Consider the following 57,671-nt stretch of genomic DNA (forward strand, 5'->3'; position numbering starts at 1 on the left):
ATGAGAATTTAACAGGCTTCTCAATTCACATATCATTTTCAGTCTTTTTTGTCAACTCCTAATACTGAACCGACGCCATAGTAGGCTTTTATTTCGATAAAGATTAATTTTATTTGAGCTGGCTCAAGAGTGCGATCGCTGCGTTACCTGCGTAGCGATCGCTTTTATTTGGAGCTTGCCCAGTTTACTTGTTTTCTGGGTCTGTTTCCTTGCGTTTCTTCTTAGATGCCGATTTCCGAGTTTTTGGAGTGGCGATTATTTCTGGCTCTTGCAAAATGACATCTTCTGTTAATTTGCACAAGTCATTTAAGGAAAGTTTCTGTTGCGATTCAAGTTCGTTTAGCAAGTTTGATGCACTTTCTAATATTTGCTTTCCCTGTCGGACTTGAATAGTAGTTTTATTTTCGATCGCATCTAACAACACAAAAATCGAGACTGTTTGCCAAATATCTAAATCGTCGCCGATGACATCACAATTAGACACAATTTTGCCGTTGTAGGGGACGTGAATTCCTAAGCCGGAAGCTTGAATTAACGGCTGGATTTCTGCTATACTTAAATCTGCAAGGTCGGTAATTTTATGTTCGAGCGAAACTAAATCGGCTAAATCTGGCAAGTTGACCGATTCTGCGGCTAAAGCATCGAATTTAAAGGTAAGAGTTTGATTCAGCGGATCGGAAATGGCATAAATTGATTGAATTTGCGATCGACTAACCGCACCTTTCTCGAAAAAATCTCTGCCTTGCGGGGCGATCGCAATTTTCCCATTTTCAGCCACCTCCAAGCTTTCCAAACTAACCAGAGTCGCCGCCGCAGTCTTCACAAAAATCTCGTCTAACCCCAGCAAATCCGCCAATTCCTTCAAATTTGGCGCAGGTTCAAACTCAACCCCCGCCCGCAAAATAAACTCTTCCAACACGTTAAACTGGCGCGGTTCGCTAATCGCCACCTCCAGCGGAGTTTGACGGATTGCAAAGCGGAATTGACGCGCCGCCAACACTGACAAACCCGGATTTTGTTGCTCAATTTGTTCCGCTAGCGAACTTAAATTCGAGTCAATTGTTTTAGTTGAGGACGCTAGAAACATCTACAAAACCTCCGCAGTGACGCACCGTTTTTGAAACTTCCTGATACATTTTTCCGACTGTACCTGTTTGTTGGGTAAATAAATCGTGGCAGCCGACAACTACCAGCAATTCTTGAGCGCGGGAAAATGCCACATTCACCCGTTCCGGTTCCTTAGCAAATCCAATATCGCCCCTAACATTATTGCACACCGTGCTGACAATAATTACAGGTCTTTCCATGCCTTGAAATATGTCAACCGTACCAGTGCGGATGCTCAAAGCAGGAAATCTTTCGCCTTCGATTCTGTCTTTAATTGCATTTAATTGAGCAGCATAAAAAGTGATAATTCCGATTTCTTTTGGTGGTTCACCATCGGCAACTTTTGGCCGCCAAGCTGTCTCCATTTGTTCGCACAAACGCTCGATCGCATCAATCTCTTTGACATTCAACCGCGAAGTACCCTGTTTTTCCTCTTCAAACCCTTGTCCTATCGGCGTTTTTACCCACAGAATGTGATTGTTTTCTTGAATAATTTTACCTGCGAGGTTGTGGGCGCGTTTGGTGTCAGCTTCCTGAATGCCACAGTTGAGTTTTTGCTTGTAAAACTGATTGATGGCGCCCATGATTTGTGGGTGCATTCGATACTGAGTTGTCAGCATTTTTTTGATGCTGTCGCTGGCAGTTTCAAACAATACTTTGAACAAAGATTCTTTTATGAAGCTAAGTTCGTCTCCGGTACAGCCGATGTCTTCGGCAATATCGTCGATCGTACTTTGATTAAACATCGGCGGCAATTGCCGGTGATCGCCCACTAATACTAACTTTCTGCCTTTCAAAGCGGGAATTAATAACTCTGGGGGAGTGCATTTGCTAACTTCGTCAATGATGACTGCATCAAAGCTGGGAAAGTTTTTATTAAAATCGAAACTGGCAGCTTGCACGCAAGTAATGCCGATTACGTTGGCATTGTCAATATAAATTTGCTTTAAATCGTTGCGGTCTTTTTCTGATGGATTGCGGAGTTTTTGAATCCAATCATTCACAAACGTTTGAGAACGATTTAATGCTATCTCTTCTTGTTCTAATTTCCGCTGCCAAGTTTTGAACAGACGCTTAATTTTGTTTAAAAAAGCTACGCTGAATAATCCTGTATTCGGAACTTCGGGCTGGTATCGAGTCGGGATAGTTTGCCATGCTGACTCCCACCAATTTCTCTCAACAAGTAATGCGGATGTCGGTTGCTGCTGTTGTAGTTTAGCGGTAATTTCGCTCAATTCTTTTTGAAGTTCGGCGAGTTGCTGCTGCGAAGTTGCAGCCGCAATTTGCAGCGGGGATAAATGCTCGTCAAGACTGTTTTTAAGAGTCTCCAAAACCCCAAAAGGATCTAAGTCAGCAATGGATTTTTCAAGCTGAACCGTGCTTGCTTTCCAAGCCTCAACTTGCTTGACAAACTGCTGCGGTTGCTCCCAAATATTGGATTTTTGGGCGAGATATTGTTCGGCTAAAATCCGCAACTTTGCTGGGGCATTGGGCTGTTGGACAATTGCTTGCAACAAATTAGTAACTTCGCTAATTTTTAAGTTTGCCTCTTGCTGCGCTGTTTCTACCTGAAGTTTAGCGGCGGATATTTGCTGCTGGTTTAAGGTTTGACCGATTTTATCTAATAACTGTTGCTGTTTTATAAGCTGCTGTTCGGTTTCGGTTTTCAGGGGAACCACGCACTGACGCGCATTTGCGAGGATACTGTGCAGCAATTCTTTGACTAGGCGATCGAAGGTAGCCTGTATCTGATTTGGCTGCAAGGATTTACTGTAAAATTGTTGAATGCTGCCTAAGAAAGTGCGAGATTTTTCGATAATAAATTTGCGCTGACTTGGGCTGACTTGGGAATAGCTGGCGAAGTCTTTGGCTAGTTGCTGCCACTGTGTACGATCGCCCGCAGAGAGTACGATCGGCGTTTGGCTCAAATTTAGGTGCAGAAACTCGCTAAACCGGAACTGTTGCCCTTGTATGTCCTTAAAACCTGCGCTTTCTTCGTGGGATATCGCCTTTTGCAACCGATCCAAATCGGGCAAATTGATTTTGCATTTGGGCGGCACGATCGGCAATTTGAGCGATCGGGCAATTTTCAGCAATCCTGCGGGCAATTCTACCATATCATCCGTCAGCATTGCGCCCGTTTCCCAGCAAGATTTCACAACTTCATAGAGCCCCGTATCTGCCGTCTCGATCCATTGTGCAACGGCAACGACAACGGCTGCAATTTCCGCTTTTCGCAGTTCCAAATTCTTGATTTTCTGTTCGAGATTGTGGCGGTGTGTCTGATTTTGCCGATCGCCCAATTCGAGTTGATTCACAGCATCCGACATCTGCCGCGACACCCGCAACGACTCCGCAACCGTTGACATAGCGTGACAAACATCATCAGCCCGATCGAATGCTGTCTTAAATTCCGATATTTGCGCTGCTACAGTTTCCTGCAGCCAAACGCCAATCCCAAACGCGCCGCAAGCAGGGCGATCGTAACCTATTTGAGTAGCATTGCTAGCGGCAATCCGAACATTTGCCATAAAGTTTTCTACTAAAACGTTGCCTTCTGAATATGGTTTTAGTCGGGGCATAAACTCGGCAACTTCTGGAGATTCCCAGTTGACATTAGGCGCATCCAACAGATTTTCTAAACCACTAACTAGAGATTCAATCTCGCTTTTTTCGGTTAAAATTAGTTCATAATCTGCTGTTTTCTGGCTGTACTTTTCCTCAATACTTGCTTTACTGTCGTGCAAGTCTTTGAGTTCATTAAAAAAATCTTTCTCGGCGGCAAAGTAGGCTGTGAATCTGTCGGATTCTCCCACCAACTGGCGCAAAGATTTGACATTAGTTTGGCGCTGCGAGAGCTTTTGTTCGCAGTCAGTCGCCGTATTTTGCAGCCAAGTGCCGATCGCATTTTCCTCTAAAAACGGCTGCCCTTCTTCCTGCACCTTATGAGCTTTTCCCTTCCGCAAAGCCCGAATTGCCGGATTGTGAACTAACCGACTCAAAGCATTGTCTACAGCCAAATTTGCTTGCGAAGCAATGAGCGTTTTGCCGCCCTGACGGGCAATTTGATAGCAAATCTCCGCAATCACAGTCGTTTTGCCAGTTCCCGGCGGGCCTTGAATCAAAATTAAATCCCGCGCCGAAAGCACGGTTTCTACGGCGGCAAGTTGGTCGTCATTAGCATTGCGATTTAATAAGTTTTCCCGATCCAATTTAATCAGTTTTTCGGGCATTCTCGCTTGAGAAGAGTCGAATAAAAATTCGCTCAAATAGGGATTTTGAGCGCGCCCGTCTGTCAGCATTTTTAAAGCTTTTTTCTTGCGTTCGATCTGACTGATATCGCCCGCCGCCTCAAAATACAAGAATCCTTGTTTCGGCAGTTGATATCTGCCGCCCGCCATGCGATCGCCTAAATCAACATCTAACTTAATCCGTAATTTACCATGTTCAAAGTCAATTTCGGCGATGCTACCCAATGTCTCTCCATCGCGGCTGCTTCTGCTTCCGGGCGGCGAATCAAACAGGATAATTTCTTCATTTCGTGCCTTTTTTAGCCTTTCGCGAAAGTCGCCCAATTCTAAGGAATTTTCCTCATAGCCATCAAGAGTTGCGGAATTACGATCGATTTCAAAACTGACGATTTTGAAGCCGGAACCGTAATTGTGTCCTCGGAAAGGCACGCAAAATTGACGCGCTTCCGCGATGCGTTTTTCCACATTTAAAAAAGTATGCCAAACTTTTAGCTGTTCGGTAGTTGGTATGTGTCTGTCGTCCCAAAATGGCATTTGTTGGACGCGGGCGATCGACTTTACAGGAATTGGCGATCTACTGTTAGCCAAAAGTCGCAACTGAACCGGCAAAGCATACCCATCTTTCCTCCCTCTGGGAACCGCCACCAAACCAGCATCCAGCAGTTTTAAACCGCCGATTCCGTCTTCACAGCGTACAGTTGCTAACAACCGCAAAGTGCGATCGGCTTTTTGCAACAATTGGGGTAATTCAAAATCATCTCCATCCGTAGCAAGCAGCAATTCCCAGATTTCTTCTTCCGAAAATCTCTCATTTACCTTTTGGCGGCGCACGTAGAACAGATTGTGCGATTTGCCAGCTATCTCCGACATCAGAATTTCCGCACGTTCTCTGCATTCCCAATCGCAATATTTCCCTAAAGCTGCTTCTCCTTCAATATCCCGAATAAACTTATTAATTGTGCGATCGCCACTAAATTTATATCCCCAATCTTCTGTTACTAAAGATGGCATATTTTGATTTTAGATTTTAGATTTTAGATTTTAGACTTTAGATTGGATTTAAGATTAGCACATCGGAACTTGTACCGACAGAACCGCTAAATCCCCAAAAAGATTAAGGTGTGCACTGCACACCCTACGACGATCGCAAATTACCGTACAGCCGACGGGCGCTCGAATTAAACAGTTCAGAATTAAAAGGGCGAATGATGGGAATTGAACCCACGAATGGTGGTACCACAAACCACTGCCTTAACCACTTGGCTACACTCGCCATATGTTTTTAACTATAGCATCAGATCTCAGCACAAGTCTAGGGGTAAGGCAAAAATATTTTGAAATATTTCTGAGCGTCCCTGAACCGGACAGATCGATTGTGCCTCAAATTTCAAGCACAGTAAGAGTTTAGCACAATTTTCGCTCTGCGCGATCGGCAACTATCCCGCGCCCCAGCCGTCGCGCGACCCGGACTCAGCAGCTCTGGCAGCGTCCCGATTCGACCCAGCGCATTAAAATAGCCTCATATCTCGGACTACATCAGTTGTCAACCCTCTCTCTTCTCTCTCTTCTCTCTTCCCTATTCCTTCGCGCCGCTTCGCGTCTTCGCGGTTCGTTTAAAAAAAAGTCTTGTCCGCCATCTAAAATCTAAAATCTAAAATCTAAAATCGATATGAGCTACTGTGTCAACCCAGAATGTCAAAATCCTCAAAACTCCCACACCGCCAACTTTTGCTTAAACTGCGGCTTTAACCTGTTGCTGAGACAGCGATATCGCCCGATTGAACTTTTAGGTAGAGGCGGATTTGGTAAAACTTTCCTAGCAATTGATGAAGACATCCCATCTGTACCCCGCTGTGCAGTCAAGCAATTTTATTTTTACGACCGCGACCCCGAAATTTTCAACAAAGCCGTTGAATTATTTCGGCAAGAAGGCGTCCGTTTAGACGAACTCGGAAAACACCCGCAAATCCCCACATTATTAGCCTGCTTTGAACAAGAAGGTCATATTTATTTAGTTCAAGAGTTTATAGAGGGATCGACTCTTAAACAAGAATTAGACCTGAGTGTATACGATGAAGATGAAATTTGGCAACTGCTGCAAGACTTATTGCCAGTGCTGCAATTTATCCACGACAAGCGCGTCATTCACCGCGACATCAAACCCGAAAATATTATCCGCCGCCAATCGGACAACAAACTCGTATTGATCGATTTCGGCATTGCTAAACTAATGACTGATACAGCCATACTCCGTCCAGCAACGCTCATCGGCAGTCAAGATTATGTAGCTCCCGAACAAATGCGCGGCAAAGTATTTCCTGCTAGCGACCTTTACAGTTTAGGTGTTACTTGCATTCGCCTGATGACGCAAGTTCCTCCCTTAGATATGTACGACTGCAACAACGATCGCTGGTGGTGGCGCGAGTTTCTCCCCAAAGCCACGAGTATTAGCGAGGAGTTAGGCGAAATTTTAGATAAATTGCTGCAAACTAATCTCAATCAGCGGTACAGTTTTGCTGCGGAAGTTTTGCAAGATACCCAAGCAGCTTTAGATATTCGCCATCAAAATTTGCTTTCGCCGAAAAAGCCGATCGCTCCTACTCTCAGTAATAGCGACAGCTCAACCGATATCAGCGCGCTAGAAACTCCTGATTCTCCAATTTTATCCACAAATGCCGTCGCCAATTCCGCAGAAACTTTTTCCTTATCTGTTACTTCAAATATCGAGCCGACCATGATTTCTGCACGGGGAGTTGATTATACCAAATTGCGGGATTTTTTGTCAAACAAAAAGTGGCAAGAAGCCGATCTCGAAACTTGGGGCTTGATGTGTCAATCTCTTTCCCAGCCACCGGGAACTCAGCTAGAAATCAGCAAAATTTACCAGCTACCCTGCGAAGATTTGCAAACAGTCGATCGCCTGTGGTTGCACTACAGTCAAGGTCGGTTTGGCTTCAGCGTCCAAAAGCAGATTTACGAAAGCGTTAAGGGAGATTATATCAGATTTTGCGATCTGGTCAACTGGCAAACCTACAATTCTGCTAATACTTTAGGGCAGATTAAATTTAGTCAGCAAGCACCAATCGGACACCTCCCCTCTCGCAGTTGGGTTGGCGGCATTCAGTGGCTGCGGCATCTCGATGCCCTGTCAGCAAAATTAACCGAGTGCGACAATAATCCTGCTCCAAAATTGTAATTTGCTCTACCGACTCACTAAGTAAAATTTCATATTTAAACTCTACCTGAAAGCAGAGAAATTTGTCGAGCTAGATGTATCCATCGACCGAGGCTCGGTGCGATCGCTTGTCGCACAATGGATTAAGGCGAACACAGATAAAGTCTGCAATCCTTCAGACTTTAACAAGAGAACTAGAAAGAGGTACCGATCCATGTTTTTTCACAAAAAAGAATTAATGTCTGCGGTGAGAGTAGACGAACCTAACCCGCGTTTTGCGCAATTGCTGCTAGAACAGTTTGGCGGAGCAACCGGAGAACTGACAGCAGCTTTGCAATACTGGGTGCAGTCATTTCACTGTGAAAATGCAGGGATTAAGGATATGCTCCAAGATATTGCTATCGAAGAATTCAGCCACTTAGAAATGGTGGGGCAACTCATAGAAATGCACACCAAAAACGTTGACCAAACAGAAGCTTATAAAAGCACTTTGTTTGCGGTGCGCGGCGTAGGCCCACACTTGTTAGACAGCCAAGGTCAAGCTTGGACAGCAGCTTATATCAACGAAGGCGGGGATGTGGTGCGCGATTTGCGCGCTGATGTCGCTGCCGAAGCAGGAGCTCGCCAAACCTACGAAGAATTGATTAAACTAGCACCGGATGCAGCAACGAAAAAGACGCTGCATTTTCTGCTGACTCGCGAAATTTCTCACACTCAAATGTTCATGAAAGCTCTAGAATCGTTGGGTAAACTCACCGATCCTTTGTTCGGCAATATTCCGCCAGATTCCACTGTGGATCTCTACTTTAACTTGTCAACAAATGGCAAGGATGAACGCGGCCCTTGGAACTCTGAACCTACTTTCCAATACATTGCTGAACCAGGCCCCAGAGCTTAATCGGAATATTCCGCAATTAGCCTCGCAGCACAGTAGCCGAGTAGGTTGGGTAACGCGAAGCTGTACCCAACCTACTCTTTGCTATCAAGAACGATCGGCTAAAAAATGTTATAGTTATTGAAACTCTCCCGGACTCAAGCAGAAACCGGGTTTTTTTTACGAAAATACTTCGCAGCAGCCTCTTGCCACCGTGGAAAAACCCGGTTTCTTGAGTTAGTGCGCGCAAGTCCAGATCCAGATCGAACATTAACATTAAATCCATATTGAAATTGCGATCGACCTATTTATTAGTCTCTCACGGCAGCCGCGACCCCAGACCCCAACTAGCTTTGGAAAAGCTAGGTCAACTGCTGTCTCAAAATTTTGGTGACTCGTTCCCCGCAGTAGCAACTGCCACCTTAGAACTTGGGCCCGCACCGCTGCACGAACAAATTTGCAGTTTTGGCGAACGTACCCTGTCGCTGGGACTGACAGAATTGCAAATCCTGCCTGTATTTTTATTGCCGGGAGTTCACGTCGCCGAAGACATACCGGCAGAGGTGGAGATTGCCCAAAAAACTTTTGGTGACAAGCTAAAAATTGAATTGCGCCCGCATTTAGGTTCCCAGAAAGCAGGCTTAACAAAATTGGTAAAAAGTCAGATGCAAGAGGTGACTTTTCTCCCCAATCTGCTATGGCCAAAATGGATTTTATTATCTCACGGCAGCCGTCGCCCCGGAGGTAACTCGACAGTTGAGGAAATCGCCAGCCAACTCGGTGCACAGACAGCGTATTGGTCGGTCAAGCCGAGTTTGGAAGAGCAAATTGACAGTTTGGTTCGTGGTGGACAGCAGCAAATTGGAATTGTGCCATACTTCTTATTTAATGGAGGAATTACAGATGCGATCGCCAAAAATGTCGCACAGCTAAAGCAGCAATTTCCTGCGGCGGAACTTCATCTCGCAAATCCTCTAGGCGCAAGTGTAGAATTAGCAGACTTAATTGGGGATTTAATTCAAAAATGAACTGCAGTGGCACAGAAGAGGTAAAGGAAGCAAGAAAAATGTCTTTAGGCAAAGTGTATTTAGTAGGTGCGGGACCCGGAGATCCGGGTTTGATGACCTTGAAGGGAAAAGCTCTGTTAGAGTGCGCGGATGTGGTGATTTACGACGCTTTAGTCAGCCCTCAAATTTTGGCAGCAATCAACCCCCAAGCAGAACGAATTGATGCCGGAAAACGCAAAGGCCGTCACTCGTTAATGCAAGATGAAACAACTCAGTTAATGATAGAAAAAGCTGGAGATAATGCGATCGTAGTTCGTCTCAAAGGCGGCGATCCGTTTATCTTCGGCCGCGGCGGCGAAGAAATGGAAGAGTTGGTAAAAGCTGGAGTGTCGGTAGAAGTTGTACCCGGTGTCACTTCTGGAATTGCGGCCCCTGCTTATGCGGGAATTCCTTTAACACACCGATCGTACAGTTCCTCTGTCACCTTTGTCACCGGTCACGAATCAGCGGGAAAATATCGACCGGAAGTAAATTGGCAGGCGATCGCCCGCGGGTCCGAAACCATTGTAGTATACATGGGAATCCACAATTTGCCTTACATTATCGGGCAGTTGACAGCAGCCGAAATGAGTGCAGAAACGCCCGTAGCATTAGTGCGCTGGGGAACGCGGCCGGAACAAGAAGAATTGATCGGGACTTTGGGTACAATTGTAGAGCAAGTTGAGGCGACCGGATTTGCAGCACCTGCGATCGCAGTAATCGGAAATGTCGTCAATTTGCACTCGATATTGTCTGGCTGTCGGCCAGTTTCTCAGACTGTACAATAAGCGGGAGGATAGGGTCAGAAGCGCTCTAATTTCGATCGCTTTGATTTCGCTCCCTCTGATTTGGCTCGCCAGCGGGGACGTTCCCACCCTTGATGTCATTGCGATGTCATTCTTGGACGCATCAATGACATATTTATGTCATTGCTCGCTCTTGAGCGTTAGCTTTCGCCCTCTATTATGAAAGCTATCGCAGCATCTGTTATTCATGGGTTTTGCGTCCTGCACTGGATGCCACCGAAAGCGCGCGGAAAATCTCGCCGTTTGTTGGAAGTCATCGCGTGTTGTTAGGCGATAATTTGATAATATTTTTTTGGGTCGTTTTTTGAGGCTTTTTTTCCAAAGTTCCGTTGCATAACTGTTTGTTTTGATTGCTGTACTGCAATATAAACTATTTTCTCCTTTGCCTTGGTCGCCAAAAACCTACAATTTTTTTTAATCAATGGTTGATCTGAGATTTATACAACTTGCATATATTGAATGACCGCGCCCAAAAATGGAGACAAGCCCCCGAATTAAATCGCGGAAATATAAAAATTTTAGACCCTAGTTTATGCTCCCCGATTCATCTGTCGAGTAAATCTAAAATCTACAATCTAAAATCTAAAGTATAAAATCGACTGACAGAACCAAAACACCATTCAATATTTAGGAGGGATTAGATGAGTTCCAAATTAGTTCCGCAAGAAACAAAGCCCCAGCCTAGAGCCAATTCAGCCTTCAAGCAATTATGGTCAATGCACGCGGTGATGGCAACCTGTTATCTGCTGCTGTTGCTTGGGGGATTTTGGATGGTTAAAATGCCAGACAATACACCATTACGAGGCAACGCTTATACTTTGCATAAATCGATTGGGGTGTTGACAATTGGATTGCTAACTTGGCGTATTTTCATTTTGCAGCGAGTTTGGTGGCGTAAGTATACGCGCCGCCTCCCCAAGTTTACAGGTGAGTGGATTCGCAGGTTTCTACTGCACACGGCAATTTATCTGTTTATGCTAGCGGTTCCTCTGAGCGGATTTTTCCTCTCTAATTCCTATAAAAGCGGGAATGTCCCTTTCTTCTGGCTGGCAACCTTGCCAGATATCTTTCCTCAAAATGCAGCGGTTGTAGATTTTGCAGGAGATTTACATTTCTGGATTGCTTATACTTTCCTGGCCTTTATTGTACTCCACGCGATCGACCAACGAAAATATGTGCGATCGCTTTTGAGACGAACAACCCAAGCCCTGAAAAAATCATCGCTCAGTTAACCTTAATCAGTCGTGGAATCAATAACGTATTGATGTCATTGCTCACTCTTGAGCGTTAGCTTTCGCTCAGTTTCTCAGACTGTAGAATAAATTTAAATATTGCATCTGCAGTCATTAGTCATTGGTAAAATGACTAAGCTAATCCGCATTTAAATTGCACGGTCAAATAAACTTTTACTCTTGTGGGTGGGTAGGAAATCCCGCCCTCAACATACAATTTAAATGCACAACCGCTTACTAACTACTAACTAATGACTAATGACTAATGACGAATGATTTCAACGCGCCACTTCCCGCATATACTCCCCCCACAACTGAGCGGCATTTGCACTACCTCCCCCAGTCGGAGAATTATCATCATTTCCCAACCAAACTCCTGTCACGAGTTGCTGACTGGGAATATAACCGACAAACCACAAATCTCTATTATCATTAGTCGTGCCTGTTTTTCCAGCTTCTCCCAACCCCAAAGCAGCACTGCTACCCGTACCTCCCCGCACAACACCTTGCAGCATATCAGTCATGGTATCCGCTACGCCTTCAGAAACTAACTGCCGATTGGCAATGCCATCTTTTTGATAGTCATAAATCACCCGGCAACTGTTAAAATTATTTCGATCTTTGCAATCGCTGCTGTCAATAATTCGCTTGATTACGTGGGGGCGATTGCCCAAACCCCGGTTCGCCAGAACCCCGAATGCACCAGTTAATTGCAATACGTTAACTTCACTTTCACCTAATACTAAACCTGGGTTAGAACGCAATTCAGATGTAATCCCCAAACGCCTCGCCATTTGCACTACTTTGTCTAAACCGACATCTTGTGCTACTCTCAAAGCAATTGCATTTTCCGACTGTGCTAAACCCCGATACATATCCGCACTGCCGCTGGTTCTTTCGCAGCCGCTGTAACTTTGTCCGCCCCAGGAAAGCGGCTCGCAAGAATAAGTTTTATCGGGTGAGATTCCCTGTTCTAGGGCGGCTGCATAGGTGAAAATCTTAAATGTAGAACCGGGCTGTCTCAAAGCTTGGGTAGCCCGATTAAACTGACTTTTCAAATAATCTACGCCCCCAACTAAAGCTAAGACTTCTCCTGTTGCAGTATTGAGAGTTACCACTGCTCCTTGAGAAAAACCTGCATTGGCTCCCGCATTTTCTACAGCATTTCTGAGGGAAGCTTCAGCCACTTTTTGCAGGCCGGGATTCAAACCTGTTTCTACAATAAAATTGCCTTCTCTGGCTAACTGCTCCCCCAGCAAAAACTCCAATTCGTCAAATACATAACTGTAGAAATAAGGAGCGATCGTACTTTGCAGAAATTCGCGAGCTTTCGGATTGATCTCAATTCGCGATCGCCTCGCGCGATCTGCTTCTTCCTGAGAAACCGTCCCCAGTGCCCGCATCCGTTCGATTACTCGATCGCGGTACTGCACCGCTAACTGATAATTTTGAATCGGATTAAAACTGTTTGGCGCAGGCAAAATTCCCGCCAAAGTCGCCGCCTCTGACAAAGTTAAATCCTTCGCCGACTTGCCAAAATAAAACCGAGACGCATCCTCAAAACCGTAAAGGTCAATTCCCAAAAACACGCGATTTAAATAAGTCAGCAATAGCTCGTCTTTGCTGTAATAATTCTCCAGTTTAAAAGCCACTACAGCTTCCCGTAACTTGCGTCCCGCCGAATCTTGAGTTCCCACATAATCTCGAAACAAACTCCTCGCCAACTGCTGCGTCAGAGTGCTACCACCTTCACGAATTCCGCCCCCGCGAACATTAGTTAAAAGTGCTCGCAAAACGCCCAGCGGATCTACCCCCAAATGCCAATTGTAGCGGCTGTCTTCCGATGCAAGTACCGCCTTGGATAAATAAGGCGAAAAATCCTGCAATTTCTTTAATTCTAAGTGAGCGTTATTCTGAGGAGGACGCAGCGGAGTTTGCCCGTCGCGGGCATAAACAATCACGGGGCCATTGATACTTCTCGGCAGAGGCCGCACGTGAAACTTGGTCGATTCCATACCTACCAACACCGCAATCAAGGCGGTAATTCCGCTAACGCCGTAAAAGCTGTAACGCACAAGTTCCAAATACCAAGGCGGCGGATATACGTACTGAACTCTGACAGCGGCGGCTAGTTCCGGCGGGCCTAAAGTGAACACGTCTCCGTGACGCAGCGACATACTTTTAATTCGCCTTTTGCCGCTGTAAATGCCGTTGGTGGAGTCTTCATCTTTGATGACAAAAGGAGTCCGCCGCCGAGTATCCCGCGACAGGGATAAGTGGACGTGACTGACAACGGGATTGCGAACTACAATATCTGAAGATTTGGACGATCGACCTAACAAATATCGATCGCCCAACAGCGGATAAACCTCAGCTTTAGCTGCTCCCGCATCCTGTACCCACAGTTCGGGTACTTTGGCATTCGGTTTCAGCGCTAGCTGGTTAAAATTAACCTTGGCAATAGTCTGGACTGCTTGGGTAATAGCACCCAAGACGGTTTGAGGTTTGCGGGGCGGCTGCGGTGGGGTCATATTTCGCTGTGCACTACGATCGAGCGATCGGCTCTTGCACCATTCTACTCGCAACTTTTGGCTAATTTCAGGATCTGTCCACACTCTTGAGGCGATAGTCGGCTAATGGCGATCGATTTTGGGGTTATTGGTGAACCTGCCCGGAATCCGTTTATTGAGCGAATCTTCACCCAACCACAAAAAATCCCCCTCTTACCAGAGAATTCAATTATCATAAACTTGCCGAAAAATTAACACTTTCGATAACATTTATCCCAGATTTACCAATAAACTTCGCATAATTAAAACCCCCCTTTTTCAAGGGGGGTTAAAAGCCTAAAATCAGCTTAGTTCTCCTTACAGCGAAGAACCCAAACCGGCATAAGCACCGTAGAAGAAAAGACCCAAAATGCTCAGAACACCGAGGCCTGCGACAGTAGCTACCAGCCACAAAGGAATTCTGCCACTTTCACTAAACATAGCCATCACCTCACTAATTCACAGCTAAACAAATTCGATCGAACTATCGAAAGCCAACTCAAACACCAGTTAATTAAAGAAATAACTGGAAAACAAAATACCCAGAGTAAAAATCAACAACAAACCCAAATAAAGAGAAGTCCGGTTTAACTCAACAGGCTGCTCGTTGGGATTAGGAACGCGCTCAGGCATTGTAAACTCCTATCGTTGAATAAATTGCATTGCTGCGATCGCGCCCAAAAAGAAAATTGTTGGGACACCTAAAGTATGAACTGCCAACCACCGCACCGTAAAAATCGGATACGAAATTGGCTCATTGTTTGGGGTTCTGCTCGTCATTTTTCCAAATCCTTGTTAAATTACTTGGCAATGAACTGATCTACTTGTTTCTTAGCTTCAAAGCGATCCGAAATAATCGGCACTTCTTCGCGCTGCGGTGTGAAATACTGGTTAGGGCGAGGAGTTCCGAAAGCATCGTAAGCCAAACCCGTTTGCACAAACAGCCATCCAGCAATAAACAAAGCCGGAATGGTGATGCTGTGAATTACCCAATAACGGATACTTGTAATAATGTCCCCAAACGGACGTTCTCCAGTTGTACCAGCCATTTAGAATCCTCCTTTCAACAACAAATCGACAGACAATCTCTATTAATATTCTACTATCAAGCAGCTTGCGCTGAACCTTGATATTTAAGTAGAGTACCGCTCGCGCCGATCACAAATCCGCGATCGGGGCCCATAAAGACAATCCTGTAAAAATTAGCGGGAACATCTTCAACTTCGCGGTCTTTTTGCCAAGTTTTCCCGCCGTCCAAACTGCACAGCAAATTGCCGCCGCCGCCGGCTACCCAAACTTCATTATCAGTACGGTAAGCCATGTCCAGCAAACCCCAACTCGCCTTGCGATCGGGAAAAAACGGTTTTCCCCAACCTTCAGGATTGGACGGGTCGCTAAACTGAATCTGACCGCCGCGGGCGAGCATCCACAAACGCCCGTCCTTGGTAAAACCCATATTTTGCAGGCGGCGAGAACTGTTGCGGTTGTGAGGTTCCCAAGCTTCTTGTCCGGGTTTCCACACCGAGTAGAAATTGCCCTTCGAGGAAACCGCAACATACTGTCCGTCTTCAGAACGGTTGATATTGCGAACTACCCCAAAAGAATCCTGCACGACAGCTTTCCAATTTTTGCCGCCGTCAGAAGTCCGGTAAATCGCCCCCACATCGGTGGTCATCTCGGCGGAATTCGGGCCCAAAGCCGCGATCGTACTCGGAGAACCGGGCAACTGACTGCTCAAAGCAATCCGCGTCCAAGACTTCCCCTCATCGTTCGTGTGGAGCAAAACAGAAGGCTGGCCGACAATCCAGCCTTCTGAACCCGAAAAACTCACCGACGCAAAACGCGACCTCGGATCGTCGATATCCAGTGCTATAGACTTCCAGCTAGTGCCACCGTCGGAGGTTTCGAGCAGAGTTGCCTCCGAACCCACAACCCAGCCGTGCTGAGGATTGCCCGTAAAGGCAATATCCTGCAAATTAGCTTTCGTCGGCAAAGAAATCACTTGCCAGGGGTTGTAACTCACGGAGCCGATCGTGCTGCAACTCGTACAGATGAGCGCAGCGGCCAATAACATTACAATTCGTTGCCAAAATCTCACAATCGTCTTACTGCAAACCATACATACTAAGTAACAACAAGAAACCAACGACCAAGCCGCCAAAAATCAGCAAACTTTTCTGACCTTCGGTCATGCCGTTGACACCGACACCGTAGCGCTGATTTGCCTTAAATCCCGATATCCCTTCCATCTGACCGAGATTTTGAAACGCCGACTTGCGCGCTGCGCAAACGGGACAGACCCAAGTTTGGGGCAAATCTTCAAAAGCCGTGCCCGGGGCAATGCCAATTTTAGGATCGCCCTTTTTCGGATCGTAGACGTAGCCGCAGGCGCGGCACTCGTGCCGATCGAGGGTCTTAGTCTCAGTGGCTCGATCGCTCATAGCTCCAAAAGAGTAGGTAAGCTAATCTTAAAATATACATTAAAAATTATTGCAGAAGATGGACGATTAATCTCAACCAACTCGTAATTTTAGCTGCCCAAAATCTATATAATGTAACAGACAAGTTACAGAACCCTTTCACCTAGGCAGTAATTATTCACCGTGTTTGCACTCAGCGGCTACGAGTATTTCTTAGGCTTCCTGTTAATTTCCAGCCTAGTCCCTATCCTCGCCCTCACGGCGTCTAAGGTACTGCGCCCCAAAAGTCGTCCCTACGACCGACGCACTACCTACGAATCCGGCGTCGAGCCGATCGGCGGAGCCTGGATTCAATTCAACATCCGATATTATATGTTCGCCCTGGTCTTCGTCATCTTCGACGTAGAGACCGTCTTCCTGTATCCTTGGGCGGTTGCTTTCAACCAGCTAGGACTGTTGGCTTTTATCGAAGCCTTGTTTTTTATCACGATCCTCGTTATTGCTCTTGTCTATGCATGGCGCAAAGGAGCCTTGGAATGGTCTTAAGTTCTGACAAATCACAAAAAGCGCTTATCAACCCTGTAGAGCGCCCGGAAGTCACATCCCAACTCTCAGAGAACGTCATCCTGACAACAGTGGATGACCTCTACAATTGGGCGAGACTTTCGAGCCTGTGGCCGCTGCTTTTCGGCACAGCCTGCTGCTTCATCGAATTTGCAGCTTTGATCGGATCGCGCTTTGACTTCGACAGATTCGGTCTAGTACCGCGATCGAGCCCCCGGCAAGCCGACTTGATCATCACCGCCGGCACAATTACCATGAAGTACGCCCCCATCTTGGTGCGGCTGTACGAACAAATGCCGGAACCCAAATACGTGATCGCGATGGGCGCGTGCACCATCACCGGCGGAATGTTCAGCATGGACTCCACCACAGCAGTCAGAGGCGTTGACAAACTGATTCCTGTAGACGTGTACATCCCCGGCTGTCCCCCCCGCCCTGAAGCGATTATTGACGCAATTATCAAACTGCGGAAAAAAATCGCCAACAATTCCATGCAAGAACGGGCCAATTTGCTCCCAACCCACCGCTACTACACCAGACCCCACAAAATGAAAGTAGTAGACGACATTTTGGACGGCAAATACTTGTCAGTTCCGGGCCGGATGGCGCCGCCGAAAGAATTGACCGAAGCAATGGGAATGCCAGTACCGCCGGCCCTGCTTGCAGGACAAAAACAGGAGGTAAACCGTGGCTGAGACAGAATCTGCAATTGTTGAAGCCGGGAAGGTTTCCCAGTGGTTGACTCAAAATGGCTTTGAACACGAAGCTTTAGCGGCCGATAATTTGGGCGTGGAGATATTAAAGGTCGATCGAGAATTCCTAATTCCGATGTCAACAGCACTGTACGCCTACGGGTTTAATTATATGCAGTGCCAGTGCGCCTACGACCAAGGGCCGGGACAAGATTTAGTCAGCGTCTACCACTTGGTTAAGCTGACAGATAATGCTTCCAAGCCTGAAGAAGTCCGCGTCAAAGTATTCGTACCCCGCGAAGATCCCAGAGTGCCATCAGTCTACTGGATTTGGAAAGCAGCCGACTTTCAAGAGCGCGAATCCTACGATATGTACGGCATTGTCTATGAAGGACATCCAAATCTGAAACGGATTTTGATGAACGAAGATTGGGTAGGCTGGCCGCTGCGGAAAGATTACATTTCCCCGGATTTCTACGAACTGCAAGACGCTTATTAAGGGAGTTTTGCGAAGGCGGGTTTAGAGCATAAAATTTGACTTTTGGGGTTAAGTTTTATGCTAAACTCGCCCTCTGTTTTTTGTAGGACTGACGCACTCCGACTCTCAGAAACCGGGTTTTTTAGCGAATCTGCGGGCTGCAACGCGCCTTTTCGTAAAAAACCCCGGTTTCTAGGCCCCCATGCGTCAGTCCTATTCTTATTTCTTAGTATCGCGTTGCGCGGACTTTGTTTGACAAGAAGCGATTTTAAATATCCGAATCATCTTCGTTTGACAAGAAGCGATTTCAATATCCGAATCATCAATGCGGTAACTTATTGCCGACTTTGAATCTCTACAAACTTCTGGAATAGCGGTACTTGAAAACGATAACATTCTTCAGTCACCTCCAGCACTTCTTTCTCCACAAGTCTCGGCCATGAACGACTTTCTGCTACCGCTAAAACTGGTTCATCGATCAATTTATCCAAAAACTCTCGTTCTGATTCCGTTAATTCTTGATAGCGTTCTCGAAATGCAGCCCCCCCTTGTTCCAAACTTTTGAGAATCGCAGCCTGCACGTCATCTGCTGTTAATTGCCTTTGTTTTTCCTGATTTAACCTGGTCTTTTCTCTGTTTATTGCATTCAGGCGATCGACAAGTACGCGACACATCAGTTGTACATAATAAGGCTGACACCGCGTTAAGTAAATAATTTCATCAATCGCGGCTTCTGTATAAATGTCGGGAAAATTAGCAACAGGATTCCGAATTAAATCCCGCGCCTCTGATTCCTGCAAATACGTCATCCGTAAAGATTGTGTATTAATCAAATAATCGTTCCAATAAGGATTGAGCTCGTCCAAAGTATGGGAACCGCTGAATAGCAAAATCCAATTAGCGCGGTGCTGGAAAATGTAGCGCAAAAAGTTCAGGGGCGCTCGACTTCCAGTCTTTTGGACTACTTCTTGCAACCGCTCAAACTCGTCCAAACACAACAAAAATCGCTTTTCGGGCGCAATTTTTTCAATTTTCACAAACCATTTTTGGAGTGCCATAAACGGATCAATCTTGAGCGAGTCTCTGTCAATGGCGGGTAATTGCAAATTGCGGTTGCGCCGCGCCTCTTCCACAATTTCATCAGCGATAAACTCGGCTAAACCGCTCAAGGTTGTTGCCGCGGCTGCACCCTGAATGTCGATCGACAACGGCACTAATTCTGAGCCAACTTTCTTAGGTAAAAACTTGAGGGCGGAGGTTTTTCCGGTGCGACGGCCTCCATACAGCAACAATACAGGTGGTTGAGAGGAACTAGCCAAAGACTCGATTTCTCGAAATACGTCCAAACGCCCTTTGAAGCGACTGCTAGAATTTTCAGGGTTGAGGGCTGACCCAGCGACATAAACTTGCGGGATTTCTGCTGAATCTAAAGCTGCTTCCTCTAAAGTTTGTCGGGATGTTTCTAAGATACTCAGCCACCGCTGCACAATGCTGCCAAAGCTAGTTGCTAAAGCTGCATTTTTGCGTAAAACCAGACTTTTTCGCAAACGATTGAGTTTAGTCAAAGGTGTTGCCAGCATTTCGGATTGAAGGTAGGCAGAACTAGCATTTTCGGCAGCGCAAACATCTTGGCTGATTGCCAACAATTCAGGTAGTACGGAACCGATTTCGGCTGGCGGTGGTGAGGGTATCCAGGCAAGTTGTTCGGTAATGGCAACGATATCTTCAGAGTTCTGACAGCGGTTGAGGGAATCAATGGCAATTCCCACCATTGCCTTTAATGCTACTTTGTGTTGGTTAGTTGAGTTAATGAGATAATTGATGGTTTGTTGGGCTGCGACTGGGTTTTGCTGATAAGCTTTGACGATAAACGAATCTATCAAAGGCATCGGTAAGTGAATGAGTTGGTCGAAGTACGGTGGGAGACACCGCAGCCATTTTGCCTCGTCTCCCTCTGGCACCAAACGCAACAAGAAAAACATCCACAGTAATTCTGGAATCCAGAAATAAACTCGCAAAACGCTGAGAATCCAAATTACACCGAAGACTACACCGACAGTCATAACAGCCGTAACAGATGCCAAATTCAAGAAACTCAACGTCACGCTGAATTGCCCAAAGGATGCCCCAACGAGCGCTCGCAACCCTGCATCCAATGGCACACGCCACCCCACACCCAAGGTCGTACCCCAGGTCACACCCCAGATAGCAGCCACACCGAACGCTACACCAGAAGATGTCACACCCGCTACGCCAGATGTCACACCAGACGCCACACCTAACGCCACACCGAACGCCACATCGAAGACCGTACCGAACGCTACACTAGGTCCCATACCAAAACACATACCGTACATCAAACCCAACAGCACAGAAACAAATGAAGGTTGTAAAATCAATCTCTGTATTTCAGGTATGAATAGCTGCTCGGTAATTATCGCAAGGGTAAAACTAAACAACATCGACATAACCATTAGTATCAATCCGATTTGCAAACTACTATTAGTACCCCGTACTATCCGGTTTGCCAATAACCATCCCATCAAAATAAGACTGCTTCTCAACCAATTAAATGGCTCGACTGCCAGCGAATAAATAATTCCAACTAGCACTACAGCTATTAAAGGGACGACTACCATCAAAAACCAGACTTGTCCCGCATACCGCCGCAATTTAGGATTAACCCTGAACTTCTCCCGCATCGTAAAAGGATTAGTATCAGATACCAAATCCGGATGAATTTCCCGCAGCCACTCCGCCAAAGTAAAAGGTTTAAAGTAAATCCAGTAGAGAAGTCGAACGCATTCAGCTAGATAATTCCGATTCATATTTATCCTAACCATCACACCACTTGCCTAACACCGGACTCAAACTGCCACACAAGAACTTTTTGAACAAATCAAAAAAATACTTTTCAGTAACGATACCTGCGACACACATTATCGCAACAATTATCACACTCAGACCCATTACCCAAGCAAAGATGTCATCCACTTTCAGCCCGAAACGTTTAGTTAAATTGCCCACCCAAATTGGCACATCCAAGACTAGCCAGCGCAGCCACTGCCCCAATTTCTGAGGGCGCTTGGGTGGAGTTGGCAATTGTAAAACTACCCTGGCTTGGTTTTGAAAATTCTGCTTTGCCCAATTCACATTTTTACGACGTTGTTGCGCTTCCCAGAGATATCTTCCGGCTAATTGCAAACGCACAGGATGCCGTTCTCCCCACTCCAAAGCTAGGCGCTGATTTGTTTCAGTTAAAGCTGGTATAGCCCCTGCTATTGTTCCTTTAGGCAACTCGACCAATTTTTTAGCTTCGGCTTCTGAAAACTTTTCCAATGGCGACACTGAACCGACGTTGAAAAAAGAAGAGGTCAGTTTATATTTTGTGCGATAGGAATCAAGAGTTTCTAGAGAAGCTAATACCAACATCAGGGCGCTATTGTTGATTAAGGAGTGAAGATTGTCATAAAATCCTTCATCAAATTCTTCGCGATAACTATCCTGAAACAGCGCTTCAAATTTATCTATACATAAGACTGGTAATATTTTCTCGGACTCACAAAGTCTCATGGCTTTAGCAAAGGTACTGCGCTCCCAATTGGCAGCGGAAAAAGCTGTAACTAAACTCCGCTTAGCTTGAATAACTGGCGCTTGGCTCAACTCTTCAGCAACTCTTTGATAGAAAGTATTTTCAGTTTGGCATTCACCATCTTGAAATGATAAATAAATGACAGCATAACGGCTGGAAGCGTATTGACGATGATTGCGACAAATTTGATAAAAACGCCAAAGTAGGGATGACTTGCCAATTTTATGTGGCCCCACAATATTAACGCTGGTTGGCTGTGGGCCTGTCATCTGAGATTGAATAAATTTTAGTTCGTCTTTGCGCCCCACAAAGCAATCGCGCTTTTTCAGCATAGAGGGTGCAGAAAACGGACAGGGAGATGGCGAAGGGGGAGCCATAGAGTTATTTGACTAGAGCAGAAGCGGATTGGTAGATTGATGATACACTACCTTACGCCTTTCAATCATTCCGCAAGGCTGCGATCGGATCTAAGCGAGCGGCATTCCGAGCAGGCAATACTCCAGCTAACAACCCGACGGTAAAAGATAGCCCAAAACCTGCTGTAATCGACCATACAGAAACCACAAACGGAAATTTGAACGCTGTCGAGGCCCCAAAGGCGATCGCAATTCCCAACCCAATTCCCGCCGTTCCCCCCACCGTGGAAACTAAAATAGATTCTGCCATAAATTGAATGAGAATTGCTGCATTAGTAGCGCCTACCGCTTTGCGAATTCCGATTTCCTTAGTGCGTTCTACAACAGACACCAACATAATATTAGCAATACCGATGCCGCCAACCACCAAAGAAATTCCGGCGATCGCTCCGATCATAACCGTAAATAAACCTATCACATTGCTGAAAGTATTAACTATCTCAGCTTGATTGACAACTCGAAAATCATCCGGTTGTGGCGGATAAATATTGTGGCGCAAGCGCATAATATTTTCCACTTGAAATTGAGCATCTGCTAAATCCGCTTCGCCGGCAGTTTCCAACCAAAAACCCGAGATCGCAATCCCCGCTAAAGAATTTCTCCCCACAATCCGCGAAGACATATTTTTGAGGGGAATATACACTCGATCGTCCTGATCGGTTCCCCCTACAGACCCCTTGCTTTCCATCACTCCAATGACCTTGTAGCGGTTTCCCTGAATGCGAATATCGGAGGATAACGCATTAGCTCCGGCTCCAAAAAGTTCGTCCCGCACTTTAGAACCGAGGACAACTACTGGCTCAGCAGCATTCAATTCATCCTCGTTAAAAAACCGTCCTTGTTGAGGTTGAATGTTCTTGACATCGGGATAGTTTAAATCCGTTCCCAAAATAGCAGTAAATGAATTTTGTCCGCCGTAAACGACTTGCACTTGGCGCTGCAAATAAGCCGAAATTGCCTTGACAGCAGGAGCTTGTTTGCCGATCGCCTTAGCGTCATCCCAAGTAAGGGTAGTAGCCGAACCGCTTCCCTGACTGACACCGCCCGATCGCGCAGCGCCGGATAACACCAACAGCACATTTGTACCCAAAGCCTTTAACTGTTCTTCAGTTGATTTTTGTACTCCCTGTCCGACCGAAGTAATGGCAATTACCGAAGATATCCCAATAATTACGCCCAGCATAGTTAAACTGGTACGCAATTTGTTATTCCACAGCGCCTCTGTCGCCATGAACGCGATTTGAACGTTAGAGATTTTGTTGGTGCGGGGGCGAGTCTGTAATTTCATTGGTAATGGGTAATAGCTAATAGGTAATTGCTAAGGAATAATTGGGAGTTTTAAGGAAGAAAGAACAAGCAACACGGAACAAAGAAGAAGGAAGAGTAAAAAAAAAGTTATCCGTGTATCCGTAACTTCCGTCTTGTGCTGTTGGAAATCGGTAATTGGTAATTGATAAGTGATAATTAGTAATTGGCAAGTGGTAATCCGTAATTGTCAACCACTAACTAATGACTAATGACTAATGACTAATGACTACTGACTGCGGACTACTAACGCAAGCGCGTTCCGCCACCCGGTTGCAAACCCGGAATCCCGCCACCCGATGGATTTTGGGATCTAGGCCGCGATCCGGGGGGGAAAGTAAGCAGCACTTTTTCATTTCCTTTCAAACCCGATCGCACTTCCGTCTTGTCATCCACCGTCATACCAGTCTTAATCGGCATAAAAGCAGGTTTGCCATCTTCTCCACCGGGAACAAAAACCCCCGTTTCCCTTTGTTGGCGGACAATTGCCGCAGTCGGGACTACCAAAACATTTTTGAGTTCACCTGCTTTAAATTCCACATTCACATTCATGCCCGATCGCAGCACTTGTCGATCGTCATTAATAATTGCCGCTTTTACCTCAAAACTTGTCACATTTTGCAGGACGATCGACTGAGGCGAAATTTGACTGATTTTACCTGCAAAAGTCTTTCCCGCAAAAGCATCGGCTTGAATAGACGCAGCCTGGCCGATCTTAATCTGAGAAATATTAGTTTCTGCTACGTTTGCTACTAATTGATTTTTTGAAGCTAAGGACAAAATCGAAGAAGAAGTCGCCGAAGAAACCGCACTACCTGCCGTCGTGGGAGTCACAAAAGCGCCCGGATCGGCGTACTTGCGGGTGACAGTGCCGGTGAAAGGAGCCCGCAGCACAGTGTCGCCGATCAGCGCTTGAACGCTTTGCAGGCTGCCTCTAGCGGAGAGAACTTGGGCGCGGGCTTGGGCGATGTCTTCGGGGCGGGAACCTGCTTCTAGCAGCGCCAAAGCTTGCTGTTTTTGCTCGACGGCGGCCTGCGCCGCAGCGATTTCTTCCGGGCGTGCGCCCGATCGCGCCAGGGCCAAAGCTTGCCGTTTTTGCTCCACAGCAGCCCGCCCGGCAGCGATTTCTTCGGGACGTGCGCCCGATCGCGCCAGGGTCAAAGCTTGCCGTTTTTGCTCCACAGCAGCCCGCGCCGAAGCGATTTCTTCGGGGCGAGTACCCGCTTGCAGCAAAGCTACAGCTTGTTCGGCTTGCCTGACTTGCGTTTGAGCTCGATCGCGCGCGGTGCGGGAGTTGTTGACAACTTGCAAAGCAATGGCGCCGACATTATAGAGTTCCTGATTTCTCTGAAAGTCTTCCTCAGCTTGGTTTTTGGCGTATTCGGCATCCCTGAGTTTGGCGATCGCTTGGGCGATGTCTTCAGGCCGATTGCCCTTGAGCAATTTTTGTAAATTTGCCTGTTGTTCAGCTAATTGTGCCTCAGCTACGGCAATATCCTGGCTTCGATTGCCGTTGAGCAATTTTTGTAAATTTGCCTGTTGTTCAGCTAGTTGTGCCTCAGCTACGGCAATATCCTGGCTTCGATTGCCGTTGAGCAATTTTTCCAAACTTGCCTGTTGTTCTGCTAACACTGCCCTAGCCACAGCAATGTCCTGGGTTCGAGTGCCGTTGACCAATTTTTCCAGGTTTGCTTCGGCGGCTGCGAGTTGTCCGCGAGTTTGGGTAAGTTGCCCTTGGAGGTTGGAGTCGTCCATGTAGGCGAGAATCTGCCCTTTTTCAACTTGATCTCCTTCCTTGACAAGCAAACTTTTGAGCATTCCTGAAGTTTTGGGGCTGACGTTAACGGAACGTTCGGGCACGATTGTGCCGTTTGCCGAAATTGTAATCGGCAGGTTCACCCTTTCGACAGCAACGGTTTTTTCCTTGCGCCTGGTTTCGCGGCTGGATTTGACTGTGAGTTGGCTGTAAGCTGTGTAGCCGACTCCTGCAAGCAGGGAAGCGGCGAGGAGTCCGCTAACCCACGGAGTCAGCTCTTTTTTTATCTGAAAGTGCTTTACTAAGTACATATAAATTAGACATATCGGGCGTCTGTTCAATTTAGACGGAGCGGGAACAGAAAAGGTTCAATTGAAGTCTGACTAGGTTTTTTCCCGTGTTTAATGCTTGCGGGCGATCGAGTTTAGATCCCAACATCGATCTCCAGTGCAGCATAAAACCTGTTGGGCCAAATGCGTAATAATGAAGGAAGATAGTTTAATCTGGCATACCCTAATCCTTCATGCAATTTGAGTGGGACGAAGCGAAAAACCTTGAAAACATCCGTAAACATCAGATTGATTTTGCCGATGTTCCCGCGATGTTTGATGGTGAAATGCTGATTGAGCTAGACGATCGTTTTGATTATGGCGAAGATCGCTGGTTTGGAATCGGTTTTCTCGGTTCTGGAATAGCGGTAGTAGTCTGGACAGAACGTCAAAACAATGTAATCCGAATCATTTCAGCGCGAAGAGCAAACCGTCATGAGCAGAAACGATTTGAACAGTACCTCTGGTACTAACTGGGCAGCCTTAGAGTCAAGGTCAGAAGAGAATATCGACTACTCAGATATTCCACCGCTGACCGATGAATTTTTTGAACGATCGACTTTACGTATTCCAGCAGAGCAAGCCCACAATTTAGTTCAGCTCGATCCAGATGTGAAGCAGTGGTTTGAGGCTCAAGGAGAACAGTATAAAACTCTAATTAATAACGTTTTACGCCAATATATAGAGAAACACAAAACTCAGCACTCAGCATAACTGTGCGTTTTAAGTGGTCGTGCATAGTATAGTGGGTGAGTTATCGCTCTTTCTATCCTACTTGAGCAATAATTTGCCCTATATCTTGAGGCGTTGCACCTGTTGCCAGGATTGCGCGTATTAACAGTTCAATTGAAACCGAATCGTCGCCATTTTCTGCGGCAATACGAGGTTGGCTGGAGTTGATTTTCTCAGCTAACTCTGCCTGTGTCATCAATCTTTGCCGACGTTCTTTGAGATTAAGAATGAGGGCTAACTTAATGTCAATTAGGCTCGATTCCTCTGGTGAAAGTTCTAAGAATTCCGAGGCAGATCCAATCTTCCAGCATTTATCTTCTAGACGCTTCTTTTTTGAAAGTTCCATAACATTAGTCCTATATAAATGAGGCATTACGAGACTTTCACCTTGCTGCAAGTGTCTGAGAATCACACCAGCCTCTATGCGTGCTTCTTGACTAAACCGATCGAACTTTTGAAAAGTTCGATCGCCCATTTCCTACTCAACAAACAGCCGCTACACCTAACTCTGTAATCGCCGCCTCCGGGCCCACCAAAGAAATATACGGTTCTACAAAATATTTCTTAGCAGCATCCCGCGCTTGTGAAGCTGTCACCTGTGCAATTTCTTCTTGAAATTGTTGGTCAAATGTAATTCCCAATCCCAAAATTTCGTACCAACCTAAAACTTGGGCAATTTGCGAATTAGTTTGTTTTCCTAAAGCATATTGACCGAGCATTTTATTCTTGCAAGCTTGCAATTCTTCCTCGCTTAGTTCGGTGTTGGCGAGTCGATCGACTTCTGCGCGCAATCCTTCAAAAGCAGTCGCCGTATTTTCCGGCGCAGTACCCATGTACGCGACAAACTGAGCCGTATCCAAGCGCGTCGCGTAGAGCGCGGAAACGTCGTAAGCCAAGCCCCGCTTTTCCCGCAATTCCACAAACAATCGGCTCGACAAACCGTTACCCAAATAAGTATTCAGCAACTTAATCGCTGCGTAGTCGGGATTTTTGACAGAGGGTGCGAGGTAGCCCAGCATAATCACTGATTGCTGCGTATCTTGCGCCGTAACGACCGATTGAGGGGAGGGGGACAGGGGGGGGACGCTTAAAGTTGGCAGGGGTGTTAAAGGCGCTTTCCAGTCACCAAAAGTTCGATCGATCAGGGCGATCGCATCTTCGGTGGATATTCTGCCGGCTACAGAAATAACTACATTATCGGGACGGAAATAGGTTTTGTGGAATTGTTCGAGCTCGTTTCTGGTGAGCTTTGACATAGTAGCTTCCGTGCCCAAGGGAGAGAAAGCATAGGGGTGTTCCTGGTACATCGCGTGCCGCAATTGCTCGAAGGCGATCGCAAATGGCTGTTCTTGTTGCGAACGAATTGCCGATATGGCAATGCGGCGTTCGAGTTCGACTTCAGCTTCCGGGAAAGTAGGCGATCGGGTCAATTGCGCCGCCAACTCCAAAATCTCCTCAAAATCCGCAGAAACAGTCTTCAAACTCACTAAAAAATAGTCTGTAGTAGAGTCGGCACTCAACCTCGCTCCCACCGATTCTACACGCTCGGCAATTTCCAGCGAAGACAGCCGATCGGTTCCCTTAGTCATTACCGCCGACAGCAAGTGACACAATCCTGCTTGTTCCGGCTGCACGTAGCGACTGCCGGCCCGCAGGAATATCCTAGCTGCAATAATATCTGCTGCTGGATTTTCTGCTGCTAAGACAACAATACCGTTGTCTAAAACCGTGCGCTGGATTTCATTGTTCATGGTTAATTTAGTTGGGAACTTGTACTGAGCGTAGCTGAAATATTGGTAATTGAAAATGGGTAATTGGTAATGGGTAATTGGTAATTTGTAATTACTCGATCGCCATTTTTCTATTTTCCATGTGCCTCTTGTATGATGTCATACCGGGCCGGGCCTGACCCACAACATCTAAATGTAACAACATCTATCCTGTAGGGTGCGCCCCAAGCACAAAGAACCCCGGACAAATGCCGAACATCTATCCGGTACAAAATATATTTATATTCACCAGCTTAACGATTAGATTGGTTTGAGTACCACGGCTGTATAGCGTCGGGGAGAGAGATATTGTTGAGCTAGGCGCTGGAGGTCTAATGGCCCAAATGCTTTAATCCTAGTTGGATAGCTGAGCGCTAATTCGGCAGTGGCGATCGTATTGTAATATCCGTAAAGACCTGCTAGCTGTCCCGGCGTTTCGATGGAGAAAGCAAAATCGTTGCACAGCAAACGCTTACAGCGAAGTAGTTCTACCTCGGAAACCGGCTCAGACTGCAATTCCCAAAGCCGATCGCAAATCCGAGATTCCACTTGTTCGACATCCTTCGCGTCCAAGACTGCACTGATAGTAAATAAACTCGATTCCCGTTGCAGCGAGAAAGTGCTGTCGATCGCCTCTACCAATTGTAATTCTTCCCGCAGTTCCCTGACTAAACGGGAAGTCCGCCCGTTTGCAAGCAACACCGAAAGCAAATCCAAGCCGCAAGCACTTTGCAACTGTTCAACTCCTGGGCCCGTCCAAGCCATCATCAGCCGCGCTTGTTCCAATCGGGGGAGGCCGAGTTCCTGACGGCGAATTTCTATCAGCGGCGGTTCCGCCTCTGCGGTTAATTTGGGACAATCCCACCGATCGGAAAACTGCTCGAATGCTTTCCCCGTCACATCTCTAGCCTGTTGTTCATCAATTCCCCCGACTATCACCACAGTCATATTTTCCGGCTGATAGTGCGATCGGTGGAAACAGCGCATTTCGTGGGGAGTTCGCGACATCAGCAACTCTTCGGTCCCCAATACCGATCGCCTGTAGGGATGCCGCTGGTAAACTGTTTCCATCATGGCTTGGAAACCCAGCCAATCGGGATTGTCTTGAGCTTGCCGGATTTCTTCTAGTACCACATCTCGCTCGCGATCGAATTCCCCATCGGGAATCGAAGCGCGCAGCAGCAATTCTGCCAGCGGCTGCGCTGTTTCTGCTAAATAATCGGCTGCAGCGTTGACGAAAAAATGGGCGTAGTCGTGACTTGTAGCTGCATTGGCGACACCGCCGCGATTTTCTATTACTTGGTCAAATTCTCCAGGGAGGATCGAATCCGTCCCTTTAAATATCATGTGTTCTAGAAAATGAGCCATTCCCGACCAAGAATCCGGCTCCAGCGTAGCGCCAGCCCTCACCCACACGTCTAGCGCGACCACCGGTGTGGCCGAAATCCGCTGGTGAATGACCGTTAACCCGTTGTTGAGCTTCCAGACATTGGCTGGGAACTCTAAAGCAGTGAGCAGTTGAGACAAGCTAGTTATTCTTAAACTTTAGTTAACTTCGGCTGCAACTATGGTAGCGCTTTACAGCTCTGCGATCGGGATTAATTTATACAGAAATTATCACTCAGTCGATTTGAGATTTGAGATTTGAGATTTACTGCACAGATGAATCTGGGGGCTTGAACAAGAGTCTAAAATTTTGAGCCGATCGCGACAGGAGTACGTGGCACGGTATCCGTTTTTGGGCGGAGTCTTCTGCCATTAATCCTTACTCATCAGTTATTTTTTGCTTTTTGCTTTTTTTCAAGCAGTCTCAAATACTTACCATTTTTTCGCTCAAAAGTCAATAGCTTCTGCGGGATATTAATGAATCAGTCGCGAGAAAGAGGGTGTTATCAGAATATTTCAATAAATTAAAAGATGTAAGAACACTAAAGACCTTGAGAGGAGAAACGACAGATGGTAGCTACCTTAGAAGATACCAAGCGCCAAGCGATCGCAACTAAATTAGCAGACATGAAAGCGCTGCAAAACCTTTTGATCGCCAACGAGCAATTGTTCATCAATTCCTGCAACGACTCCGAACTGGCCCAGCGCTTCCGGGATATGCTCGAGGACGATCGCAAAAACTTGGGCGTATTAGAAACCACGATCGTGCAATACGGCATTCAAGCCGAGCCCAAAGAAACCAGCACAAAAATGATTGAAGAAGTTCAGAAACTCATGGAAGGTTCTGAACTAACATTGTTTGAAAAAGTAGGTCAGCACGAACTGCTCAAACACAAACAAACAATGGCCGGCTTGTTAATTCACAAAGCCGCTCAAATAGTCGGCGCCGACATCGAAGCCGCCATTACTCCCCTCAACACAGTTAACTTTGAGAACCGCGCTCACCAAGAACAACTCAAAGGAGTTCTCGAAATTTTAGGAGTGCGCGAACTGACCGGCAAAGACCCCGACCAAGGCGTTTGGGCGCGCGTGCAAGATGCTATGGCAGCCATGACCGGCATCATCGGCGGTGCAGTTACCCGCAGCAAAGATGAGATGAACATCACCGAAATCATCTCAATGGATCACCGCAAAGTCGATACCCTATTTATGGAAATCGCAAGCACCGACGATACTCAAAAACTGCAAGAATTCTTCGGTCAACTTTACAAAGACCTCAGCGTTCACGCCGAAGCAGAAGAACAAATTGTTTATCCCGCAGTTCGCAGCTACTACGGCAATACTCAAGAACTGTACGACGAGCAAGCAGAAATGAAGCAGATGCTCGCCCAAATTAAGTCTCTCAACCCCACTTCTTCTGATTTCAAAGCCCAAATCAAACAGCTCCAAACAGCGGTTCAAGATCACGTTCGACAAGAAGAAAACGATATGTTCCCTCAAATTCGCCGCAACCTGAGCGAAGCACAAATGGAACAAATGGCTACTCAATTTAAAGCAGCAAAAAGCACGATCCAGCAAGAAATGGCTAACCTGAGCTAATTCAGCATTCGGCTAATTTTAACTCTAGCAAAACTAGAGAATAGCTAAACTGCAACCTATCAATCCCGCTCCCAACCTGGTGGCGGGATTATTGTTTTTTATAAACACACAAATCTTCAAATTCTACCGAGCAATTCTCAAAACTTATGCAACAGCAACCAGGTGTGATAAAATGTAATCCCATCCGGTGAGAGATTCTATTGTTTGTGTTAAAAATTATTCACTATCAGGGAGACAGTGGAGGGCGTGCGGTGGCTCTTGTGCGACGCCCGTAACGACCGCAACGAAGCATCAGTTGGTTTTCGCTCTGGCTGCCACGGGGTTCTGGGGGATACCCCCAGAGAACAACCCTCGCGTCGCGAATCGACAAAAATAATAAATGCTGTGAGAAAGCAGGGGACGAGTGATATCAATTCCGGTAACACCGGAATGATGGGGAGTGGGGAGTCGGGAGTCGGGGAATGTGGAATTATTGAGCTTAACTTTATCATTCCCATGCAACCGGAAACGAGATGAAGAGGAGACGCGAACACTTGCAGCGGCTGCGGTCGCACCGCCCCCATACCCCTCTAAAGGTGCGCCAGTTTTAGGCGATCGCCTTTCAACTGGCACACTAGCTTGTAAGCAGGGAAAGATGATGCCAGGTAATTAAGGGAACACCAAAGGCGATCGGTTATACAAATACAACCCGGCTGTTGAGAAGATACGTACATCCTTCAAAAATTCTGAAGTAGCACAACTGAAGGCAGAAGTTTCTCGACTTAAAGAGGAACTGGATGCGGCACAAAAAGTGATTGCCGACCTACATCAGCAAAACCAGGCTCTTCGACAAAAGGTATTAACTCCAGAAAAATGCGATCGCTTTTTGAATGAAAGTTTTCGGGTTACTTAATTTCCTTGACTAGCCGTGAACTCCAAGGACACCAGTAAAGACCTGGTAAAAAGGCTCCACCCGCTTCATCAAGGTGGTCTTCTACGTAGCCCATTTGAGCATCACAAACTTCTATCGCAAAGCTAAAGAAGCTGATAGACGCTGGATCTAATTGATAGCTCCATTTTGGATTGTAGGGAGCTGGTCTTTTTATGATTCTTCCGACTACATGGGTTTCATCTTTCTGGGTTCCATTGAGTATATTCCGGGCTTGTTGGATCTTACTCTCATCAGTGAGTTCAATAACGAATTGATCGGGGGCGGGTGGGGTTTCCAAGACAAATCTAGCAGGTGCAGCCGCGTATGCTGGAGCACTAAAGCTGATACCAAGCATACCAACAAGAGCCAATACAATTATTACTCGGCGTGTCAGATAAGTTAGTTTGTGAAAGAGATTCATGGTAAAGACCTCTACTTGCCAAAAAAATTTTACCACTCTGGTGCACTTATTATTACTGCACCATCCAATCGAGAGTCTTCAATGTGGAAACTAACTATCGCCCTCTCCTGCTTGCCTGTGGCAACCGCCTACCTCTATCAATACGATCTTTGGGCGCGTCAGCGACGGGCGGCCAAGCAAGAAAGCCGATCGCAGAATTCCACCTCACCAACTCCAAGCCCAGTAGAGCCGCGGGTGAAACCTGCCAAACAAGCAGCCCCCGAAGTTTCTGACTGGTACGTGTTTCGATAGGATAAAGCCGAGGAACCCTATAGCAAATAGCAACTCTGGGAAGTTCAGAAAATTACCGATCGCACAAAAGTTAGACGGGGAAAATCTGACAGGCAGCCCGTCGGTGAAATTCCAGAATTGGCAAAGTATCTTACTGTAGCGGAATTTGTGGTGAATGTTAGCGTGTCCAAAATAATTCAGAATTGCCCTAGTGTCTATCCCTTTGGCCGTCAAATAGTAGCCGCAGCCGTGCCGAAGCATATCCTGAAAACCCCGAGTTTGAAGTTCTAGTTTCAATCCCTGATTAGGACAATATTATTAATTAAAAAATTTTCAAACTCTGATTTAAGCGTTGGTTTCTGGCTGGCCGGAACAGGGAAGCAGGCAGTTAGAAAACAAGCTGAAGCGGGGATAGACTTTGGGAGTTATTGGAGATATCTAAAACACAATAGCGATACGTCCTTGGAAAGATGCGATCGCACTGCTGCCTTCCTAGGATTATAAAAGTTGGAAGCCCACAGTCCCCACAGGTTGTCTGCTAGAAAGAGAAGCAAGCCCAGACAAACTACTACGGAGCAGTTAAACAGGAGTTTGGAAGTTATGAACAGTTCCTTGACCCGCCCCTTGGCCGTCGTGACGGGTGCCTCTAACGGCATCGGCTACGAACTCGCCAAACAGTTCGCTCAAAACGGCTTCGATCTTCTCATCACCTCCACGGGCCCAAGTCTCAATGAAGCCGCTCTTGCCTTCGAGAAGCTCGGTGTCCAAGTCGAGACGGTGGAGGCAGACCTCGCTACATACGACGGTGTTGAAACGCTCTACAGCAAGATTAAGGCGACTGGTCGATCGGTGGATGCGATCGCGATTAACGCAGGTGTCGGTGTCGGTGGCGACTTTGCCCGCGAAACTGACCTGAAGGACGAACTCAATCTGATCAACCTCAACGTCGTCTCGTCCGTACATCTCGCCAAACGGGTAGTAAAGGATATGGTCGATCGCCGCCAGGGTCGCATCCTCTTCACTTCGTCGATCGCCGCCCTGATGCCGGGGCCGTTCGAGGCAGTCTACGCGGCGTCCAAAGCGTTTCTGCACTCGTTCTCGGAGGCGCTGCGTAACGAGTTGAAGGATACGGGTGTCACCGTCACCTCACTGATGCCCGGGCCAACCGATACCAACTTCTTCCATCGGGCCGGAATGGATGATACTAAGGCCGGTGCCGATCGGAAAGATGACCCGGCTATGGTTGCCAAGCAAGGTTTCGAGGCGCTGATGTCAGGCAAAGACAGCATTGTTGCAGGATCGCTCAAGACGAAGCTTCAGGGCACCGCGAGCAAGGTTTTGCCTGATACCGCTAATGCCGAACAGCACCGTCAACTTACTGAACCGGGGTCGGCTAATAAGTAATCTGCGCCTACAGATCGATCGAATATGCTCAGTTGACACTCTTTCAACTAGGCCGGAACTTACACATTTAGGATGGCTCCTCGGAGGCATCGTAACAGAGGATTTATGCAAATTCACCATCTCAATTGTGGCTGTATGTGCCCGATTGGCGGGACGCTCTTTGATGGCTTCAGTCGCGGGCTGACGGCGAACCTCGTCTGCCACTGTCTGCTCGTTGAAACGAATCAGGGACTTGTTCTCATTGATACCGGCTTCGGACTGCGCGATATCAAGGCGCCTTATTCCCGGCTGAGCGCATTCTTTGTCCACTTTAATAACATCCAGTTCGATCGCAAGTACACGGCGATCGCTCAAATCGAGCAGCTTGGATTTTCTGCAAGCGATGTGCGCCATATTGTGCTGACCCACCTCGATTTCGATCACGCCGGTGGTCTAGAGGATTTTCCTGAAGCAACGGTACACGTTATGCAGTCGGAAATGGATGCTGCGCACGATCGGCACGGTTTCATCACAAAAAGGCGCTATCGTCCAGGGCAGTGGGATGAAGTCAAACGCTGGAAATACTATTCGGCGGGGGGCGAACCTTGGTTCGGTTTTGAGGCAGTCCGCGATCTTGACGGGCTGCCACCAGAGATTCTGCTCATCCCGCTTAGCGGTCACACGCGGGGTCATGCGGGCATCGCGATCGACACCCCGGAGGGTTGGCTCCTACACGCAGGCGATGCCTACTTTTACCGAGACGAGATGGGTTCCTCCAAACGACGCTGCACGGCCGGACTACGCGCCTACCAGTGGATGATGGAGGTAGACCGCAAGGCTAGGTTGCTAAATCAAGACCGGCTGCGCGCATTATCAGTCGATCGGAGTAAGGGCGTGCGCCTCTTCTGTAGCCACGACGCTATGGAGTTGAAAGCGTTCGGTGGCAAGTCCAGCAGTTCTCACAACTAGACATTTCATCATTTACAAAACCTGTGCCAGTAAGACCGATTCAGGAACCCGAACTTATCCATGTTACCAACTTTTCCGACAAATCCTTGCTCTGATTTCCTAGAGACCTTTATGTCTTTTAAATGCTTGGCGTTAGTGCTTTTGTATTCATGAGCTTATATAGCAAGTCCAAATTATTTGTGCAAAAGCATCATATTTTTTAAAGTTAGGAGCAATATTTTTTTTTAAATGCTAAAAAATGAAATAGTTTCTTAACTCTGCTGAAAATTTTACAGACAGCATAAAAACCTGTAATAAAGTTTTTACCTTGTAGCCAAATACTTTCTACTGGATTTTATTCATGGCAATAAGAGCAACATCAACCACAAGTTATAGACCATTCTGACTGTGATTTACCGTCGTTTTCCCTCATTAATAGCTGCTGCATTGCTTGACCTCTATGGTAGCTAGCGCCATCCCCGATTAACAACATTTCTTGATGTGGATTCATTTTCTTTAGTTCTTCAACCAATTTCCCTGTGTTTTCTCCATTTCCCGCTTTATATGGCTTCACCATAAATTCTTTACTCGCTAGCTAGATTTAATGCACTATAATAAGTTAGCTTATCTCGTTGATTGTCCAGCTTGACTACCGTTCTTTATTGACGATCGCCCTATCAGTAGTTAAAGATATCATCGCCTTGTAAGTGACGCTCATCTCAGGCATACACTACCAGTTCTATTGGTGCTATTTCTGGCTTGTGCTTTGATAATAGCTCGCCAAGTCTAGCGTTTTTTTAAATAACTTCGGGCTGTTCCGTTGATTTTTATACGTTAGCTTTCTGACAGCTTATATTAACCACTTTTCAATATTCGACAGTAACTTTACCGCGATTTAAATATTACATCATAAATTGAGAGCGAGTATCTTTCTAGTAGTTCTAATAGATTCCGGTTTTTGGCTTGAGATAGCCACTGGATAGTTGTGGATAGCTGTTCTTTAATTAAATAGTTTTTTTAACCTGGATATTTTAACTTTCATGCGGTAATTACCCCGGCTAAATATTTTCAGTAATTTTGTGCAAAAAAAAGTTGAAACTTCTAATCGTTTTTGTATTTTTCGATAATTAAATGCTTTTAATCTAAGCTTAATAGCCTGGTTTCTATTCCAGAAAATAATGTTTTTTTTGTATGCTAAATAAAATATTGCAACTCTTCTAATTGTGCCTCTATCCTATCGTTTTTTTGCTCAGACTCGCGACTGCGGGTGCGATCGGGCACCCGCTGCTTCCGTGTTCGATCGCCTGCTGTCGCGAGTCTGAGCGTCCGCTGCTGGCACTAACTACTTCTATACCCCCTTTTTTTCTTGAATTTGAGCTGACCACTGTTCTTTTATTTACACAAACCATTCAGACGCGCTATAGGAGTGATTGTTAGCAAAACCCAGCCCTACAACATACAATTGTTTTTTGCAATGACCTACTTACAAAAGCAATTACAAGAGTATCTACCGGAAGGGCAAGGTTCTGAAACCTTACGCAAATGGGATATCACGATATATCCCTATTTGAGTGGTACTTTATTTCTCCGCAACTCCCTTCTATCCGTTAACCACAGAACCGCCATTGGGATGCAAAATTTGACCCGTCATGTAAGACGAATCTTTTGAAGCTAAAAACACGTAACTAGGGGCAAGTTCATCGGGTTGACCGGGGCGTCCCAAGGGCGTGTCTGCACCAAATTTTTCAACTTTTTCTTCAGGAAAAGTTGCAGGAATTAGAGGCGTCCAAATCGGACCGGGAGCTACTCCGTTGACGCGAATTTCTTTCTCAGCTAGACTTTGAGACAAAGAGCGGGTAAAAGCAACAATTGCTCCTTTTGTCGAGGAGTAATCTAGCAATTGTTGGTTGCCTTTGTAAGCGGTGATAGACGTAGTGTTGATAATTGCACTTCCTTCTTTTAGGTGTTTTAGAGCGGCTTTTGTGAGGTAAAACATTGAGAAAATGTTGGTGCGGAAGGTGCGCTCTAATTGTTCGGCGGTGATGTCTTCGATGCTTTCTTGGGGATGCTGTTCGCCGGCATTGTTGACGAGGATGTCGAGATGGCCAAATTCTTTAACTGTTTTTTCTACAAGATTTTGGCAGACGCTTTCATCGCCTATGTCGCCGGCGATCGCAATACAGCGGTGGCCTTGTTGTTCGATCGCCTCTTTGGTCTTGTTAGCATCTTCATTTTCGTTGAGATAGCTGATGACCACGTTTGCCCCTTCCTTCGCAAAAGCGATCGCCACAGCACGCCCGATACCGCTGTCTCCGCCGGTAATTAAGGCTACTTTGTCCCGCAATTTGTCGCTACCGCGATATCCCTCCGCGAAGGATTGAGGTTGTGGAGTCATTTGGGATTCGATGCCCGGTTGCTGTTCTTGATGTTGAGCCGGATTGGTTTGTTGTTGAGTTGGCATAAAATATTCCTCTATGTTCTACCTCTATAAATAAAGGTTTTCTTGGGGCAGGGAATCATTCTTTTTGCCGATCGCGCCCTACTACTAAAGACAGTAATTAAAGAGATAAATAAACCCGTCAGCCGAGCCCATGATTGTGGCGGGCTGGTTTATATAAATTGTGAGTTTTCCTCAAAGATTGTCGGTAAAACCCGTCCCTACGATCGAGGGGATATATTTGTTGTAGAGGCGGGTTTCACGAACAATATTTCCGGTAATTAAAGAAATCGATAAACCCGCCCCGCGAGCCTCTAATTATTGTCAAAACAGCAAAAAGCACGCCAAAACATGATTTGACGTGCAGTTTAAACAAGCTAGTTGCTAATTGCTGAGTCTCAAACTAGACACCCAACTTAGGAGTCGAAGCTGTCGAAGTTGAAACGCCCCACACTGATGCAGATTCCTCGAAAGCCTTCTTCTGAGCGTCTAAAAACGTTACGATCGAAGCCTGTGCGGACTCTTTCAAAGCGGCGAAATTATCAACATAAGCCAGACCAGGATCGTCAAGTACGATCAAGTTGTTAGTAGGGGTAACAGATTGAGCAACCAAGCCGGGGTTATTCAGAGGATCGGACTCGACGACGCTAGAAGCAGTTACCGCACCCGCATCATTACCAGTCAAATCAATGCTAGCATCAGTTTTTGTTGCCGGCGGTTTTGGCGGAGTTGCCGGCGGTCTTGGCGGCGAAGGCACTGTGTTAGGGCCAGGCACGCTAAAGCTAACCGGGTTGGGCCCAGTTGCGATCGGGAACGGGTTGGGAACGCCAGGAGCGTTGAAAACTTCCAAAACCGAGTAAGTGTCCGGCAACAAATCAGGGAATAAAGCAATCCCATCAGCTTCCGTTCTTACCAGTGGCTCAGTTGTGGGATCGTAGCTACCGTTTTTGTTCAAATCCAAAGTAAATGGGATGCCTTGCAGAGGCCCTTCGTTCGGATCTAGTACACCGTTCTGGTTATCATCTTTGAATTTCTGAACTTTCAAATCATAGAGCCGAGTGTTGCCAATCAAAGCGCAAGTAAAAGTTTGATTGGGGCCGAGAACGATATCCAGCGGTTGAGTAGTCTGGACGAAGTTCAATTGAGCGGCAGAAAGCTCTTCTCGGACGCTATAGGTACCAGGAGCCAAATTGTTGAACGCGAAAGTACCAAATCCACTCGTAGTTTGAAAGGGTTCATTTTGCTGACGCACACCGTCGCGATTGGTATCGATATAGACGATAACGCCGTTAATGAACGGTTCATTTCCATCTCGATAGCCGTTCTGGTTCAAGTCCTCGAATTTGCAACCGGTGATGTTGCTGTTCGGCGTATTGGCAAAAGTAACGTTAGCGTTTTGAGTGCTCAGAGTCACGGGAACGACAGGAGTTGTCGAAGGTGAAAAACCAGCCGGTACGACTTCCCGCACCGTGTAATTGCCCGCTGGCAAGTCCCTAAATACTCCTCTCCCTTCGACATTAGTCTGTATTTGTTGTTCTCCGCTCTCAGGAGTCCCATTATTGTTGGTGTCGAGGAAAACGGTGACACCGTTAATGGGTGCTTCACCCATAGTTGGTTCGTAGCTACCGTTTGCATTCAAATCATTGTATTTGAATACATTGATTATTGGTAGAGTGTTACCAACAGGACTATTCCCTCCCACTGTATTATTAATTCCTACAGAAGAGAAGGTCAGTGCTGGCGAGGGGTTAGGTGCTGGTAATGGAACAGGTGTGTTTGCAAAAATCGGCCGTACACCCGTTGCTGGAATAGAAACTTCTCCCGGAAGCTGTTGAACGCCGTCGAGGTTGTTGTCTATGAATTTCGGGTCTTGTCGTCGCAGCGTATAGGTTGAGTCTGCTACTAACAGCGGTTGCTCTCGGCTGATCGTACCCTGGAATCGGGCCTGAGGCCCAGGTGCCGAAACCAGAGTGGGGTTGCCAGTAGTTGCTACTGGAAGATTGAGGTTACCTGGTCTGAAATCAGTGGTATTTCCTGCTATCGCTAAATCTGCTCGGGTTGCCAGTAAAGATAGTTGGGCTGGCGACAACAAGCTTCGTGGCAGTGTTGAGTTAAAAATTTCCAACACTGGGTAATTACCCGCTCGCAAATCCTTGAAGGTAGCGTTCCCATTCTCATCGGTGAATTGGATTTTTTCTCCTGGATTAAACTTACCGTCCTTGTTCTCATCTAAAATGAACGGTACTAGACTAACAGGGGGCTCCAATGAAGTACCAACTATGTTTCGTTGGCCGTTGAGGTCTAGGTCTTGAAATTTGTTAACTACAATTTGATAGAGCGGAGTATCGCCAACTTGAGCGCAGGCAAAGGTTTCACCGGCTGCTACCGTCACGTCCAGTACCGGAACGTTGTCGGGCGGAGTGCTTTGGGGAAAATCTTGTGTTTCTAAAGGTTCTGCGTTCGGATCGTTAACTTCTACTCCGGTTGCAGAACTAACTTCTCGCCTGATCCGTTCTTCCCGAATCTTGTAGGTTCCGGCTGGTACATTAAACTGCCATCGACCATTTTTGTCTGTTAAGGTGTTCAGTTCCCCTAGATCGCGTTGGCCGTTGCCATTGGCATCAATATATATCCTGACGTTTTTAATGCCCGGTTCATTCCCATCTCTAAAGCCGTCAGCATCTATGTCTAGGTATTTGCATCCTACAATCCGGCTCCCTTGCTCGATTGGGCCGTTGCCAAAGAAAACGTTGACATTGCTGTTTCCAAGAGTGACAGCGAGGGGATTCGGAGTCGTACTAGTTAAACCAGCAGGTATTGCTGTTTCGGTGATTAAGTAATTGCCGGCGATACGATTTATGAATGAGAACGCGCCGTTAGCGTCCGTCGTGGTTGTGCTTTCTGTCGGACGATTTAATACGCCGTCGCTGTCGGCCGCAGGTTCGAGGAGAATCGGGATGTTTGCCAGGCCTGGTTCATTTGGCTGTCTGATGCCATCCAGGTTCTGGTCAAAGAACTTGATTCCTAAAATTGCCGGGCCAGCATTCCCAACCACAACTGGCTGTAATTGCTGGGCTCTGAGCTCTTGCTCTTCGTTATTTGAAGTCATGATTTCTCTCCTTCACACCTAAATCCACGTAAATTACAGACTACTGTATGGGTTGTAAGTTGCTGAGTAGTTTTTACTAATAGCTGACAACCGCTACTCGATTTTACATACGTCTGCACTTGAGGTAATGTTCCCCATCTAACACAACAATGCCTCAAGCTTTGTCGCTGGCAAGTATATCAGGTTTTGAAGAGCCCTGGCAATTTGAGGGCAACATCTTCAAGATTTGCACGCCTTCTCTGTCCGTACATACTTGCTGTTTCGAGCTTTAAAAAGCCTAAGACTGAGTGTTCCCCCCTGATATCTAGTCCGGTGGCATCGTTCTTGTTTGTCATGGTTCGCTGTGGAGGGCGATCGCATTGTCTGGGATTGCCAAGTACACAGAACCAGCACCGATCGAGCTACCGGACTTGATATGACTTGCTTTGCCTGGAAATACGCCGATCGGGTTTGGGGGAATTGCCTGATAGTTTCTCACTCACAGAGATGCTACTGCCTCTGAATATTGCACCCAATATACAAGCCAGTTTCGGAGTTGCCGGAACTTAGGCTTGAGTGTTGGAGGTTGCCAACAATAGGGTATCACGCGATTGCCCTTTAACCTCTTCGTTATTTTTATCTGCGGTTTGGGATTCCGGCCGATCGAGCTTTGTGTCACCCTACATCACCGGGAAATCTCTCACACCCATCGGCACAACCGAGTGAGCGATCGCCGAATTAATTAATTCATTTCCCTTGACAATGTGGTTGATTTCTGCATTCAGATTCAGACCGACATTCTGTTGCTCAAGGTTAGGAATATTGCCTAAATTCGCAAAAGATCCATCACTCCAAAAATCACTAATTCGATAAATATCACGACCCTGCCTCGAAAGCAAGCTATCCGCCCCAATATTGCCAGCAGGTTCCCCCGCGTAGTTGCTGGCATCCGTCCGCGGGCGGTCATTCAAGGATTTAGCCGACCTATCCTCAGTATCTCCCGTCAGCAAATCTCCCGTCAGCAAATCGATGCTGCTGGCCCGAATCTCTGCCGATACAACAACCACCGCAGGCGGGGTCGTTAGAATGAAACCCGGCGGCGGAACTTCGCGGACAACATAACTACCTACCGGAACGTTGCGGAAACTGTAATTGCCTTGAACGTCGCTTAAGGTACTCGCTTCACCCGGATCTAAACTGCTGTTGTTGTTGAGGTCGATGTAAATTTGAGTGTTGGCGATCGGCGGTTCCCCGGGATCTAGGCGGCCGTTAGCGTTAAAATCGTTAAATTTCACACCGCTGATCGTGCCCGTTACCAACACGTTGCCAAAGCTGAGATTAGTGGCATTTGTGCCGTTGCCCACGGCGATCGGAGTCGGATTTGGCGTCGTTTGTCGAAAACCGGGTTGCGGGAGTTCCCTCACCAAATAGGTGCCTTGAGACAAATTGATAAAAGAGAAATTACCTTGCGGGTTTGTTAAAGTCGAAGGTTCGTTGGGATCTGGGGCGCCGTTGTTGTTGAGGTCGAGGTAAATCGGCCAGTTGGCAACTCTCGGTTCCGTCGGTTCGTTGATACCGTTAGCGTTGAGGTCGTTGAACTTGAAGCCGCTGATGCTGCCGGTGGGAAAATTGTTGCCGAAATTGACGCCGACAGCGTTGGTATTGCCGGTAATGTCGATCGGGCCTGGATTTTGCGTAGTCTGTACCCATCCCGGTTGCTGGACTTCCCTCACCAAATACCGGCCCGGGGAAACATTCGCAAAAGTGTAGTTGCCTTGCGGGTTTGTGATGGTGTTGGGTTCGCCTGGATCAAAGCTGCTGTTGGCGTTGAGGTCGATGTAAATTGGCCAGTTGGTCAGAGGTGGGTCTGTCGCATCTCTGACGCTGTTGGCATTGAGGTCGTTGTATTTGAGACCGCTGATGCTGCCGACAAAAAAGACATTGCCAAAATTGATGTTGTTGACAGTGGCGTTGGAAGTAACATTAACCGGGCCGGGGTCAGGCGTGGTTTGGCGAAAACCCGGTTGCTGGACTTCTCTGACCACATATGTATCTGCGGGAATATTGACAAAAGCGTAATTGCCCTCAACGTTTGTCAAAGTAACAGGTTCGCCGCCATCGAGCCTGTTGTTGCGGTTGAGGTCGAGGTAAATTTGCCAGTTAGCTAGCCCTTGTTCCCCGAGATCTCGGCTGCTGTTGTTGTTGATGTCGTTGAATTTTGTGCCTGCGATCGTCCCTGCGTTGAAGTTGTTGCCAAAATTGATATTGCCAGCGTTTGTCCCGCTGGTAATAGTGATGGGTGCGGGATTTGGGGTAGTTTGGCGAAAGTTCGGCTGCTGGACTTCCCTAACTTGGTAAGTTCCCGGCGGCAGGTTGGCGAAGATGTAGTTGCCTTGCGGGTTTGTGAGGGTGGAAGGTTCGTTAAACTCTGGCTGACTGTTGTTGTTGAGGTCGAGGTAGATTTGCCAGTTGGGAATTGGGACTTCTCCGGGATCGGGGCGACCGTTGGCGTTAAGGTCGTTGTATTTGGTGCCGCTGATGCTGCCGACTTGGAAGTTCCCGATGTTGACGTTGCCGATGTCTATTTGGCGGGCGGTTCTGGTGGGATTGCTGCTGGATTCGGACATGGTGTTGCTGAGGCCCAAGGAACGCGGTTCAATGTTTTCTGTAGGGCAATCTAGCAGTTTTTTTGCCAATTGCAGCTATTTGAGAGGCATAAATTTTTTTTAGGAAAGGGAAGGGGGGAAAAGTTGTGAGTTTTGAGTTAACTGGTTTCGAGGCTCTTCCTGGGAAACAGTTAATGCCCCATGCCCAATTCCCAATGCCGAACTTCCCACTTTTTTCCAGATTTGATGTACGATCGCTACCAGTTTTGCAGAGGTCGAATTCCCAATGTCCCAAAACTTGACAGCAAGCTGGAATGACGCCCGCGAGGTTCCGAGTTGGCTCGGAGGCTGGAGTTTGTGCGGTTTATTGCTAATGGGCTCGATCGCCTCTACTCCTGTTGCAGCACAGCTACCTACCTCCGAACAGAGTAACAGCAACAGCCCGAGCGCTCAAACAGGTGCGATCGTCCGCCCCGCAATCAAATTGGGCAGCCGCGGATCGGAAGTGATCGAACTCCAAGCTGCTCTTAAATTGTTGGGCTTTTACGCTGACACTGTAGACGGGGTTTTCTCGCAAAGCACGGCTAGAGCTGTATCTGAGTTCCAAGAAGCAGCAGGCATCGCTCCAGACGCAATAGTCGGTCAAGATACTTGGAACCGGCTGTTTCCTGCGGCTCCGAGCGCGATCGTCGAAAACCCCATAGCCAACGATCCTGTAACTGCCGACAACTCAGAGATTAGTCCCGAAGCGCAGCCAACCAATTTTCCAGTTTTGAGAAGACGAATGCGAGGGCCGGCAGTCAGAGATTTGCAAGAGCGGCTGCGGGCCAAGGGATTTTTGCGCGTGAGTGCTGACGGCGTGTTCGGCCCGGCAACTCAAGCTGCTGTCAAGGCGGCTCAGCGACAATATCAATTACCCGCCGATGGCATTGTCGGCCGCGCAACTTGGGAAGCTCTGCTGCGTTGACAGCAAGCAAAAAGTGCCGGCTATGCACGTTGCGCGATCTGGCGATCGTACAAATTGTTAATAATTGGTTTCGGGAGTATTTCTGCACGTCAAAAAGTGTCAAGTTTGGTAAACAAAGTGTTTTCATGCGCGCAGTTGGTGTTAACTTAAAAACATGAGGGGCAAAACCAAGAAGCACAAAAACTTGGATAAAAAATTTGGAATTAGAGTATTTGTCCCGCTCGGCTCTAGTTCGCAGGCAACGCCTGAACCGTGTAGCTTATTAGCAAAGAAAGGTTGATATTGCGATCGGGATTTGTTAAATAGCTTGAGGCTATTGCATAAATCAAAAGTTGCGATCGCACAACAGTCAAACACAGAAGTCTGAATAGACTCCGCTAGTAGCTAACTGGCCCGCAGAGTAGTTGCAAAAAAGTCCACCTTAGTTGTAGTTTGCTGAAACTCAGCAGAGCTAAAAACCCACTTGAATCAACTTAATTTACAAATGTTTTAGGGTCTGGCATCCGATATGCTAGGCCCTAAAATTTTGTAATTTTGAAGTAGTCATATCAAATCCGTAGCATCGGAATTAATATTACCCACAGCCTGGAAACGGCAGTGCCGTTTCCCTACAATTAATCGCAGTAGGGAAACGGCACTGCCGTTTCCTCTATATAATTCCGGTGCAACCGGAAACGATATCAGTAGTTTTTGACTGTTAACAGTCAACAGTCAACAGTCAAGTAATAACTAATGACCATTTCATTTAATGTCCTCAATTCGAGCATTCAAACCGTTAGCGCTGAGCATTTGTAGCAATTCCTCAGCTTTTTCGCGTTCCCGAAAAGCACCGGCTTGCATCACCGATCGCCCGCTGGAAAAAGAGCGAAAAGCACCGGGAACGAGAGATTTCATTTTTTGTAGATCGCCCGAACTGTTGGTATCCACCACAACTCGATACCGCAAACCCAAAGCAGATGGTCGATCGAATGACGGCGCATTCTCCCGGGAATCGGGCAAAGAATTCCCCCCTAAAGCAGCGGGTACATAGCCGCCCCTTCCGAGAGGAATGTTGCGGCCCGGAACCGGCAATCTACCTTCGGAAGAAACCGCAGTCGAACTATCAAAATTGGGAGGAATAATTGATTGCTGTACCGAAATTTCCGAAACAGATCGAGAATTAGGCTCGGGCACGGGAATTGCGATCGCCCCTGGGACTACCGGTGAAGCAGCGGCATTCCTCGGAGAAAGCTCTTGCCGCAACTGGGCGCTTCGCGGTGCGGGTCGATTTTGCACCGGTCGCCTGGAAACGGGCGCAGGTGGAGAAATTGGCGGTATTTCTACTCTGGGACTTAGCCGCCCGGGAGTGTAAGCAGGGAGAGAAGTTTCTGGGCCGCCGATGCTGGGAGGTCGATCGGCCCTTAGCTCAAAAGCACTTCCCCCAATTGGCGCAGGAGGGCTAAAAGTTCCCGCCACATCAACCGAGCCCGTCGTCCGGTTGCTCGACAATTGATTGCCGTAAGCTGGGATTACTTGACCTTTGGCCGCATTGTTGACATCGTATTGACCGTTGTTGCGAATGACATTCCCCCCCGGTTCGGTCGCAGTTCCCAAATCCGGCAGAGCTCTGGCGATCGCCACAATTCCGTCCCGGCGGTTACTCTCGATATAATTGTTGCGCAGCACCGGTCTAGCATCAGCTTGCACTACCACGCCGTCCTTATTTCGAGTAATTTTGTTGCCGATCAGCAGAGGCGAAGCGTTCTGCGCTACATTCACCCCAAATCCAGTGTTTTCAAACACATTATCTCGAACTTCCGGCTGGGAACTTCCAAAAATCGTGATGCCGTTAGCTCCATTTTTCGAGAAAACATTCCCGCCAATCGTCGGCCTGGAAGTACCCACTACCGAAATTCCGTCGTGAGTGCTGCCAGAAAAAGTATTGTTGACAACCGTCGGAGAACTCGATTCGATCCACAAAGCGTAACCGCGAGAGTTGGTATTCGTGACCGTCACCCCGCTGAGTCCCGCCCCGTCTGCGCCTAAAATCGCGATATTTTGACCCGCCGAAGTCGGACTGATAAAGTATCCTCCGCCTTTGATGACAATATTCTGACCCCGAGTGTTGGGATTTCCCTGAACTGTCACGCTGGACCTGAGCATTAATGGAAATTTTTCGCCGGATTGAGCGCTGTAAGTACCGGGCGCTAGCAAAATCGCTGTCTTGGGCGGGGCCACGCTTAAGGCGTAGGTAAGGGTTTTGAACGGAGATCGATCGCTGCCGTTGCCCCCCGTGTCGCTGCCCCCGGTCGAGCTGACGTACAGTATGTTGATGTCGCTCTGCGGCGTCTGAGAAAGTAGCTGCACTCCCGGTATCCCGGCAGCGATAACTGACGGTTGATGGTTGCAAAGGGCGGTGCTGGCAAAAACGAGCAAAAGGCAAGAACTCAAACAAGATTTTTGCGATCGATTTTCTTTGCACCAGGTGTGTTGTGAGTAAATCAGCATAAAAAAACGCAACTTATCTGTGAGTCGAGTTTCGCCTCCGGTGTTTCGTGTCGGGTTTTCGCGATCGAAGTTTAAATACGCCCGCCTGTTTGGGTTGTTCTCCCTTAATCTTTGGTGTTGTTCTGCTAACCTCACGGCTCTCCTCCCAAGTGTGGTATGCAGCTTAACGATTTCACTCTCATCAAGTTTGATCTATTATGCTTCGTTTTTCTCAAATTCAATAAAACTTAAAAATTTGTCTAAATTAAATCGGTTGAAGTAAAAATTAGACCGATCGCTTTGCTACGATCTTGACCAAGAATTTCTTGATGGTACCCGCCACGTGATTTATCCGTGGAATCAATCGAAAGCATCTCAAATCTAAAATCCTCAAGCCCCCGAATTGATCCGTGGGGTCAATCCAAAATCCAAAATCTAAAATCTAAAATCGAATGAAGGCGTGGGAGAATATAGCGGTTTGACTGGTAGGATTAATTATAATTAGGGTGGTTCTGAATGACCGACAAACAAAACAGAACTTTACCGGCACAGCCAGCACTCTGCCGGATCTTAGATGCAAATTTAGATCGATCGCGCGAAGGGTTGAGAATTATTGAAGAATGGTGCAGGTTTGGTCTCAACAACGCCAATTTGGCTGGCGAGTGCAAGCAACTGCGTCAAGAATTGGCTGCTTGGCACGTCGCAGAACTTCGCAGTGCTAGGGATACGCCTGCAGATCCGGGTACGGAGTTGACTCACCCGCAGGAAGAGCAGCGTTCGAGCATTCAGCAGCTACTGGAGGCGAATTTCTGTCGGGTGGAAGAAGCTTTGCGGGTACTCGAAGAGTATGGCAAAATTTACGATCGGAATATGGGCGCGGCTTTTAAGCAGATGCGCTATCGGGTTTATACTCTCGAAAGCAATTTGCTGGCTTATCGGCGCTACCAGCAGTTACTTCGATCGCAGTTATACCTTGTAACTTCGCCGAGAGACAACTTGATGGGAGTTGTGGAAGCTGCTTTGCAAGGCGGACTGACTTTGGTGCAGTACCGCGACAAAAGCTCAGACGACGGCGCAAAGCTGGCCAACGCGCGCCAGCTTTGCGAACTTTGTCACCGCTACGATGCTTTGCTGATTGTGAACGATCGCGTGGATTTTGCGATCGCAGCCGATGCCGACGGCGTACACTTAGGACAGGGAGATTTGCCTGTGGCGGAAGCGCGCAAGTTGCTCGGCCCGGGACGGATCATCGGTCGTTCTACTACGAATGGCGAGGAAATGCAGCGAGCTATTGAAGAGGGAGCCGACTACATTGGAGTTGGGCCGGTTTACCACACTCCTACTAAACCTGATAAACAGGCGGCGGGTTTGGACTATGTGCGGTATGCTGCTGATAAGTCGCCGATTCCGTGGTTTGCGATCGGCGGAATTGATATCAACAACCTCGATGAAGTATTGAATGCTGGAGCTCAAAGGGTTGCCGCAGTACGGGCGATTATGGAAGCAGAACAGCCTACTTTAGTCACGCAGTTTTTCATATCGCAGTTGATTCGGATGCAGAATCTGAAAGCTCAGAAAGCTTTGCAGGGGAAAACCTAGTAACCGAGGACACGGCAATGCCGTTTCCCTACCCGGATATAATTGTAGGGAAACGGCATTGCCGTGTCCTGACTGTGGGTAATATTAATACCGATGCCACCGGATTTTATATAACTAATAACTAATAACTGATGATAAATCAAATTGCGCTGCAAGTTAACGGAGAAACCCGCAATTGTGCGATCGACACAACGTTACCAGAATTACTAAAACAATTGGGATTAAACCCGCGCTTGGTGGCTGTGGAGTACAACGGCGAAATTCTGCACAAACAATTTTGGGAAACCACACAGATGCAAGAGGGCGACATCTTAGAAGTTGTCACAATTGTCGGGGGAGGCTAGCCAATTTTTAGGAGTAAAAACGAGAGTTTTTCCTGCTTCTCTGGTTCTTCGTAAGCACCCAGAGTCCTTTCTCCGGGGAAACCAATTGCAAAAAGCTCTGCCTCCTGTAACTTTCTAATAACATAGAAAATCAGGAGGCAGAGCCTCAATTATATGCGTTCCCAGGCATAGCCTAGGAACGAAGAATTAAACTGCGACAGCTTCAGCCGCGGGTTCAGCCACAGGTGCTGCTACAACAGGATAAATGCTGACTTTCTTGCGAGTTTTGCCTTTTCTTTCAAAAGTCACCACACCGTCAATCATGGCAAACAGAGTATCATCTCTGCCGATACCAACATTATTACCGGGGTGAACTTTAGTGCCGCGTTGGCGGATCAAAATGTTGCCAGCTTTGACAACTTGACCGCCGTACTTTTTGACACCGAGACGCTGAGAATTAGAGTCGCGTCCGTTACGTGTACTGCCTGTACCTTTCTTGTGGGCCATAATATCCTCAACTGTATTTACTATGTTTTATTCTGAATCAGTTTCGGCGGTTTGGGGGGTTTCAACAACTGCTTCAGTTAAGTCTCTGGCTGCTAAGACTGTACCGTTGACGCTAATCGAGTCAATCATAAAGCGAGTTGTTTCTTGACGGTGCCCTTTTTTCTTCCGAGTTTTCTTTTTCGGCTTCATCTTGTAGACGAGGACTTTGCGGCCCCGGAAATGCCGCAGAACCGTTCCTTCTACACTGGCATTTTCTAGTAGAGGCTGGCCGATATGAACCTCGCCTTCGTGCTGGATCAGAAATACTTTGTCTATGGTGACTTTGGATTCAGCTTCGACGTGAAGCAGTTCGATGTCGTAGAAGCGGCCTGGTTCTACCCGAAATTGTTTGCCGCCGGTTTCAATGATTGCGTAAGTCATGGGATGGTTGTTGAGATTGCCGTACAGGTAGCTGATGAGTCTTTGGTCATTGGTCGTGGTGGACTTTTGACTGCTGACTGCTCTCCAGCTTTTGGAATGTCTTAACCTGATCCGAGCCGGATTTAGACAGACAATCTACTATTATTGCGGATTGTTGGAGTTTTGTCAAGGTAAAATGTAATTAATCTTTTCTAATTGTTAGTTTGAGAACAGATTGGTGGCGACGAACTACGGAATGCTTACAGAGTTAAATGTAGATTTTCTCGGATTCTCTCTTCTGAAATAGGGCAGGTAAAAATGGCAAATCGCATCGTGGAATTCTTAAAGACTGATATCAAAGAACTGTGTTCCGCCGACGCAGCGGAGGCAATCGGAGAAGCTGGGAAAACAGCCGCAGAAGTGGCAAAAATGTTCAAAGAACAAGGGCTGGACAATAATAGCAACTTGCTGCTAGAGGTTTTGAACTCTCCCTTAGCTCAAGTTGTGGGAACTGGATTGCCATTGGTCGGGATTGCGGCAAAACTGCTGGCACTTTTTATAGAAAAAACTCAACAGCAGCCGACTTTAGCTGAGTGCATTTTCTTCGTCAGTCAGGAGGCTTATCTGGAAAGTTTTAAGGATTTTATTGGACAAGACGCAAGTTTGTTAAATCACATCGGGCAAACTCCGGTTTCCGATAAAGTCAAGCAGTTGCTTAAAAAATTGGCAGAATTGCAATTTAGCGATAAAGCAGCCAAAGAAACTGTTATTTGCTTCCGCGATTCGATATTAGCTAAAGAATTTAACCTAGTGCTATCAGAACGGCTGCAACAAGCGGGACTAAATGCCGATGAAGCTCAAATTTTGACAAAGAGAGTTGCTGCTAATACTCACCACTATTTGATCCAAGCTTGGGCAGTTTCCGGCGATGCAATGAAACATCTGGGACAGCCTTCTATCAGCGAATGGCGGGAAGAACAGGAGAAATATCAAAGCATTGACAAATACCTGAAAGACCAGATTCGGTCTCTACCGGAAAAACGCGTATTTGAAGAAATTTTTTTCTTCAAAGATATCTACGTGCCTCTGAAGGCAAAGCCAATTGATAAAAATGGTGAGGTTAATAAGCGTACAACAGCATTTGATTTAGAAACTTGGGCAAAGCAATTGCTTGAGGATGAAAGCAAACAAAATCGGGTGATGTTTGTCGAAGCTGGGCCTGGACGCGGTAAAAGCGTTTTTTGTCGGATGTTTACTGACTGGGTGCGGCAAAATTTGCATCCAATTTGGACACCCGTGTTAATTCGACTGCGAGAGATTCCCACATTGCAAAAGAGTTTTCGAGAAACGCTAAAAGAAGCTGTTAATACTCGTTTTGCTAGCGATGACGGCTGGTTGACGGATCGAAATACGCGATATTTGTTTTTCTTGGATGGTTTTGATGAGTTGGTGATGGAGGGGAGAAGTAGCGGCGGTTTAGAGAAATTTCTCAAGCAAGTAGGACAATTTCAGCAGGACTGCGATCAGAATTCGGAAATGGGGCACCGGGTTTTGATTACTGGGAGAACTTTAGCTTTGCAAGGAATTGAAAGGCAAATGCCAGATAACTTGGAGCGAGTCGAAATTCAGGTAATGGATGACGGACTACAGCAACAGTGGTTGAGCAAGTGGGAAGCTCTATTTGGGGCGGAAGAAACCTCAGCTTTTCAGCAGTTTTTGCAACATCAAAGCTGTCCAGAAAATGTAAAATCCGAACTGTCGCGAGAGCCGCTCTTGCTTTATCTGTTAGCGGCGATGCACCGGAACAACAGGTTGAAAGTTGAGGCTTTTCAAGGAACTAACAGCATTCAAGCAAAAATTTTGATTTACAACGAAGCTGTGAATTGGGTACTCACAGAACAGCGCTCTAAATCACTCAATCTCCATTTAACAGGATTGGACACAGAGAATTTGCGGCGCATCTTGACAGAAGCAGGGTTGTGCGTGGTGCAGTCTGGAGGGGAACGCGCTCCTGTAGCGATGATAGCGGAACGATTGAAAGAAGATGAGTCGGTTAAAGAATTTCTTGAGGAAGCACAAAAACGGATTGATGATCCTCTGACAAATGCTTTGGCTGCTTTTTATCTTCAGCAAGGCAGCAAAGAAGGTTCTGTAGAGTTTGTACACAAGAGTTTTGGTGAATTCCTCTGTGCGGAACGATTGAAAGAAAGTTTGCAAGAGTGGACGGAACCGGGAAACAAACGTATAAAATTTAATACTCAAGACCCTCAGATGGACTGGGAGATTTATGATTTGTTGGGTTATGGGCCGCTGACGGAAGAAATTGTGGAATATCTAATGGGGTTGTTAACAACTCGGGCTGTTGCAGGGGAGGAAAATCAATTTCGCCCTGTAGAGTTATTCCAGCGTTTGGAAAATTTTTATCTGGGGTGGTGCAAGGGGGAATTTATTGATGAGCCGCCGGAAAATTTGCCTCAGAAGAAGATGCGCCTACTGCGAGATCAATTGAAACCCCAAAAATTGGGACAGCGACAAATAGATGTTTATGCTGGTTTGAATGTGATGATTTTGCTGTTGGAGTTGCACCGTTACGGTCAGGAGACACCTGAATTTAAAGACAAAATGGTGTTTTATCCTTGTGGGAAACCTAATGCTGAAGGTAAACTTGACGATGCAAGTCGGTTGTTGCGTCTCATCGGTTATAGCTGTTGTGTTGGGTATTTTGGCTTTCTCGACACTGTTGGGAGATTCCTCAGCGGCGCATACCTCAGCCGCGCAGACCTCCGCGCCGCAGACCTCAGCGACGCAGAGCTCAGCGACGCAGACCTCAGCCGCGCAAACCTCAGCCGCGCAAACCTCAGCCACGCAAACCTCAGCGGCGCAAACCTCAGCCACGCAGACCTCAGGCGCGCAAGCCTCAGCGACGCAGACCTCAGCGACGCAGACCTCAGTGGCGCAAACCTCAGCAGCGCAAGCCTCAGCGACGCAGACCTCAGCGACGCAGACCTCAGTGGCGCAAACCTCAGCAGCGCAAACCTCCGCAGCGCAAACCTCTGGGGCGCAAACCTCAGCAGCGCAAACCTCCGCAGCGCAAACCTCAGCGGCGCAGACCTCAGCGACGCAAACCTCAGCGACGCAGACCTCTGGGACGCAAACCTCAGCGGCGCAAACCTCAGCGGCGCAAACCTCAGCGGCGCAAACCTCAGCGATCGCACTATTGGAGATATCAAATGGGATGAAGACACAAACTGGGAGAATGTTCGAGGTTTGGATACAGCCGTTTTTGTTCCAGAAGCGTTAAGGCGACAGCTAGGAATGCAGTAGAAACATTTTTCCAGGCTTGGCGTATCATTTTTATGAACAGGCTTTCCGGCCTGTTCCACAAAGACAGAATTTTCTGGTGGGGTGGGCCCGAGAGTACGCGCACTTGGCTAGAGTTTGAGCATCCCACGATCGCAGATGCGGCCATCTATCCCTATATCGCTTTAGCGAGAGATGGCAAGATTGAACTCGATGCTTATCCCAATGTTTTGAATTGGATCGATCGGGTGAAGCAACTCTCTGGTTATATTCCCATGTTGGGAATCTAGGCATTTTGAACATCGCCGAGTTAAATAAGTAGACAAGGAGTTAGATTTTATGCCTCGTCAATTTGGTACGATCGCTTTTACTCCCGCAGTGAAAGCCATGCAAGAAAAAATGGGTTCCCGCGAGAACTATGAACGCTTTGTGGCTAAAGGTGCAGATAATAATTCCATCAATCCCGATCTAGAGCAATTTATTTCCAGTATGGAAGGATTTTATCTAGGCACTGTGAGTTCTAGTGGCTATCCCTACATTCAGTTTCGCGGCGGGAAAGCAGGATTTTTAAAGATTCTCGATCCGAGAACTTTGGGATTTGCGGATTTTCGTGGCAATGTGCAATATATCTCTGTGGGAAATCTTGCTGAAAATGATAAAGCATTTTTGTTCCTAATGGATTACCGTCATCGCCGGCGCCTCAAGATTCTAGGTCGCGCCCGCGTTGTGGAAGACGATCCAGTAATACTTGCCCGAGTTCGGGATACAGACTATGATGCAACTGTGGAAAGAGCGATCGTATTTGAAATTGAAGGCTGGGATTGGAACTGTCCGCAGCATATTCCGATTCGCTATTCTGAAACGGAAGTAGAAGCAATGCAGACCAGAATTAGAGAGTTGGAGAAACTTTTAGCAGCTAAAAACCCTAATAACGTAAATACTCCCGATCCACCGGCGCCCATCAATTAACAAGCAAGAACAGCATTGAATAAGTAGCCGATACTGATGCTCTCCCAAAGTACGATCGACCCTGTGGTTTACCGTGTGGTTTGTAGCGAGCACAAAGAGTCCTCATCAATAAGGAGTAAAGTCCTGACTGCCAACGATCGCCCTTAATTATCTTCAAAAGGGCGATCGACCTGGGTTCAAGCCGTCGCAGAACATTTGCGCGATCGTAACAATTCCAAAGCTTGCTGTTTCACCCGACCTTCCATCACCTCTTTTTGCAAATTAATAAAAGCCTCAAAATCTTCTAAACCGTACTTAGTCATCTGCAACTGCTGTCGCAACTGTTCTTCGGCCTCAACCGTTAAGTAACCTGTTGCCAAAGCTTTGCGGACAATTTTACTGATTAAAGTCATAGTAGCTTCACCCTGAATACACCTACGTTAAAACACTGAAGTTTTGTCAAACGACTAACTCAGCTTTTAGTTTGTTTCATAATTACCCTTCAAATAGGTTAAATCTACCTTAAGGTCTATGTAAATAAAGTTATTTTTGATACATCAATGAAACTGTAGCGATTTTAAATGTAGAGTGCGATTAAATTGGTATCTTGAGTTTATGTCAGACAACATTATCCTTCAAATACCTTACATCTATCTTAAGGCATATTTAAACATAGCGATTTGTGACATTGGCAATTGTAGAGATTTAAAATGTAGAGTGCGCTTAAATTGGTGTATTTAGTTTCTATCTAACAACAGCCGCCATTCTCTCACAGCAAAAGGAGGAACCAGCAATTCTGTTTCTTTTTGATTTTTCACGGGCAAATTCAACCGCAAAGGTCGATTACTTTCCACTTGTGTAACTATTGATTTAAAATCGTATTCTCCAATATTAATTGGCAAATCAGACTCGCTCCAAATATCATTTGCCTTGCCAATTTCCCGCTTTCCCGCCGCAACTTTCAGCGGAACCGGGTGCTGCATTTCTATTCCTGGAAATCCTACTAATCTCAGATTTAAAGACTTTACTACTCCCGACTTTACTCGCTTGTACAAAACAACTTGCCACGCTTTGTCATCAGTATCCCGCAGGCTTTGTACGGATCGGAACATTACTGTCTCGGCAGTTTCTGGATATTTGTGAATCGAAGCCAAAGCGGGCGGGTTAACCGCTAAGATTAGATACAAGCACAAGAGAATTACAGTTAAAGCCTTGAAGAGGGAAGGTTTTGTACTGAGATTGTTCATAGGATGACCAAAATATCCCTTGCTACCCAAAAGTTTAATAGATCAAAAAGTAGGGTACGTCGCACGCACCCTACTACTCATTTTAAACCTAGATCAATCCAACTGCCTGCTTAGGCGGGGGGAAGAGCATAAAAAGCAACCCCCTCATCCCGGAAATCTGACCTCGCCTGTACCGCCAGCCGATCCGCTTGGCTTGCGGTGAAAAAGTGTGTAATATTTTGCGGATTTTCCCGTTCCCTCGCCAGGTTAGTAAAACGATAGACGGGTATTGCACCCGAAACTGCCGTGTTATATGAATTGAAAACCTCCCCCTCAGCACGGAACTGGGGTAGGTTGTCGCGAATAAACTGTATGTCAGTAGGTTTATTCGTAAAGAAATAGGTTCCCGATCCCGTATTGAAGAAGCGTTGAACCTTTGCGTTACCGTTGGCTGGAGCGATAAATTCATCGCCTTCACTCTGGTAACGAGAAGGGTTGTTTAGTCGGTCATTTTTCTCTGACGGGTCTGTGGTATAAAAATGCCCTCCTGCCTGCTTGTCAAAGAAACGCCGGACGGGAAGATTCCCTGTTAGAGGGTCGCCGAAACCGCCTCCGATGATGTTGCCTTGTGTATCTAAAGGCGCACCTGTTGCGGGGTCTTTCAAGGCGACAGTGCCACTGGGAGTTGAAACCTGTAATGTGAAAGGCTCAGGAAGTGATGTTAAGGTCTGGGGGCTAGTCACGCGGACTACATAGTCCACACCAGGCTGACTTGTAAGCGGGGGAGCAGTATTACGTGGTAGGTCACCAACACCCGGCGCTATTTTTGAGTTGAGGCTGCCGCCGCTATCATCATCCTGAGCAACAAGAATACCCCTATCAGCGACATTCGCACCCCTGCTGCCTTTGAATACCTGAAAGACTTGCACGTAAGGGTCATAGCTACTGCCCACATCATTTTTAAAAAGATCGATTGATATTGGCTGATTAACTAACTCTACCTCTAAGATGTAATCTTTAGCGCGAGTTGTTGTATCAATAGAACCCAAGGGAGGTATGATAATCTTGTCAGTTGCAGTTAGCCGATTGGTCAGTTGAATTGATGCCATTTAAGGTGTCCTATTAACTTTTATGACAGCAGGTGTTATAAAATCCTGCTCTCTACATTTATAAAACACTCAATACCGATAAGTTACCTAAGAGTTGTTAGTATTTTTATTAGGTATTTTTGTGAAAACTACTCAATTTGGCATATTATACAGAAAGTTTCCGTATAACTACGAGTTATAAAGATGAGGTAGCTACTGGACAAAAATTTTATCCATAGGTATTGGAAGGACAGAAAAAGATGCTAACAGAAAGACCTTTAGCTATTGATTATTCTCAACAAGATGCAACTTCAAAGTTTGTTCCGCGCCCGCTCATTCACTCCAGTCATAACGCGGGATGGAAAAATATTCATCTAGCACACTATCAACTGCCTGCAATGGAAATTCCAGAAATATCTGGTTTGCAACATATAATTTGTCTTCCATTTTGGAAGCAGCCAACAGAAATGGAATTAGCCTTTGATGGTAAGAGTCACCTAGTGCAGCATGACCGGGATGAAACGGGTTGCATTGAAATCCTTCCTGCTTACACACCTATTAAGGCTAGGTGTAGTCAGGAATTTGATATCACTCACTGCTACCTTGAGCCTACATTTCTTAATCATGCCGCCTATGAGTCAGTAAACCCAGATCGAGTTGAAGTTAATCTGACGCTTAAAAAACCCGATCCGCTAGTTTGGCAAATTATCTTAGCACTGACAGCAGTATTGGAAAACGCTCCAAATAATAGTTGCTTTTATGCGGATTCAATGGCGACGGCTCTAGCGGCTCATTGCTTAACATATTACTCAACCTGTAAGCATACTCTGATGGAATATGAAGACGGCTTGTCAAAATACAAACTGAAGCAAGCTATTGAATACATCAACGATCGTTTTAGTGAAAATGTATCGTTAGCAGAAATTTCAGCCGAATTAGTTATGAGTCAATACTATTTCTGTCGATTGTTTAAGCAATCTACTGGAATGACTCCTCATGCCTACTTAATTCAGCAACGAGTAGAGCGAGCGAAGCAACTACTGAAGCAGAAAGAACGGACAATAAACAATATTGCGATCGAGTGTGGCTTTGCCAATCCCAGTCATTTTGCAAAGTGCTTTCGCCGATACACAGGCATTTCACCTAAACAGTTTCGCATGATTTAGCAAGAATATGTTCAAATCGCAAAGAAGTGTTCGACTTGGACTGGCAAAACAGATTAAAGTCGCTTACATAGAAACTCGGATGCAGATCGTTTGCTTAATCATTTGCCTGGGATAATCATTTAGATTCTACTTGCCTGCTCAGCAGTTAGACACTTAGGTAATTTGTTTAGGAACAAATGGGATAGGACTTACGCATTCCAACAGTGTAGCAAAGCTAAGGGATGGCTTCGCTTCACTCGCAATGACAGAATTACGTTGTCTATGCGTAAGTCCTGTGGGAGTATAATGCTAAGGTGCGATCGCTAAGTAATACCATTTCTCCAAAATCATACAATAATCGAGTTGACGGGGTGTTTACTTATTATGAATATACATGACACAGCGAAATAAACCTTTACAAATACCAGCACAGAAGTTTATAGAAGCTGAGGCTTGCTGGAATCTCCAACAGTTATATGCAGACTTGACAGCGGCCAAGCAAGAATATGCTACCAGTAGAAAGCAGCAACTCACCCCTTTAGAAAAAACGTACCTGCGAGGA

General features: G+C 46.7%; 51 protein-coding genes, 1 tRNA gene and 3 pseudogenes (1 of these 55 running past the window's edge). 24 read left to right on the plus strand and 31 right to left on the minus strand.

Annotated elements, in window-relative coordinates; genetic code table 11:
* Positions 1-184 precede the first annotated feature (184 nt).
* The 3 genes from QUA54_RS21695 to QUA54_RS21705 form a co-directional block, all read right to left on the minus strand.
* Positions 185-1,087: a hypothetical protein gene (locus QUA54_RS21695; protein ID WP_333416251.1), complete on the minus strand. Its 903-nt coding sequence runs from the start codon at positions 1,085-1,087 to the stop codon at positions 185-187.
* On the minus strand, positions 1,065-5,369 hold the full coding sequence (locus QUA54_RS21700) for an AAA domain-containing protein (protein ID WP_333416252.1): 4,305 nt from the start codon (positions 5,367-5,369) through the stop codon (positions 1,065-1,067). The genes QUA54_RS21695 and QUA54_RS21700 overlap by 23 nt, the downstream gene beginning before the upstream one ends.
* 189 nt (positions 5,370-5,558) lie before the next feature.
* Positions 5,559-5,631: transfer RNA gene (locus tag QUA54_RS21705), tRNA-His, on the minus strand.
* A 396-nt stretch (positions 5,632-6,027) separates the two neighbouring features.
* Between QUA54_RS21705 and QUA54_RS21710 the strand changes: the two genes are divergently transcribed.
* The 5 genes from QUA54_RS21710 to QUA54_RS21730 all read left to right on the plus strand — a co-directional run bounded on the left by QUA54_RS21710 (position 6,028) and on the right by QUA54_RS21730 (position 11,491).
* A complete protein-coding gene (locus QUA54_RS21710) occupies positions 6,028-7,554 on the plus strand; it encodes a serine/threonine-protein kinase (RefSeq protein WP_333416253.1) in 1,527 nt (508 codons plus the stop codon).
* A gap of 193 nt (positions 7,555-7,747) precedes the next feature.
* The gene (locus QUA54_RS21715) at positions 7,748-8,431 is read left to right on the plus strand and encodes a manganese catalase family protein (protein ID WP_333416254.1); all 684 of its coding nucleotides are present in this window, start codon (positions 7,748-7,750) and stop codon (positions 8,429-8,431) included.
* A 269-nt stretch (positions 8,432-8,700) separates the two neighbouring features.
* On the plus strand, positions 8,701-9,435 hold the full coding sequence (locus QUA54_RS21720) for a sirohydrochlorin chelatase (protein ID WP_333416255.1): 735 nt from the start codon (positions 8,701-8,703) through the stop codon (positions 9,433-9,435).
* Positions 9,432-10,241, plus strand: a complete 810-nt coding sequence (gene cobA, locus QUA54_RS21725) for a uroporphyrinogen-III C-methyltransferase (RefSeq protein WP_333416256.1) — start codon at positions 9,432-9,434, stop codon at positions 10,239-10,241. Before QUA54_RS21720 ends, cobA begins: the two co-directional genes overlap by 4 nt.
* Before the next feature lie 659 nt (positions 10,242-10,900).
* On the plus strand, positions 10,901-11,491 hold the full coding sequence (locus QUA54_RS21730; protein WP_333416257.1) for a cytochrome b: 591 nt from the start codon (positions 10,901-10,903) through the stop codon (positions 11,489-11,491).
* A gap of 278 nt (positions 11,492-11,769) precedes the next feature.
* On the opposite strand, the gene QUA54_RS21735 is transcribed toward QUA54_RS21730, so the two are convergent.
* From QUA54_RS21735 to QUA54_RS21765, 7 genes are all read right to left on the minus strand, one after another.
* Entirely contained in the window at positions 11,770-14,022 is a 2,253-nt protein-coding gene (locus QUA54_RS21735) for a transglycosylase domain-containing protein (protein WP_333416291.1), read from the minus strand.
* Between the two features lie 336 nt (positions 14,023-14,358).
* Complete coding sequence (locus tag QUA54_RS21740) at positions 14,359-14,481, minus strand: photosystem II reaction center protein J (RefSeq protein WP_172190233.1); 123 nt, start codon at positions 14,479-14,481, stop codon at positions 14,359-14,361.
* Positions 14,482-14,550: 69 nt separating this feature from the next.
* Entirely contained in the window at positions 14,551-14,673 is a 123-nt protein-coding gene (locus QUA54_RS21745) for a photosystem II reaction center protein L (RefSeq protein ID WP_172190234.1), read from the minus strand.
* A 9-nt stretch (positions 14,674-14,682) separates the two neighbouring features.
* Positions 14,683-14,820, minus strand: coding sequence for a cytochrome b559 subunit beta (gene psbF / locus QUA54_RS21750; RefSeq protein WP_006635504.1), 138 nt, complete (start codon positions 14,818-14,820; stop codon positions 14,683-14,685).
* A 20-nt stretch (positions 14,821-14,840) separates the two neighbouring features.
* Positions 14,841-15,089 carry a cytochrome b559 subunit alpha gene (gene psbE / locus QUA54_RS21755; RefSeq protein ID WP_006635503.1) on the minus strand — a complete coding sequence of 83 codons (249 nt, stop codon included), beginning with the start codon at positions 15,087-15,089 and terminating at the stop codon, positions 14,841-14,843.
* A gap of 56 nt (positions 15,090-15,145) precedes the next feature.
* A complete protein-coding gene (locus tag QUA54_RS21760; RefSeq protein WP_172190235.1) occupies positions 15,146-16,159 on the minus strand; it encodes a photosynthesis system II assembly factor Ycf48 in 1,014 nt (337 codons plus the stop codon).
* The gene (locus QUA54_RS21765; RefSeq protein ID WP_172190236.1) at positions 16,146-16,481 is read right to left on the minus strand and encodes a rubredoxin; all 336 of its coding nucleotides are present in this window, start codon (positions 16,479-16,481) and stop codon (positions 16,146-16,148) included. The genes QUA54_RS21760 and QUA54_RS21765 overlap by 14 nt, the downstream gene beginning before the upstream one ends.
* Positions 16,482-16,643: 162 nt before the next feature.
* Here QUA54_RS21765 and ndhC point away from each other — a divergent pair, with 162 nt between their 5' ends.
* The 3 genes from ndhC to QUA54_RS21780 are packed head-to-tail and all read left to right on the plus strand — an operon-like array spanning position 16,644 to position 18,215.
* The gene (gene ndhC / locus QUA54_RS21770) at positions 16,644-17,006 is read left to right on the plus strand and encodes a photosynthetic/respiratory NAD(P)H-quinone oxidoreductase subunit C (protein WP_006635500.1); all 363 of its coding nucleotides are present in this window, start codon (positions 16,644-16,646) and stop codon (positions 17,004-17,006) included.
* Entirely contained in the window at positions 16,997-17,719 is a 723-nt protein-coding gene (gene ndhK / locus QUA54_RS21775) for a photosynthetic/respiratory NAD(P)H-quinone oxidoreductase subunit K (RefSeq protein WP_172190237.1), read from the plus strand. Before ndhC ends, ndhK begins: the two co-directional genes overlap by 10 nt.
* On the plus strand, positions 17,712-18,215 hold the full coding sequence (locus tag QUA54_RS21780) for an NAD(P)H-quinone oxidoreductase subunit J (RefSeq protein WP_172190238.1): 504 nt from the start codon (positions 17,712-17,714) through the stop codon (positions 18,213-18,215). The genes ndhK and QUA54_RS21780 overlap by 8 nt, the downstream gene beginning before the upstream one ends.
* Before the next feature lie 314 nt (positions 18,216-18,529).
* Here QUA54_RS21780 and QUA54_RS21785 read toward each other — a convergent pair whose 3' ends face one another.
* The 4 genes from QUA54_RS21785 to QUA54_RS21800 form a co-directional block, all read right to left on the minus strand.
* Positions 18,530-21,022, minus strand: coding sequence for a hypothetical protein (locus QUA54_RS21785; RefSeq protein ID WP_333416258.1), 2,493 nt, complete (start codon positions 21,020-21,022; stop codon positions 18,530-18,532).
* Between the two features lie 7 nt (positions 21,023-21,029).
* Positions 21,030-22,163 (minus strand): ATP-binding protein, encoded by a 1,134-nt coding sequence (locus tag QUA54_RS21790; protein WP_333416259.1) that lies wholly within the window; start codon positions 22,161-22,163, stop codon positions 21,030-21,032.
* A gap of 61 nt (positions 22,164-22,224) precedes the next feature.
* Positions 22,225-23,490 (minus strand): ABC transporter permease, encoded by a 1,266-nt coding sequence (locus QUA54_RS21795; protein ID WP_333416260.1) that lies wholly within the window; start codon positions 23,488-23,490, stop codon positions 22,225-22,227.
* A gap of 263 nt (positions 23,491-23,753) precedes the next feature.
* On the minus strand, positions 23,754-25,574 hold the full coding sequence (locus QUA54_RS21800) for an efflux RND transporter periplasmic adaptor subunit (protein ID WP_333416261.1): 1,821 nt from the start codon (positions 25,572-25,574) through the stop codon (positions 23,754-23,756).
* Between the two features lie 212 nt (positions 25,575-25,786).
* Here QUA54_RS21800 and QUA54_RS21805 point away from each other — a divergent pair, with 212 nt between their 5' ends.
* The gene (locus QUA54_RS21805; protein WP_333033472.1) at positions 25,787-26,065 is read left to right on the plus strand and encodes a BrnT family toxin; all 279 of its coding nucleotides are present in this window, start codon (positions 25,787-25,789) and stop codon (positions 26,063-26,065) included.
* Complete coding sequence (locus QUA54_RS21810) at positions 26,043-26,306, plus strand: BrnA antitoxin family protein (protein ID WP_333416262.1); 264 nt, start codon at positions 26,043-26,045, stop codon at positions 26,304-26,306. Before QUA54_RS21805 ends, QUA54_RS21810 begins: the two co-directional genes overlap by 23 nt.
* Before the next feature lie 52 nt (positions 26,307-26,358).
* On the opposite strand, the gene QUA54_RS21815 is transcribed toward QUA54_RS21810, so the two are convergent.
* From QUA54_RS21815 to QUA54_RS21825, 3 genes are all read right to left on the minus strand, one after another.
* On the minus strand, positions 26,359-26,799 hold the full coding sequence (locus QUA54_RS21815) for a helix-turn-helix transcriptional regulator (protein ID WP_333416263.1): 441 nt from the start codon (positions 26,797-26,799) through the stop codon (positions 26,359-26,361).
* Positions 26,800-26,806: 7 nt separating this feature from the next.
* A complete protein-coding gene (locus tag QUA54_RS21820; protein ID WP_333416264.1) occupies positions 26,807-28,075 on the minus strand; it encodes a pitrilysin family protein in 1,269 nt (422 codons plus the stop codon).
* Positions 28,076-28,354: 279 nt separating this feature from the next.
* Positions 28,355-29,620, minus strand: coding sequence for a pitrilysin family protein (locus QUA54_RS21825; protein ID WP_333416265.1), 1,266 nt, complete (start codon positions 29,618-29,620; stop codon positions 28,355-28,357).
* Between the two features lie 429 nt (positions 29,621-30,049).
* On the opposite strand from QUA54_RS21825, the gene QUA54_RS21830 reads away from it, so the two are divergent.
* The gene (locus QUA54_RS21830; RefSeq protein WP_333416266.1) at positions 30,050-31,078 is read left to right on the plus strand and encodes a hemerythrin domain-containing protein; all 1,029 of its coding nucleotides are present in this window, start codon (positions 30,050-30,052) and stop codon (positions 31,076-31,078) included.
* A 246-nt stretch (positions 31,079-31,324) separates the two neighbouring features.
* Entirely contained in the window at positions 31,325-31,594 is a 270-nt protein-coding gene (locus QUA54_RS21835) for a hypothetical protein (protein ID WP_333198242.1), read from the plus strand.
* Between the two features lie 368 nt (positions 31,595-31,962).
* On the opposite strand, the gene QUA54_RS21840 is transcribed toward QUA54_RS21835, so the two are convergent.
* On the minus strand, positions 31,963-32,409 hold the full coding sequence (locus QUA54_RS21840; protein ID WP_333198243.1) for a BP74-related protein: 447 nt from the start codon (positions 32,407-32,409) through the stop codon (positions 31,963-31,965).
* 81 nt (positions 32,410-32,490) lie between these two features.
* On the opposite strand from QUA54_RS21840, the gene QUA54_RS21845 reads away from it, so the two are divergent.
* The 3 genes from QUA54_RS21845 (at position 32,491) to QUA54_RS21855 (ending at position 35,031) form a co-directional block, all read left to right on the plus strand.
* Positions 32,491-32,700, plus strand: a complete 210-nt coding sequence (locus QUA54_RS21845; RefSeq protein WP_333198244.1) for a hypothetical protein — start codon at positions 32,491-32,493, stop codon at positions 32,698-32,700.
* A gap of 579 nt (positions 32,701-33,279) precedes the next feature.
* A complete protein-coding gene (locus tag QUA54_RS21850; protein ID WP_333198245.1) occupies positions 33,280-34,083 on the plus strand; it encodes an SDR family NAD(P)-dependent oxidoreductase in 804 nt (267 codons plus the stop codon).
* Positions 34,084-34,188: 105 nt separating this feature from the next.
* Entirely contained in the window at positions 34,189-35,031 is an 843-nt protein-coding gene (locus QUA54_RS21855) for an MBL fold metallo-hydrolase (RefSeq protein WP_333416267.1), read from the plus strand.
* Positions 35,032-35,389: 358 nt separating this feature from the next.
* On the opposite strand, the gene QUA54_RS21860 is transcribed toward QUA54_RS21855, so the two are convergent.
* The 6 genes from QUA54_RS21860 to QUA54_RS21885 all read right to left on the minus strand — a co-directional run bounded on the left by QUA54_RS21860 (position 35,390) and on the right by QUA54_RS21885 (position 43,231).
* Positions 35,390-35,587, minus strand: a complete 198-nt coding sequence (locus QUA54_RS21860; RefSeq protein ID WP_333416268.1) for a hypothetical protein — start codon at positions 35,585-35,587, stop codon at positions 35,390-35,392.
* A gap of 1,023 nt (positions 35,588-36,610) precedes the next feature.
* Positions 36,611-37,471: an SDR family oxidoreductase gene (locus tag QUA54_RS21865; RefSeq protein WP_333416269.1), complete on the minus strand. Its 861-nt coding sequence runs from the start codon at positions 37,469-37,471 to the stop codon at positions 36,611-36,613.
* A 379-nt stretch (positions 37,472-37,850) separates the two neighbouring features.
* Positions 37,851-40,556, minus strand: coding sequence for an SdrD B-like domain-containing protein (locus QUA54_RS21870; RefSeq protein ID WP_333416270.1), 2,706 nt, complete (start codon positions 40,554-40,556; stop codon positions 37,851-37,853).
* Positions 40,557-40,735: 179 nt separating this feature from the next.
* Positions 40,736-40,891 (minus strand): hypothetical protein, encoded by a 156-nt coding sequence (locus QUA54_RS21875; RefSeq protein WP_333416271.1) that lies wholly within the window; start codon positions 40,889-40,891, stop codon positions 40,736-40,738.
* A complete protein-coding gene (locus QUA54_RS21880) occupies positions 40,888-41,034 on the minus strand; it encodes a hypothetical protein (RefSeq protein ID WP_333416272.1) in 147 nt (48 codons plus the stop codon). Before QUA54_RS21880 ends, QUA54_RS21875 begins: the two co-directional genes overlap by 4 nt.
* Positions 41,035-41,215: 181 nt before the next feature.
* On the minus strand, positions 41,216-43,231 hold the full coding sequence (locus QUA54_RS21885) for an SdrD B-like domain-containing protein (protein ID WP_333416273.1): 2,016 nt from the start codon (positions 43,229-43,231) through the stop codon (positions 41,216-41,218).
* 196 nt (positions 43,232-43,427) lie between these two features.
* Here QUA54_RS21885 and QUA54_RS21890 point away from each other — a divergent pair, with 196 nt between their 5' ends.
* Positions 43,428-44,108: a peptidoglycan-binding protein gene (locus QUA54_RS21890; protein WP_333416274.1), complete on the plus strand. Its 681-nt coding sequence runs from the start codon at positions 43,428-43,430 to the stop codon at positions 44,106-44,108.
* Between the two features lie 741 nt (positions 44,109-44,849).
* Here QUA54_RS21890 and QUA54_RS21895 read toward each other — a convergent pair.
* Entirely contained in the window at positions 44,850-46,730 is a 1,881-nt protein-coding gene (locus QUA54_RS21895; RefSeq protein WP_333416275.1) for a DUF1565 domain-containing protein, read from the minus strand.
* A gap of 360 nt (positions 46,731-47,090) precedes the next feature.
* On the opposite strand from QUA54_RS21895, the gene QUA54_RS21900 reads away from it, so the two are divergent.
* Both QUA54_RS21900 and thiS read left to right on the plus strand, forming a co-directional pair.
* Positions 47,091-48,173 carry a thiamine phosphate synthase gene (locus QUA54_RS21900; protein WP_333416276.1) on the plus strand — a complete coding sequence of 361 codons (1,083 nt, stop codon included), beginning with the start codon at positions 47,091-47,093 and terminating at the stop codon, positions 48,171-48,173.
* Positions 48,174-48,304: 131 nt separating this feature from the next.
* Entirely contained in the window at positions 48,305-48,517 is a 213-nt protein-coding gene (gene thiS, locus QUA54_RS21905; RefSeq protein ID WP_333416277.1) for a sulfur carrier protein ThiS, read from the plus strand.
* 186 nt (positions 48,518-48,703) lie between these two features.
* Here thiS and rpmA read toward each other — a convergent pair whose 3' ends face one another.
* On the minus strand, positions 48,704-49,003 hold the full coding sequence (gene rpmA / locus QUA54_RS21910) for a 50S ribosomal protein L27 (RefSeq protein WP_172190165.1): 300 nt from the start codon (positions 49,001-49,003) through the stop codon (positions 48,704-48,706).
* Positions 49,004-49,030: 27 nt separating this feature from the next.
* A complete protein-coding gene (gene rplU / locus QUA54_RS21915; RefSeq protein ID WP_333031963.1) occupies positions 49,031-49,423 on the minus strand; it encodes a 50S ribosomal protein L21 in 393 nt (130 codons plus the stop codon).
* A 408-nt stretch (positions 49,424-49,831) separates the two neighbouring features.
* On the opposite strand from rplU, the pseudogene QUA54_RS21920 reads away from it, so the two are divergent.
* A pseudogene (locus QUA54_RS21920) lies at positions 49,832-52,240 on the plus strand (NACHT domain-containing protein); the annotation flags it as partial.
* On the opposite strand, the pseudogene QUA54_RS34520 reads toward QUA54_RS21920, so the two are convergent.
* Positions 52,234-52,293: pseudogene (locus QUA54_RS34520) on the minus strand (hypothetical protein); the annotation flags it as partial. The pseudogenes QUA54_RS21920 and QUA54_RS34520 overlap by 7 nt on opposite strands.
* Between QUA54_RS34520 and QUA54_RS34525 the strand changes: the two are divergent.
* From QUA54_RS34525 to QUA54_RS21930, 3 genes and pseudogenes are all read left to right on the plus strand, one after another.
* A pseudogene (locus QUA54_RS34525) lies at positions 52,265-52,726 on the plus strand (pentapeptide repeat-containing protein); the annotation flags it as partial. The pseudogenes QUA54_RS34520 and QUA54_RS34525 sit on opposite strands and share 29 nt — an antisense overlap.
* Positions 52,727-52,758: 32 nt before the next feature.
* A complete protein-coding gene (locus tag QUA54_RS21925) occupies positions 52,759-52,992 on the plus strand; it encodes a glutathione S-transferase C-terminal domain-containing protein (RefSeq protein WP_333416279.1) in 234 nt (77 codons plus the stop codon).
* Positions 52,993-53,041: 49 nt separating this feature from the next.
* Positions 53,042-53,671, plus strand: a complete 630-nt coding sequence (locus tag QUA54_RS21930) for a pyridoxamine 5'-phosphate oxidase family protein (RefSeq protein WP_333371601.1) — start codon at positions 53,042-53,044, stop codon at positions 53,669-53,671.
* Positions 53,672-53,847: 176 nt separating this feature from the next.
* Here QUA54_RS21930 and QUA54_RS21935 read toward each other — a convergent pair whose 3' ends face one another.
* From QUA54_RS21935 to QUA54_RS21945, 3 genes are all read right to left on the minus strand, one after another.
* On the minus strand, positions 53,848-54,063 hold the full coding sequence (locus QUA54_RS21935; RefSeq protein WP_015176895.1) for a hypothetical protein: 216 nt from the start codon (positions 54,061-54,063) through the stop codon (positions 53,848-53,850).
* A 324-nt stretch (positions 54,064-54,387) separates the two neighbouring features.
* A complete protein-coding gene (locus tag QUA54_RS21940) occupies positions 54,388-54,897 on the minus strand; it encodes a DUF3122 domain-containing protein (protein WP_333416280.1) in 510 nt (169 codons plus the stop codon).
* 110 nt (positions 54,898-55,007) lie between these two features.
* The gene (locus QUA54_RS21945; protein WP_333416281.1) at positions 55,008-55,985 is read right to left on the minus strand and encodes a hypothetical protein; all 978 of its coding nucleotides are present in this window, start codon (positions 55,983-55,985) and stop codon (positions 55,008-55,010) included.
* 239 nt (positions 55,986-56,224) lie between these two features.
* Here QUA54_RS21945 and QUA54_RS21950 point away from each other — a divergent pair, with 239 nt between their 5' ends.
* Both QUA54_RS21950 and QUA54_RS21955 read left to right on the plus strand, forming a co-directional pair.
* Entirely contained in the window at positions 56,225-57,130 is a 906-nt protein-coding gene (locus QUA54_RS21950) for an AraC family transcriptional regulator (protein ID WP_333416282.1), read from the plus strand.
* Positions 57,131-57,503: 373 nt separating this feature from the next.
* Positions 57,504-57,671: the start of an NB-ARC domain-containing protein gene (locus QUA54_RS21955; protein WP_333416283.1), read on the plus strand. Its footprint extends 1,353 nt past the window's final position; 168 of the gene's 1,521 nt are visible here — the first part of the coding sequence; its start codon is at positions 57,504-57,506; its stop codon lies off the right edge, out of view.

The sequence above is a fragment of the Microcoleus sp. MOSTC5 genome (genome assembly GCF_036701825.1).
Taxonomy (GTDB): Bacteria; Cyanobacteriota; Cyanobacteriia; order Cyanobacteriales; family Microcoleaceae; genus Microcoleus; species Microcoleus asticus.

Bases quoted from the DNA above. Each gene is read 5' to 3' on its own strand.
- QUA54_RS21695 (WP_333416251.1), bottom strand. From the start codon at position 1,087: ATGTTTCTAGCGTCCTCAACTAAAACAATTGACTCGAATTTAAGTTCG.
- QUA54_RS21700 (WP_333416252.1), bottom strand. From the start codon at position 5,369: ATGCCATCTTTAGTAACAGAAGATTGGGGATATAAATTTAGTGGCGAT.
- QUA54_RS21710 (WP_333416253.1), top strand. From the start codon at position 6,028: ATGAGCTACTGTGTCAACCCAGAATGTCAAAATCCTCAAAACTCCCAC.
- QUA54_RS21715 (WP_333416254.1), top strand. From the start codon at position 7,748: ATGTTTTTTCACAAAAAAGAATTAATGTCTGCGGTGAGAGTAGACGAA.
- cobA (WP_333416256.1), top strand. From the start codon at position 9,432: ATGAACTGCAGTGGCACAGAAGAGGTAAAGGAAGCAAGAAAAATGTCT.
- QUA54_RS21730 (WP_333416257.1), top strand. From the start codon at position 10,901: ATGAGTTCCAAATTAGTTCCGCAAGAAACAAAGCCCCAGCCTAGAGCC.
- QUA54_RS21735 (WP_333416291.1), bottom strand. From the start codon at position 14,022: ATGACCCCACCGCAGCCGCCCCGCAAACCTCAAACCGTCTTGGGTGCT.
- QUA54_RS21740 (WP_172190233.1), bottom strand. From the start codon at position 14,481: ATGTTTAGTGAAAGTGGCAGAATTCCTTTGTGGCTGGTAGCTACTGTC.
- QUA54_RS21745 (WP_172190234.1), bottom strand. From the start codon at position 14,673: ATGCCTGAGCGCGTTCCTAATCCCAACGAGCAGCCTGTTGAGTTAAAC.
- psbF (WP_006635504.1), bottom strand. From the start codon at position 14,820: ATGACGAGCAGAACCCCAAACAATGAGCCAATTTCGTATCCGATTTTT.
- psbE (WP_006635503.1), bottom strand. From the start codon at position 15,089: ATGGCTGGTACAACTGGAGAACGTCCGTTTGGGGACATTATTACAAGT.
- QUA54_RS21760 (WP_172190235.1), bottom strand. From the start codon at position 16,159: ATGGTTTGCAGTAAGACGATTGTGAGATTTTGGCAACGAATTGTAATG.
- QUA54_RS21765 (WP_172190236.1), bottom strand. From the start codon at position 16,481: ATGAGCGATCGAGCCACTGAGACTAAGACCCTCGATCGGCACGAGTGC.
- ndhK (WP_172190237.1), top strand. From the start codon at position 16,997: ATGGTCTTAAGTTCTGACAAATCACAAAAAGCGCTTATCAACCCTGTA.
- QUA54_RS21785 (WP_333416258.1), bottom strand. From the start codon at position 21,022: ATGAATCGGAATTATCTAGCTGAATGCGTTCGACTTCTCTACTGGATT.
- QUA54_RS21790 (WP_333416259.1), bottom strand. From the start codon at position 22,163: ATGGCTCCCCCTTCGCCATCTCCCTGTCCGTTTTCTGCACCCTCTATG.
- QUA54_RS21795 (WP_333416260.1), bottom strand. From the start codon at position 23,490: ATGAAATTACAGACTCGCCCCCGCACCAACAAAATCTCTAACGTTCAA.
- QUA54_RS21800 (WP_333416261.1), bottom strand. From the start codon at position 25,574: ATGTACTTAGTAAAGCACTTTCAGATAAAAAAAGAGCTGACTCCGTGG.
- QUA54_RS21805 (WP_333033472.1), top strand. From the start codon at position 25,787: ATGCAATTTGAGTGGGACGAAGCGAAAAACCTTGAAAACATCCGTAAA.
- QUA54_RS21815 (WP_333416263.1), bottom strand. From the start codon at position 26,799: ATGGGCGATCGAACTTTTCAAAAGTTCGATCGGTTTAGTCAAGAAGCA.
- QUA54_RS21820 (WP_333416264.1), bottom strand. From the start codon at position 28,075: ATGAACAATGAAATCCAGCGCACGGTTTTAGACAACGGTATTGTTGTC.
- QUA54_RS21830 (WP_333416266.1), top strand. From the start codon at position 30,050: ATGGTAGCTACCTTAGAAGATACCAAGCGCCAAGCGATCGCAACTAAA.
- QUA54_RS21840 (WP_333198243.1), bottom strand. From the start codon at position 32,409: ATGAATCTCTTTCACAAACTAACTTATCTGACACGCCGAGTAATAATT.
- QUA54_RS21845 (WP_333198244.1), top strand. From the start codon at position 32,491: ATGTGGAAACTAACTATCGCCCTCTCCTGCTTGCCTGTGGCAACCGCC.
- QUA54_RS21850 (WP_333198245.1), top strand. From the start codon at position 33,280: ATGAACAGTTCCTTGACCCGCCCCTTGGCCGTCGTGACGGGTGCCTCT.
- QUA54_RS21855 (WP_333416267.1), top strand. From the start codon at position 34,189: ATGCAAATTCACCATCTCAATTGTGGCTGTATGTGCCCGATTGGCGGG.
- QUA54_RS21860 (WP_333416268.1), bottom strand. From the start codon at position 35,587: ATGGTGAAGCCATATAAAGCGGGAAATGGAGAAAACACAGGGAAATTG.
- QUA54_RS21865 (WP_333416269.1), bottom strand. From the start codon at position 37,471: ATGCCAACTCAACAACAAACCAATCCGGCTCAACATCAAGAACAGCAA.
- QUA54_RS21870 (WP_333416270.1), bottom strand. From the start codon at position 40,556: ATGACTTCAAATAACGAAGAGCAAGAGCTCAGAGCCCAGCAATTACAG.
- QUA54_RS21875 (WP_333416271.1), bottom strand. From the start codon at position 40,891: ATGACAAACAAGAACGATGCCACCGGACTAGATATCAGGGGGGAACAC.
- QUA54_RS21890 (WP_333416274.1), top strand. From the start codon at position 43,428: ATGTCCCAAAACTTGACAGCAAGCTGGAATGACGCCCGCGAGGTTCCG.
- QUA54_RS21900 (WP_333416276.1), top strand. From the start codon at position 47,091: ATGACCGACAAACAAAACAGAACTTTACCGGCACAGCCAGCACTCTGC.
- thiS (WP_333416277.1), top strand. From the start codon at position 48,305: ATGATAAATCAAATTGCGCTGCAAGTTAACGGAGAAACCCGCAATTGT.
- rpmA (WP_172190165.1), bottom strand. From the start codon at position 49,003: ATGGCCCACAAGAAAGGTACAGGCAGTACACGTAACGGACGCGACTCT.
- rplU (WP_333031963.1), bottom strand. From the start codon at position 49,423: ATGACTTACGCAATCATTGAAACCGGCGGCAAACAATTTCGGGTAGAA.
- QUA54_RS21925 (WP_333416279.1), top strand. From the start codon at position 52,759: ATGAACAGGCTTTCCGGCCTGTTCCACAAAGACAGAATTTTCTGGTGG.
- QUA54_RS21930 (WP_333371601.1), top strand. From the start codon at position 53,042: ATGCCTCGTCAATTTGGTACGATCGCTTTTACTCCCGCAGTGAAAGCC.
- QUA54_RS21935 (WP_015176895.1), bottom strand. From the start codon at position 54,063: ATGACTTTAATCAGTAAAATTGTCCGCAAAGCTTTGGCAACAGGTTAC.
- QUA54_RS21940 (WP_333416280.1), bottom strand. From the start codon at position 54,897: ATGAACAATCTCAGTACAAAACCTTCCCTCTTCAAGGCTTTAACTGTA.
- QUA54_RS21945 (WP_333416281.1), bottom strand. From the start codon at position 55,985: ATGGCATCAATTCAACTGACCAATCGGCTAACTGCAACTGACAAGATT.
- QUA54_RS21950 (WP_333416282.1), top strand. From the start codon at position 56,225: ATGCTAACAGAAAGACCTTTAGCTATTGATTATTCTCAACAAGATGCA.